General features: G+C 40.1%; 46 protein-coding genes and 1 riboswitch (2 of these 47 only partly in view). Of the genes, 26 read left to right on the forward strand and 20 right to left on the reverse strand.

What is annotated here, in order from left to right; translation table 11 throughout:
* The 4 genes from ESZ48_RS09395 to ESZ48_RS09410 form a co-directional block, all read right to left on the reverse strand.
* Window positions 1-240 carry the 5' portion of a T9SS type A sorting domain-containing protein gene (locus ESZ48_RS09395; RefSeq protein ID WP_129017156.1) on the reverse strand. Its footprint begins 408 nt before the window's first position, so the window shows 240 of its 648 coding nt (coding positions 1-240); its start codon is at window positions 238-240; the stop codon falls past the left edge of the window.
* Window positions 241-1,317 carry an SBBP repeat-containing protein gene (locus ESZ48_RS09400; protein ID WP_129017157.1) on the reverse strand — a complete coding sequence of 359 codons (1,077 nt, stop codon included), beginning with the start codon at window positions 1,315-1,317 and terminating at the stop codon, window positions 241-243. It lies immediately after the preceding gene.
* 3 nt (window positions 1,318-1,320) lie between these two features.
* Window positions 1,321-2,961 (reverse strand): SBBP repeat-containing protein, encoded by a 1,641-nt coding sequence (locus ESZ48_RS09405; protein ID WP_129017158.1) that lies wholly within the window; start codon window positions 2,959-2,961, stop codon window positions 1,321-1,323.
* Window positions 2,962-3,043: 82 nt separating this feature from the next.
* The gene (locus ESZ48_RS09410) at window positions 3,044-3,349 is read right to left on the reverse strand and encodes a hypothetical protein (RefSeq protein ID WP_129017159.1); all 306 of its coding nucleotides are present in this window, start codon (window positions 3,347-3,349) and stop codon (window positions 3,044-3,046) included.
* 333 nt (window positions 3,350-3,682) lie between these two features.
* Here ESZ48_RS09410 and sbcD point away from each other — a divergent pair, with 333 nt between their 5' ends.
* The 3 genes from sbcD to ESZ48_RS09425 all read left to right on the forward strand — a co-directional run bounded on the left by sbcD (window position 3,683) and on the right by ESZ48_RS09425 (window position 9,051).
* On the forward strand, window positions 3,683-4,876 hold the full coding sequence (sbcD, locus tag ESZ48_RS09415; RefSeq protein ID WP_129017160.1) for an exonuclease subunit SbcD: 1,194 nt from the start codon (window positions 3,683-3,685) through the stop codon (window positions 4,874-4,876).
* Window positions 4,877-4,879: 3 nt separating this feature from the next.
* The gene (locus ESZ48_RS09420) at window positions 4,880-7,915 is read left to right on the forward strand and encodes an AAA family ATPase (protein WP_129017161.1); all 3,036 of its coding nucleotides are present in this window, start codon (window positions 4,880-4,882) and stop codon (window positions 7,913-7,915) included.
* Between the two features lie 263 nt (window positions 7,916-8,178).
* Window positions 8,179-9,051, forward strand: a complete 873-nt coding sequence (locus tag ESZ48_RS09425) for an endonuclease/exonuclease/phosphatase family protein (protein WP_223266407.1) — start codon at window positions 8,179-8,181, stop codon at window positions 9,049-9,051.
* A gap of 129 nt (window positions 9,052-9,180) precedes the next feature.
* Here ESZ48_RS09425 and ESZ48_RS09430 read toward each other — a convergent pair whose 3' ends face one another.
* Window positions 9,181-9,531 (reverse strand): GIY-YIG nuclease family protein, encoded by a 351-nt coding sequence (locus tag ESZ48_RS09430; protein WP_129017163.1) that lies wholly within the window; start codon window positions 9,529-9,531, stop codon window positions 9,181-9,183.
* 565 nt (window positions 9,532-10,096) lie between these two features.
* Between ESZ48_RS09430 and ESZ48_RS09435 the strand changes: the two genes are divergently transcribed.
* From ESZ48_RS09435 to ESZ48_RS09450, 4 genes are all read left to right on the forward strand, one after another.
* Window positions 10,097-11,371: a ribonucleotide-diphosphate reductase subunit beta gene (locus tag ESZ48_RS09435; RefSeq protein ID WP_129017164.1), complete on the forward strand. Its 1,275-nt coding sequence runs from the start codon at window positions 10,097-10,099 to the stop codon at window positions 11,369-11,371.
* Window positions 11,372-13,162: a ribonucleoside-diphosphate reductase subunit alpha gene (locus ESZ48_RS09440; protein WP_129017165.1), complete on the forward strand. Its 1,791-nt coding sequence runs from the start codon at window positions 11,372-11,374 to the stop codon at window positions 13,160-13,162. It abuts the gene before it with no gap.
* A 220-nt stretch (window positions 13,163-13,382) separates the two neighbouring features.
* Entirely contained in the window at window positions 13,383-13,658 is a 276-nt protein-coding gene (locus ESZ48_RS09445) for a hypothetical protein (protein WP_129017166.1), read from the forward strand.
* Entirely contained in the window at window positions 13,655-14,020 is a 366-nt protein-coding gene (locus ESZ48_RS09450) for a hypothetical protein (RefSeq protein WP_129017167.1), read from the forward strand. Before ESZ48_RS09445 ends, ESZ48_RS09450 begins: the two co-directional genes overlap by 4 nt.
* Window positions 14,021-14,129: 109 nt before the next feature.
* Here the strand turns inward: ESZ48_RS09450 and ESZ48_RS09455 are convergent, their stop codons facing one another.
* The 3 genes from ESZ48_RS09455 to ESZ48_RS09465 all read right to left on the reverse strand — a co-directional run bounded on the left by ESZ48_RS09455 (window position 14,130) and on the right by ESZ48_RS09465 (window position 17,211).
* The gene (locus ESZ48_RS09455; RefSeq protein ID WP_129017168.1) at window positions 14,130-14,603 is read right to left on the reverse strand and encodes a plastocyanin/azurin family copper-binding protein; all 474 of its coding nucleotides are present in this window, start codon (window positions 14,601-14,603) and stop codon (window positions 14,130-14,132) included.
* 166 nt (window positions 14,604-14,769) lie between these two features.
* Window positions 14,770-15,411: a 7-cyano-7-deazaguanine/7-aminomethyl-7-deazaguanine transporter gene (locus ESZ48_RS09460; protein ID WP_129017169.1), complete on the reverse strand. Its 642-nt coding sequence runs from the start codon at window positions 15,409-15,411 to the stop codon at window positions 14,770-14,772.
* A 4-nt stretch (window positions 15,412-15,415) separates the two neighbouring features.
* Window positions 15,416-15,461: riboswitch (PreQ1 riboswitch) on the reverse strand.
* Window positions 15,462-15,714: 253 nt separating this feature from the next.
* Window positions 15,715-17,211, reverse strand: a complete 1,497-nt coding sequence (locus ESZ48_RS09465; RefSeq protein WP_129017170.1) for an MDR family MFS transporter — start codon at window positions 17,209-17,211, stop codon at window positions 15,715-15,717.
* Between the two features lie 308 nt (window positions 17,212-17,519).
* Here ESZ48_RS09465 and ESZ48_RS09470 point away from each other — a divergent pair, with 308 nt between their 5' ends.
* Window positions 17,520-18,092, forward strand: a complete 573-nt coding sequence (locus ESZ48_RS09470; protein ID WP_129017171.1) for a GNAT family N-acetyltransferase — start codon at window positions 17,520-17,522, stop codon at window positions 18,090-18,092.
* Window positions 18,093-18,394: 302 nt separating this feature from the next.
* Here the strand turns inward: ESZ48_RS09470 and ESZ48_RS09475 are convergent, their stop codons facing one another.
* Both ESZ48_RS09475 and ESZ48_RS09480 read right to left on the reverse strand, forming a co-directional pair.
* Complete coding sequence (locus ESZ48_RS09475) at window positions 18,395-18,964, reverse strand: TetR/AcrR family transcriptional regulator (protein WP_129017172.1); 570 nt, start codon at window positions 18,962-18,964, stop codon at window positions 18,395-18,397.
* Window positions 18,964-19,623: a transglutaminase-like domain-containing protein gene (locus ESZ48_RS09480; protein ID WP_129017173.1), complete on the reverse strand. Its 660-nt coding sequence runs from the start codon at window positions 19,621-19,623 to the stop codon at window positions 18,964-18,966. Before ESZ48_RS09480 ends, ESZ48_RS09475 begins: the two co-directional genes overlap by 1 nt.
* A gap of 186 nt (window positions 19,624-19,809) precedes the next feature.
* On the opposite strand from ESZ48_RS09480, the gene ESZ48_RS09485 reads away from it, so the two are divergent.
* Genes ESZ48_RS09485 through ESZ48_RS09510 form a run of 6 tightly spaced genes read left to right on the forward strand, consistent with a single transcriptional unit; the run spans window position 19,810 to window position 27,671 of the window.
* Window positions 19,810-21,009, forward strand: a complete 1,200-nt coding sequence (locus tag ESZ48_RS09485; protein WP_129017174.1) for an acetyl-CoA C-acetyltransferase — start codon at window positions 19,810-19,812, stop codon at window positions 21,007-21,009.
* A gap of 19 nt (window positions 21,010-21,028) precedes the next feature.
* Window positions 21,029-23,170: a 3-hydroxyacyl-CoA dehydrogenase NAD-binding domain-containing protein gene (locus ESZ48_RS09490; RefSeq protein ID WP_129017175.1), complete on the forward strand. Its 2,142-nt coding sequence runs from the start codon at window positions 21,029-21,031 to the stop codon at window positions 23,168-23,170.
* A gap of 29 nt (window positions 23,171-23,199) precedes the next feature.
* The gene (locus ESZ48_RS09495; protein ID WP_129017176.1) at window positions 23,200-24,405 is read left to right on the forward strand and encodes an acyl-CoA dehydrogenase family protein; all 1,206 of its coding nucleotides are present in this window, start codon (window positions 23,200-23,202) and stop codon (window positions 24,403-24,405) included.
* Window positions 24,405-24,842, forward strand: a complete 438-nt coding sequence (locus tag ESZ48_RS09500; protein ID WP_129017177.1) for an acyl-CoA thioesterase — start codon at window positions 24,405-24,407, stop codon at window positions 24,840-24,842. Before ESZ48_RS09495 ends, ESZ48_RS09500 begins: the two co-directional genes overlap by 1 nt.
* The gene (locus ESZ48_RS09505) at window positions 24,842-25,900 is read left to right on the forward strand and encodes a CaiB/BaiF CoA transferase family protein (protein WP_129017178.1); all 1,059 of its coding nucleotides are present in this window, start codon (window positions 24,842-24,844) and stop codon (window positions 25,898-25,900) included. Before ESZ48_RS09500 ends, ESZ48_RS09505 begins: the two co-directional genes overlap by 1 nt.
* A 19-nt stretch (window positions 25,901-25,919) precedes the next feature.
* Window positions 25,920-27,671, forward strand: coding sequence for an AMP-dependent synthetase/ligase (locus ESZ48_RS09510; protein ID WP_129017179.1), 1,752 nt, complete (start codon window positions 25,920-25,922; stop codon window positions 27,669-27,671).
* Window positions 27,672-28,016: 345 nt separating this feature from the next.
* Here ESZ48_RS09510 and ESZ48_RS09515 read toward each other — a convergent pair whose 3' ends face one another.
* On the reverse strand, window positions 28,017-28,955 hold the full coding sequence (locus tag ESZ48_RS09515) for an N-acetylmuramoyl-L-alanine amidase (protein ID WP_129017180.1): 939 nt from the start codon (window positions 28,953-28,955) through the stop codon (window positions 28,017-28,019).
* Window positions 28,956-29,317: 362 nt separating this feature from the next.
* On the opposite strand from ESZ48_RS09515, the gene ESZ48_RS09520 reads away from it, so the two are divergent.
* Window positions 29,318-29,641: a hypothetical protein gene (locus ESZ48_RS09520; protein ID WP_129017181.1), complete on the forward strand. Its 324-nt coding sequence runs from the start codon at window positions 29,318-29,320 to the stop codon at window positions 29,639-29,641.
* A 111-nt stretch (window positions 29,642-29,752) separates the two neighbouring features.
* Here ESZ48_RS09520 and ESZ48_RS09525 read toward each other — a convergent pair whose 3' ends face one another.
* Window positions 29,753-31,141 carry an MATE family efflux transporter gene (locus tag ESZ48_RS09525; protein ID WP_129017182.1) on the reverse strand — a complete coding sequence of 463 codons (1,389 nt, stop codon included), beginning with the start codon at window positions 31,139-31,141 and terminating at the stop codon, window positions 29,753-29,755.
* A 310-nt stretch (window positions 31,142-31,451) separates the two neighbouring features.
* Between ESZ48_RS09525 and ESZ48_RS09530 the strand changes: the two genes are divergently transcribed.
* Together ESZ48_RS09530 and ESZ48_RS09535 are read left to right on the forward strand one after the other, a co-directional pair.
* Window positions 31,452-32,681: a C40 family peptidase gene (locus ESZ48_RS09530; RefSeq protein WP_129017183.1), complete on the forward strand. Its 1,230-nt coding sequence runs from the start codon at window positions 31,452-31,454 to the stop codon at window positions 32,679-32,681.
* A 53-nt stretch (window positions 32,682-32,734) separates the two neighbouring features.
* The gene (locus tag ESZ48_RS09535; RefSeq protein ID WP_129017184.1) at window positions 32,735-33,598 is read left to right on the forward strand and encodes a tetratricopeptide repeat protein; all 864 of its coding nucleotides are present in this window, start codon (window positions 32,735-32,737) and stop codon (window positions 33,596-33,598) included.
* Window positions 33,599-33,829: 231 nt separating this feature from the next.
* On the opposite strand, the gene ESZ48_RS09540 is transcribed toward ESZ48_RS09535, so the two are convergent.
* The 4 genes from ESZ48_RS09540 to tyrS form a co-directional block, all read right to left on the reverse strand.
* Window positions 33,830-35,068: a hypothetical protein gene (locus ESZ48_RS09540; protein ID WP_129017185.1), complete on the reverse strand. Its 1,239-nt coding sequence runs from the start codon at window positions 35,066-35,068 to the stop codon at window positions 33,830-33,832.
* Window positions 35,040-35,480, reverse strand: a complete 441-nt coding sequence (locus tag ESZ48_RS09545) for a QcrA and Rieske domain-containing protein (protein ID WP_129017186.1) — start codon at window positions 35,478-35,480, stop codon at window positions 35,040-35,042. The genes ESZ48_RS09540 and ESZ48_RS09545 overlap by 29 nt, the downstream gene beginning before the upstream one ends.
* Before the next feature lie 11 nt (window positions 35,481-35,491).
* Window positions 35,492-36,682, reverse strand: a complete 1,191-nt coding sequence (locus ESZ48_RS09550) for a di-heme oxidoredictase family protein (protein ID WP_223266408.1) — start codon at window positions 36,680-36,682, stop codon at window positions 35,492-35,494.
* Window positions 36,683-37,071: 389 nt separating this feature from the next.
* Entirely contained in the window at window positions 37,072-38,277 is a 1,206-nt protein-coding gene (gene tyrS / locus ESZ48_RS09555; protein WP_129017188.1) for a tyrosine--tRNA ligase, read from the reverse strand.
* 524 nt (window positions 38,278-38,801) lie between these two features.
* Between tyrS and ESZ48_RS09560 the strand changes: the two genes are divergently transcribed.
* The gene (locus ESZ48_RS09560; RefSeq protein WP_129017189.1) at window positions 38,802-39,116 is read left to right on the forward strand and encodes a hypothetical protein; all 315 of its coding nucleotides are present in this window, start codon (window positions 38,802-38,804) and stop codon (window positions 39,114-39,116) included.
* Between the two features lie 36 nt (window positions 39,117-39,152).
* On the opposite strand, the gene ESZ48_RS09565 is transcribed toward ESZ48_RS09560, so the two are convergent.
* Both ESZ48_RS09565 and ESZ48_RS09570 read right to left on the reverse strand, forming a co-directional pair.
* A complete protein-coding gene (locus ESZ48_RS09565; RefSeq protein WP_190246230.1) occupies window positions 39,153-40,235 on the reverse strand; it encodes a sensor histidine kinase in 1,083 nt (360 codons plus the stop codon).
* Between the two features lie 179 nt (window positions 40,236-40,414).
* Window positions 40,415-41,728 (reverse strand): GIY-YIG nuclease family protein, encoded by a 1,314-nt coding sequence (locus tag ESZ48_RS09570; protein ID WP_129017191.1) that lies wholly within the window; start codon window positions 41,726-41,728, stop codon window positions 40,415-40,417.
* A gap of 82 nt (window positions 41,729-41,810) precedes the next feature.
* On the opposite strand from ESZ48_RS09570, the gene ESZ48_RS09575 reads away from it, so the two are divergent.
* From ESZ48_RS09575 to ESZ48_RS09585, 3 genes are all read left to right on the forward strand, one after another.
* Window positions 41,811-43,847 (forward strand): ATP-dependent helicase, encoded by a 2,037-nt coding sequence (locus ESZ48_RS09575; RefSeq protein WP_129017192.1) that lies wholly within the window; start codon window positions 41,811-41,813, stop codon window positions 43,845-43,847.
* A 321-nt stretch (window positions 43,848-44,168) separates the two neighbouring features.
* On the forward strand, window positions 44,169-44,750 hold the full coding sequence (locus ESZ48_RS09580; RefSeq protein WP_223266409.1) for a DUF421 domain-containing protein: 582 nt from the start codon (window positions 44,169-44,171) through the stop codon (window positions 44,748-44,750).
* A 64-nt stretch (window positions 44,751-44,814) separates the two neighbouring features.
* Window positions 44,815-45,501: a type 1 glutamine amidotransferase domain-containing protein gene (locus ESZ48_RS09585; protein ID WP_223266410.1), complete on the forward strand. Its 687-nt coding sequence runs from the start codon at window positions 44,815-44,817 to the stop codon at window positions 45,499-45,501.
* A 386-nt stretch (window positions 45,502-45,887) separates the two neighbouring features.
* Here the strand turns inward: ESZ48_RS09585 and ESZ48_RS09590 are convergent, their stop codons facing one another.
* Window positions 45,888-46,700 carry an alpha/beta hydrolase gene (locus ESZ48_RS09590; RefSeq protein ID WP_129017193.1) on the reverse strand — a complete coding sequence of 271 codons (813 nt, stop codon included), beginning with the start codon at window positions 46,698-46,700 and terminating at the stop codon, window positions 45,888-45,890.
* Window positions 46,701-46,990: 290 nt separating this feature from the next.
* Window positions 46,991-50,818 (reverse strand): phosphodiester glycosidase family protein, encoded by a 3,828-nt coding sequence (locus ESZ48_RS09595; protein ID WP_129017194.1) that lies wholly within the window; start codon window positions 50,816-50,818, stop codon window positions 46,991-46,993.
* 426 nt (window positions 50,819-51,244) lie between these two features.
* Between ESZ48_RS09595 and ESZ48_RS09600 the strand changes: the two genes are divergently transcribed.
* The 5 genes from ESZ48_RS09600 to ESZ48_RS09620 form a co-directional block, all read left to right on the forward strand.
* On the forward strand, window positions 51,245-51,922 hold the full coding sequence (locus ESZ48_RS09600; RefSeq protein ID WP_129017195.1) for a class I SAM-dependent methyltransferase: 678 nt from the start codon (window positions 51,245-51,247) through the stop codon (window positions 51,920-51,922).
* 391 nt (window positions 51,923-52,313) lie between these two features.
* Window positions 52,314-53,882 (forward strand): type I restriction-modification system subunit M, encoded by a 1,569-nt coding sequence (locus ESZ48_RS09605; protein ID WP_129017196.1) that lies wholly within the window; start codon window positions 52,314-52,316, stop codon window positions 53,880-53,882.
* Between the two features lie 76 nt (window positions 53,883-53,958).
* Entirely contained in the window at window positions 53,959-55,212 is a 1,254-nt protein-coding gene (locus ESZ48_RS09610) for a restriction endonuclease subunit S (protein WP_129017197.1), read from the forward strand.
* A 6-nt stretch (window positions 55,213-55,218) separates the two neighbouring features.
* Window positions 55,219-55,530, forward strand: coding sequence for a GIY-YIG nuclease family protein (locus ESZ48_RS09615; protein ID WP_129017198.1), 312 nt, complete (start codon window positions 55,219-55,221; stop codon window positions 55,528-55,530).
* Window positions 55,531-56,361: 831 nt separating this feature from the next.
* Window positions 56,362-57,671 carry the start of a type I restriction endonuclease subunit R gene (locus tag ESZ48_RS09620; RefSeq protein WP_129017199.1) on the forward strand. 1,564 nt of this gene lie beyond the right edge of the window, so only the first 1,310 of its 2,874 coding nucleotides appear in the window; its start codon is at window positions 56,362-56,364; its stop codon lies beyond the right edge, outside the window.

Genomic DNA, 57,671 nt, shown 5'->3' on the forward strand with positions numbered 1-57,671 from the left:
TTTTGCTCTTGTCCAATAAGCAGAGCCACCGTAGGTTATTTGCTTTGCCCAAATAAAACTTCCATCGGCTTGAAGTTTGAGCATAAATATATCATTAAGGTATCCCGTTAAATTGGCGATGCCATCTCCTGGATCAAAATCTACCGTATCCGCAAAATTTCCGAGTATATATACATCGCCGTTGGCATCTGTTTTTATGGAGTTTCCCATATCTACCCCCGGTCCACCAAGTTGTTTCACCTATAGTAAATCGCCATTGAAGTCGAGTTTTTGAATGAAGATATCGCCGGAACCTGCAGAGGTCAAATTGATAGTTCCAGTATCAGGATCAAAATTACATGTCTTGTTAAAAGCACCCGTGATGTACAAATTATTGTCCAAATCTAAGGTCAACGAATATCCTTGATTCTGTCCTTCACCTCCCATCTGTTTGACCCAGGCTAAATTCCCATTGGCGGCAAGTTTCAGAATAAAGATATCACTAGAACCCATAGATGTTAAATTGGCGGTTTCTGTACCTGGATCAAAATCTATGGTACCATAAAAATAGCCAGTAGTATAAACGTTGTCATTGGTATCTGTGGCAATAGAATTACCAAGGCCATAGGATACACCGCCCATTTGTTTAACCCAAATAAAATTGCCGCTACCATCAAGTTTAAGAATGAAGATATCATCCTCCCCAAATGAAGTTAAATTCACGGTGCTTTCTCCGGGGTCAAAATCTACCGTGCCAGAAAATAAGCCAGTCACTAAAACATTATCGTTGGTATCCGTAGTGATGGCATATCCACCCGAAAATCTATCTCCCATCATAGGTTTTGCCCAAATAAAGTTCCCATCGGCATCAAGTTTGAGTACAAATATATTAGTGATCTGCGGTACTTCTGTTCCGGTAGTCAAATTGTAAGTGCCTTCACCAGGATCGAAATCTACGGTGTCTGAAAATGTTCCTGTAATATATAGATTTCCCGATCCATCAATGGTAATCCCGTTGGCTTCATCTCTGGCACCACTTCCAATACGCTTTGCCCAAAGTAGTTGTCCGCTGGGGTTGAGTTTTTGAATAAATATATCAAAGAATCCGGCAGAGGTTAAATTAAAAGTGTCTTCCCCAGGATCAAAATCAATAGTGTTTTCAAAATATCCAACGGTATAAACATTCCCTTCTACATCTGTAATTATTGAATTTCCTGTTTCTCGACCTTCACTTCCCATGGAGATTACCCAATCCAATTCTAGAGTTTGGCTAAATATAAAAGCCGGCATTAGCAATAATGTTGCGAATGCGAATAATAAGTTGTTGTTTGGTTTCATGATTTAATATTTAATGAGTTTAGTAGTCCTTTTTTGTCCGTAATTATCTATCACTTCAAGAAGATAAATGCCTTGCGGTTGTCTAATTTCTAACGGCAGATTTATAAGGTCTTGGAATTGTTTTTCCATCAGCAGTTGTCCTGTTATTGAAAACACTTTAACCTTAACCCACTTCTGAAGTGTTTTAAATTCAATAGACAAGTTTCCCTTGGTGGGATTAGGATAAACTGAAATCTCTAAGCCACGTGTTTGGTCATCTATTCCGGCTGTTTCCTGATTCCATTTCAGCAGATAAGTATTATAGTTAAATTCTGATTTGAGATTGAACGTGTTTGGTCCGGGATCAAAATCAATCTCAGATCTAAAGTAGCCAGAAGCATAAATGCTCCCTGAAGCGTCCAATACCATTGCTGTTCCGTAATTACGTTGCGTAGGTCCGCCCAGCTGATATGCCCAAATATAGTTTCCGGACGCATCAAATTTATTTATATAAGCATCCCAACCGTAACCAGAATCAAAAATAACCGTGCCTTCGCTGGGATCAAAGTCCACATTGCCCCGAAAGGAACCTGTCGTATAAACATTGCCCAAGACATCCACTACAATGGATCTTGCAGCACAATTAAAACCAGGTAAAAACTTATCCCAAGTAATATCGCCTGTGGCACTTAATTTAACAATCCCAATGCCCGGGCCGCCGCCACCAACGTAGATGTTTCCAGTGATATCTGTCGTCACAGCGTTTCCAGAGATATTGTTCTGGAGGTTTGTGACCCACTCAAAGTCTCCCGTAGCATTCAGTTTTAATATAAAACCAGAAGCACCGGTAAGACTCGGGGAGGTTAACTCCGTAACACCAGCTCCCGGATCGAAATCCACCGTGCCAGTAAAAGATCCGGTTAAAAAAATATTGGAAGTATTATCAATGAGCAAAGCTTCTCCGCGATCGTATTCGGTAGAGCCAATTTGTTTGACCCATTGAAAAGCACCTGAAGTACTCAACTTACAGATAAAAATGTCGGTTTTTCCAGTGGAGGTGAGAACGCTGGTTCCGTTACCTGGATAAAAATCGACCGTATCCTGAAATTCTCCTGTTACATACACATCTCCTGAGCCATCTACTGCTATTGCTCTGCCACTTTCATCAGAGATGCCGCCCATTTGTTTAGCCCACAAGAAGTTGCCGTCCGGGTCAAGCTTACACACGAATATATCAGAACTGCCATTAGACGTCAAATTAAAGACATCTGTTCCTGGATCAAAATCTACCACTCCTTTAAAATTTCCAGTAAAATAGACATTGCCCGATCCATCCACGGCAATTCCTGCTCCTTCATCTTTTTCAGTGCCGCCAAATCTTTTTGCCCAGATGAAGTTCCCGGAAGCATTAAATTTGGTGATATAAATATCAGTTTCTCCCACGGAAGTCAAATTCAAAACATCCGATCCTGGATCAAAATCTACTGGTCCGCCATTGAAGTGGCCTACACTGTAGATGTTTCCCAAATTATCTAATATCATTGAACCATTATATAAGGTTCCGTAGAGACCTCCTGTAGCAAAGGCCCAATCAAATGTAGGTGCTTGGCCATTGCTGGTATTCCAAAGTGAACAACACAGGATGGCGATAAGTAATTTTCTCATAATGGTTTCTTGTTTTGATTAATAGCTATTTTATTTTCCTTCAGCGGCGTCAGTCTTTATCGATATTCCATATTAAAAGCCTCTACCGCCCATTTGCTTCACCCGAAGGAAATTGCCAGTGGCATCTAATTTCAATAAAAAACATATCAGCCATGCCAAATGAGGTCAGGGTAGAAGTAGGGTTGCCAGGATTAAAATCTGCAGTGTTTTGGAAGGGTCCTGTCGTGTAAACATTGCCTTCAATATCAGTGGTGCTGGATTTTACAAATTCACTGCCAGTTCCGTCAATCTGTTTGACCCATTGATAATCAATATTTTGAGCGAATAAAGGAGTGGAAAAAATGAAGAGAAATACATAAGTTATGAAAAAGGTAGTTTTTTCTTGCATAATTATTGGTTTAAGATTGCTGTAGATAATTGATCTCTTTTCTTCACATCGAGCGATCTTCAAAATGTCAGCATCATTTATCAATTATTTTTTTCGGATGTTTTAAGTTGGATTATTAGTATAAATAAATAGCAACGTGTTGACCTCTTTTGCGGAAATCCGCATCAACTTCGATCAAATATTCTTAAGTTTAGGCTCTGATTAAAACAAGAAAGAAATCAAGTTTTTTTGATGGTTTTCCATTTTTACAAATAGTTCTCCTGTTTTAAACATAACACGTTAAAACAGACAAAAGCAACTACAAACCTTGATTTCAGAACCTAATTAATTGATATGAAAATATTACACACTGCCGATTGGCATATTGGAAAGGAATTGCATAAGATGGACTTAGCAGAGGATTTGGAATTGTTTTTCGATTGGTTGATCGATACCATCACCAAAGAACACATCGATTTGCTTTTGATTTCAGGTGATGTCTTTGATCAGGCAAATCCGTCGCAAACGTCTTTAAAGCAGTATTATGGGTTTTTAAAACGGATGCTTGGTACCGAATGTAAAATCATTTTGACGGGTGGTAATCACGATTCGGCTTCGGTTTTAAATGCGCCAAAGGACATTCTTGGGTTCTTGAATATTGATGTTATTGGTGGTGCCCCTGAGGATATTAAAGATCTATTTATAAAATACACTAAGAATGATGAGCAGGTGGTTATTGCCGCTGTGCCGTTTTTAAGGGATAAGGATATTAGAAATTCGGCAGCAGGAGAATCTTACGGAGATAAGGTTGAGCAGATTCGCGAGGGAATTAAAACCTATTTTTCAAATATCGATACCCATTACCATCAGTATTATCCCGGAATTTGTTTTATAGTGATGGGCCATTTATACGTTCAAGGCGCTCATGTTTCTGAAAGTATGCGGGATATCCAAATTGGCAACCAGGCGGGAGTTTCAGGAACTATTTTTGGCGATGCACCGCATTATGTGGCTTTAGGACATATTCATAAACCTTATGCGGTATCAAAGAATGTGCATTATTCCGGCTCTCCAATTTGTTTGAGTTTCAGTGAAAAAGAGGAAGTGAAACAGGTCAATATTATTTCGGTAAACGGAAAAGAAGTTGAGGTGGACATCCTGCCCATTCCAAAGTTCAGAAACTTAGTCACTTTTCAAGGCACACTCGAAGCCGTTAAAAAACAACTCTATGCTTATTCGCCCATAACGGATCTCGTTTCACTTGCTGAAATCATTGTGAATGAACCCGATGAAAACATACAGATCCGTCGGGATTTAGACGATCTATTGGAAAATTACGAGAATGAACATCTTAAAATTGTAAAATCGAAATTGAATTTTCTCAATAAAGTCCGCGGGGCTTCTGAAGCTTTTGAGCCTGGGATAAGTGTTGCCGATGTGACGCCCATGGAAATGTTTGAAAAAAGATTGGAACTTGATGGCCATCAAGAAAACACCGAAGAATTAAAAAATGCATTTCGTCAAATTTTAGAAGAGCTTAACCTATAGTTTATGAAAATCAGTAAAATCAGTTTTAAAAATATCCATTCGCTTCGGGGCGAACACCATATTGATTTTTCCTCAGGCCCTTTGGCAAAAAGTGGTCTATTTGCCATTACTGGCGCCACGGGCTCAGGGAAATCGACCTTGTTGGACGTCATTACTTTGGCTTTATACAATAGAGTCCCGAGAATAGGATCCATCAGCAAATCGGTTATTGAAGATGAAGGGGGCATTATGACCCGTAATGCAACGGATTGTTATGCTGAAGTGGAATATATCGTCAACCAAAAAACATACCGCTCGCATTGGTCGATAGAAAGAAATCGCAACAACAATCTCAACGATCGGAAACAAGAAATTATCGACGTGGCAACGGGTGCTATTCTTGAAAGTGGGAAATCTGCTGTTCCTGTCAAAAATGAAGAATTGATTGGGCTGAGTTATGATCAATTTGTAAAGGCGATGGTATTATCGCAAGGCCAATTCAGTAAACTATTGCAGGCAAAAAGAGACGAACGGAATAAGTTGCTGGAAGATATTACTGGTGCAAAGGACTATAGATCCATCGGAATTGCTGTGTTCAGAAAGTTTAGAGCTGCTTTTGACAGTTGTAGTAAACAGGAAACCCGACTCGAAGAAGTAGAATTACTACCTGAAGCCGAAAAGAAAGAATTAATTGCCCAAGAAGTTGCCTTAAACCAATCCAAGCTTACTCAAAAAAAGGCATTGGATGTTTTAAAAGTGGAAATTGAAAACCAAAAAGGCATTCTTAAAAACCAAACGATTTTAAATGCGAATGAAACTCAACAAAAGGAATTAGCTCAGACGATTGAAAATTTTAAGAAAGAGGAGATCATTTTAAAAAACCATTCTAAATATGTCGGGCATAGCCAGCTCATCTCTAATTTTGAACAAAAGGAGAAAGCGTTTAAAGAACATACTGGTGAACTTGCCCAAGAGCAGGTAAAGGAAACGAATATTTTAAAAGAGAAAAACGGCTTGTTGGCCGACGCGTCACTCTTGTTAAAGAAAAAGATCGACGCTGAAGACTTTGCCAGTAATTTAACCGATTTCAATAAAGCGGTAACGGCATTAAAAAAAGAAGAGGATCTGGCCAAGGCAGAGGCAAAACTACATGAAGACACGATCAAAAAATTGCTTTTGGATATTAATAAAGATGCTGAACGCATCCGATTTTATCCGCAACCTGCTATTTTTATTGAGGGTATTCAGCCTGTTCAAGAAAAAATTGATAATTTCTTAAAAACAACGCAGATTAACAGTGATGATGAGTTGGCTGAAAGAGAAGTGAATCTCAGAGAAAAGTTACAGCTGATCCATTCGGTGAAAATTGCACTGACCCAATACAATTCCGATTTAAAAAACAAACATTCAAAAACCACCGAATTAAATGCAAGTGAGACTTTGGTTGAAAAACACACTACTCAACTTAAAGTTTTAGAGGAGGATTTAAAGCTGTTGGAAGTAGAAGTAGATACGTTAATTAAGGAAGAAGAGATGCGTAAAAAACATCAAAGTCTGGAAGCGCACCGAAATACTTTGGTCGATGGCGAAGCGTGTCCCCTATGTGGAGCATTAGATCATCCGTTTGCCATAGAAAACCCCGTTTTTGATGCTAAAGAGGCGGTTCTAAAATCGAAAACAGAATTGTTGAACACAAAACGTGCTTTAAAAACAGCCACCCAAACCAATTTAGAGAATGAGCAGAAAAAGAGTAAAACCTTGAAACAAGACCTTCTTATTATCAAGGAGGCTATCGCGCCACAGCTTGTAGACATCGAAAAATTCAGCAAAATTTTACGCATAGAAAGCATTCCGGATCATGAGACCCTTCAGACTTTGGAGAATGAGGTTTTGAAAGCTTCGCAATTGGTCGAACAGATTAAAAAAGCATTCCACTTACGAAACTTATTGGAGAATTTAAGCCATACCGCAAAACAATGGCATACAAGTTCGGATTTAACCACCGAAAAAGAAACCAAGAGAAAACATCTTTATGATGGTGATGCTGTAGATTCTAAAGTACACTCTTTAATTTCGAAATGGGCTGCAAACATTGAAAACATCAAAAACAACCAGCAAGCCATTGCGTCGTTGAAAACTAAACTGGCGATTATCGCCAAAGAAAAAGAAGATTTTGAAACACAACTCCGTGAGATCTTAAAAAAGGAATCTGTTGAAAGTATTCCACATTTGAAAGCTTTTATTCTATCCGAAACAGACGCTGAGCAGATCCGTCAGAAAAAGAAAGCCATTGAATTACGGCAAGAGCGTTTGCAAACCGAAAAAGATACCGCCCAAAAGGAAATTGAAGCGTTTAAAAAACTAATTACATCCGATGAACCTTTAGCAGCACTTGAAGTGAATTATGCTAAGATGGATGAGGCATTTGGCAGTTTAAATCAACAGATCGGGATTATTAAAAAGACCTTGGAGACCGATGCTAACGCCAAAGAAAAACAGCAGGCCTTGTTGGAAAAATTGAAAGAATTGAAAAAAGAAGAAGCCTTATGGAAAACCATGAACGGGTTGATTGGTGATGCCGCGGGGAAAAGGTTTTCAAATTTTGTTCAAGACTTAACGCTCGAGCAGTTGATCGGGTATGCTAATTTGCGTTTAAAAGATATGAATGATCGTTATCTGCTGGATATCCCTACGGCAGACGAAGCTGATAAAAATGATTCCTTAAAAGTGTTCGATAGCCATCAAGGCGATGCCCGACGATCTATCAACACCTTATCTGGTGGCGAAACCTTTATGGTGAGTTTGGCGATGGCCTTCGCGCTTTCCGATCTAGCCGCAAAAAACGTCAAAATCGAATCCATTTTTATTGATGAAGGTTTTGGTACTCTGGATCCTGAAACTTTGAACCAAGCCATCACAATCTTGGAGAAAATGCAAAATGAAGGCGATAAATCCATTGGAGTGATTTCTCATGTGGAAGCCTTAAAAGATCGGATTACCACGCAAATACGCTTGGAAAAAATGGGATCGGGGTATAGTAGGATTGAAATTGTAAACTGATGAATTATATTCGATTTTCAGTTAATAACATTTACGGCCGCAAGACAAACTCGATTAAATCCCTATTCTGCAAAGAAAAAAATGATGCTAAAGATAAATTGATCTAAAGCATCCAAACCTATAGTTATTTTGGTCATTTTTGCGCATTCACTAAATCTAAATCCTCCTCAATGATGACCCTTAGCTTTAGATCCAAGACTTTGATGCTTTCATTTTTTTGGATTTTCATTACTCTAGTGTCTTGCATTCCACGACAGAAAAGCATGGATGTCGATCAAATGCCCAAAACTGAAACCACGCCTTTATCAGTTGAAAGCTCGAGGTTTTTAAAAAACAAAGTTCAAAGGGTAAAGCTTTCGGGTAGCCAAGACAATTTAGCAATAGCAACCTGGAATATCCAACACTTGGGCCAGTCTAAAACGGATGATGAGATCATGTTTATGGCGGAAGTTTTAAGGGATTTTGATATTGTAGCCATCCAAGAGGTGGTCGCGAAACATCCGGCAGGGGCTCAAAAAGTAGCACAATTAGCTGACGAACTCAATAGAAAAGGGGCATCATGGGATTATAGAATTAGTGATCCTACCAAAAGTCCGTCGATGTATATCAGTGAGCGTTATGCCTTTTTATGGAAAACCAGTAAAGTGGAGCTTGTGGGGAGAGCTTATTTAGACCAAGAATTAGAATCCCAAATTAATAGAGAGCCTTATCTCGGTAAATTCCGATTTAAAAAATTAAAACAGACTTTCTATGTCATAAACTTTCATTCCAGAACCCATAAAGACCATCCCGAACTTGAAATAATGTATTTTAAAGATTATCCAAACCGCTTGGATTCGAATAATATTATTATAGCGGGCGATTTCAATCTCAATGAGCGCCACCCAGTTTGGAACGATTTATATCAGCAAGGCTTTAAATCCTCAGTAAAAAAAGCTAAGACCACCTTAAAACGAAAATGCCAGTTGGGCGGTTATTTAAGTCATGACATTGATAATATTTATTATTCCAAGGGCATTTCTTTGATCAATTCTGGGGTGGTAGATTATATTGGAGACTGCGAGAACTTGGAGGCTGCAAGGAAAATCTCCGATCATTTGCCTGTTTTTTTAGAATTTGGAATGAGTGTGCATTAAGAGATTGTATTTCTGTTTTCTTTCATACACGTAAACACGTCTGCGAATATCTGCGAAACCTGCCCGTCCGGCGGGTCAGCGGGAAACAAAATCATATTTTGGTTTTTTTACCTCGAAAGTTCTTCTACTTTAATTAAACCACACGGCATAACCTTCCCGGCGTAGCTCTAACGCAATTTGTTCTTCAGCCTGTAATGCTTCCGCTCTTGTGAGAAATGGGTCGATATGGGTGTATAAACTAGGTCTTAAGTATAGGCCGTATTTCTCCACAATCTGAGCAGATAGTTTGTGTCCTTTCTTATTACGATACCCCGTTTTATGTTGAAGAAAACGTTCCTTAGGTGTTTTGCTGGTCTGACCAACGTACAAACATTGTAAGACGCCATTAAATTGCGGATTTGCAGTCCTGAACTTAGTGTTTTCAGAAAACACACGTTTGGATAGTTCAATAACATAAATGGTATATAAGGTTTTAGCCACGTCTTTTTATATTAAGCAATATTTAATCATTATTATTAATCTGCTCCTGTTGGTGTTTTTCGCCGTTGTTGGTGTTTTCCACCAACAATTTATCCTAGTTATGCCATTGTTGGTGTTTTCCACCAACAATCTGTTTACTCCTAAATCTTTTTTTTTTAAGACATTAAAAATAATTTAGAAATTTCTAGACCCATAAGAAAACTCATTTTAAATAATTTCTTCTAAAATAGTTTATGATGCACCAAAAAACAACGTCCAAATTTAGGCAATTTCGTCTTGAAGTTCTAAACTAAAGATCATGGTCAGAGCAATTCACTATAAGAGTTTTAAAAAGTCTCAAATCCAAAAAACAGAGTATTATTTCAATGTGTGAAACGGATATGTTTCATTTTCGGTATAAAGTTCTCATTATTTTTTTTAACCTCAGTTAAGGTCAGAAAATTCCGTTTTGTTCACAATTGTTGATAACCATTTGACAACAATTTTTGCTACCCTCAAAAAGTCATATTTAAAATCGGCATCTTTACACCTCAAGAAATTTTTCTAATTTTTAGCACTTATTCGTATGGAAATTACCCACGTGATTAAAAGAGATTTCACTACAAAACTCTTTCATTTACAGAAGATTACTGATGCAATATTGAAAGCGATGACCGCTGCAAAACATGGAGGGCCTGAAGATGCGCAACGCATATCTGAGAAGGTCTATGAAGCACTTTTGGACAGAAAACGAATGGATGGGAATTATATCCCCACCGTGGAGGAGGTTCAGGATTTCGTGGAAACGAAATTGATGGAAAATGGTTTTTTTGATGTTGCAAAAGGCTATATTCTTTACAGAAATCAGCAGACCCAAAGGCGTAAACTGAACATCTTTGAAAAGCGTATCAATTTGAAGCCTTATGAATATCCCGCACTTTACGAATATGTACCGGCCATCCGTCATTCCTATTGGATCCATACCGAATTTAATTTCACAAGTGACATCCAGGATTTCAAAACCCGATTGACGGAAGTAGAACGCAGTGCCATCAAAAACACCATGCTGGCTATCTCGCAAATTGAGGTTGCTGTTAAGAGTTTTTGGGGCGATATCTATCACAGAATGCCGAAACCTGAAATAGGTTCTGTAGGTGCCACCTTTGCCGAAAGTGAGGTGCGACATCACGATGCCTATTCGCATTTATTGGAAATCTTGGGCCTTAACGAAGAATTCAAGGATCTTAAGAAAAAACCAGCCATTATGATGCGGGTTCAGTATTTGGAAACGGCTCTTAAAAACGCAAAAAGTGAGGATAATAAAGAATATGCAGAATCTATTTTACTGTTTTCCCTCTTTATCGAACACGTGTCGTTATTCTCCCAATTCCTGATTATTATGGCCTTCAACAAGCATAAAAACATGTTGAAGGGAATTTCAAACGTGGTGGAAGCGACTTCAAAAGAGGAGCAGATCCACGGCGATTTCGGAATTGATATCATCAAAATAATCAAAGACGAAAATCCAGAGTGGTTTGACGATAACTACAACAGGATGATACAAGAAGTATGTAAAGAAGCCTTTGATTCTGAAAGCAGAATCGTGGATTGGATTTTTGAAGAAGGCGAATTGGACTTTCTGCCTAAGGCCGTCGTCAATGAATTTATAAAAAACCGATTCAACAATTCCCTTGAAAGCATAGGGATAGAAAAAATATTTGAGATAGACCAAAGCCTTATCGCACAAACGGAATGGTTTGATGACGAGATCATCGGTACCAAACACGGCGACTTCTTCGTGAAACGCTCTATCAATTACAGTAAAAGAACTCAAAGTATAACCAGTGATGACCTATTTTAAATGAACAATCTAAATCAAACCCTCGACACACAAAACTCAAAAACAATTTCAGAAACTGACAACCTTGTAAACGCTCGAAAAGAAGCGCTCCAAAAAACGGGAGAAAAACAATCGCAAGGTTTTGAATGGCTCAATGAACACAGCCGAAACTTTTTAGGTTCAGGTTATCTAACGCCCGGCGTGACTGCAGAGGAACGCATTCGCGAAATTGCCGATAGAGCAGAACAAATATTGGGCATCCCTGGATACTCAGATAAATTTTTTGGTTATATGTCTGAAGGATTTTTCTCTTTGGCATCACCGGTTTGGTCAAATTTCGGTAAGAAAAGAGGCCTTCCAATCAGCTGTTTTGGATCGCATATTGGTGACGATATGGGGAATATTCTCTATACACAATCTGAAGTGGGGATGATGTCCAAACTAGGAGGAGGAACCTCAGGTTATTTCGGTAAAATCCGTCATCGTGGTGCTGAGGTGAAAAACAACGGACAAGCTTCTGGTGCGGTTCATATCATGCAGTTGTTTGAATCTATGGTGGACGTTGTGAGCCAAGGCTCTGTGAGACGTGGTCGATTTTCGCCGTATTTACCAGTGGAGCATCCAGATATTATGGAGTTTTTGGAAATCGGTACTGAAGGAAACCCTATTCAGGAGTTGACCCATGGTGTAACCGTGACCAACCAATGGATGGAGGAAATGGTTGCAGGTGATGAAGAGAAACGTTCTATTTGGGCAAAAGTGCTTCAAAGAAGGGGTGAAATGGGCTATCCATATATTTTCTTTAAAGACAACGCCAATAATGGAGCTGCGGATGTTTATAAGGACAAAAACCTTCCTATTTATGCCAGTAACCTATGTACGGAGATCATGTTGCCTTCAAATGACGATTGGTCTTTTGTGTGCGTATTGTCTTCCGTGAATGTATTGCATTACGACAAATGGAAAGATACCGATGCCGTAGAGACGATGGTCTATTTCTTGGATGCCGTCATCACGGAGTTTGTTGATAAATTGGAAGCATATCGCGATTCTGAAAGTAGAGAAGACAGGCAGACCTTCCTATTTATGGAACGCGCTTATAATTTTGCCAAGGATAATCGTGCTTTAGGTCTAGGTGTTTTGGGTTGGCATTCATTATTACAGTCAAAAATGCTAGCGTTCAATAGTCAAGAGGCTTATAACCTAAACAGTGAGATTTTTAAACTGATCCAAGAAAAATCCTATAAAGCATCAGAAGAATTGGCTGAACTATTCGGAGAACCAGCCGTTCTTAAAGGTTACGGCAGACGTAATGCCACCCTGAATGCCATTGCACCAACCACCTCATCGGCGTTTATTTTGGGCCAAGTTTCTCAGGGAATTGAGCCTATCTGGTCCAACGTGTATGTGAAGGATATTGCCAAGATTAAAACCACCATAAAAAACTCTTATTTAGAAGAATTGTTGGAGGAAAAAGGTCAAAACAATGCCGACGTTTGGAGAGATATCCGTAACAACGATGGTTCTGTACAGCATCTTGATTTCTTGACCGAGAACGAAAAGGATGTGTTTAAAACCTATTCTGAAATTGACCAATTGGATATTATTTACCAAGCGGCCAATCGTCAAAACCATATTGATCAGGGCCAATCGGTGAACATCATTGTGCACCCAGAAATGCCTGTTAAAGAAATCAATAAAATTCACGTGACCGCATGGAAATTGGGATTGAAATCGCTTTACTACCAACACAGTATGAATGCTGCCCAAAAATTTGCGCAGAAGAAAGATTGTGCAAGTTGTGAGGCTTAAATCTATGTTTGAGTAACTCATTTTAAACACAATAAAATAATAACACTAATAATTAAAGAACAGGTTCAGGAGTTGCTGGACCTGTTCTTTATTTTTATCCTTACGCTCTTTAGCTTCGGATAGAAACCAGGATGAGGTCAGCTAAACTGTTAAACAATAGCCTAATTCCTATCCATCGTAAATAAAAGTTTGTATTTTTGCAGGTTGAATTTTGTATGAGATGTCAGAGCAGAAAGACAACACGAATATGACACACGACGAATCCGTTTCGAAGATTCAAGAGACGCCTATTGCTTCAGTAAATAACGTCGACAAAACTGAATCCAAACGTGTTTTGAAAGCCGAAGTAGTGAAGAAAAAATCATTTAGTGACCGTATGAAAACGCATCGGTTTTTTCTTGTTCGCGGCATTTATTATATTTTTTATTCGGTTTGGGCGATTGTGATGGGCATCGGGATGGTCATTGCTTGGCTCATTGCCATGCTGTTTATATGATACGAAAACTGCCATTGCAACTGTTGCATTTTTATGTACTCCTTTCCTTTGCGGTGTTTCTAGTGGTGCAAAGTTTGAAATTCTTTTCTATTTTTGGTCCCAATTGGATCTTCCATCATCTTAATGATTTTCTGGCCATTCCTATGGTTGCAACCTTATGTCTGCACGGCGTTTGGCTCATTAAAAAAGATAGATCCATTCGTCTGAATGGGTTTACAATCTTAAGTCTAGTAGTACTTTTTTCATTGGTTTTTGAATATTATCTCCCGCAACAGGATTATCGTTATACTGGAGATGTTTGGGATGTGGTTTGTTACGGATTGGGAGGTCTAATTTTTTATTTTTTACAGAAAATCGACTAAGAATCAGTGTCATTCATAAAAATTAAAAGAAATCTATTAGCCTCTAACAATCATAAAACAAAAAAGCAACCGATAGCGGTTGCCTTAATAGTTTAGGAGAAGATATGATTTACTTGACGGTTATCGTACCTCTCATAGTTCCATAATGTCCGGGAAAACTACATATAAAGGTATGAACGCCAGGCGTTTCAATTTTAAATTTAATGGCATCTGATTCGCCCGGTCCCAAGAGCTTGGCGTGTGCAACAATGGAAGACGCAAAAGTAGCTGGGATATAATCGTTTTCTCGTGATTGGAACGCTTTAGTAGCGAAGTCATCTAAATTTGTTCCTGGCTTTAAGACCACCACATTGTGTCCCATAGCTTCTTTAGGTAATTGTCCAATGTGAGTAAGTATTAGATTGATGTCCTGTCCGGATTTTACATTAAAATCGGTCGTACCAACAAATTGCATCGCATCATTTCCTTTTAACTCGATAGTGATGGGATCATGAATTACTGGTGAATCGTCACTGTCCTTCTTACTACAAGAAGAAAGAATTAATAGAACAGCTACTACTGGGGCAAATAATAGTTTTTTCATTTTTTTAAATTTTATGAAGTTATTTTATAAAGTCGCTAATGTAAGATTTTTCTTGAACATTTCCAGCGTAATTTATTACATGTCAAATGTTTGTTGGATTTTCTTACGGATCAATATGCTTAAACGACTCCTTAGTTCAATAATAGTGGATGAGTAGGATTGTGAATTAATTATTTAAAGTCCTTTCTTTTAATCTTTTCGTCACCCGATCTAAAATGACTTTATATAGCGGAAGAAAAAACAACCCACTGATGATCATTTTAAAAATATAATCCACAGTAGCAATTTCCACCAGATTTTCGGCAAGATAGGTGTCTGATGTTTTGTAAAAGGCAATAAAGAAAAAGGTCAAGGTGTCCATAAAATTCCCAAAAACACCCGAAGCCAATGGCGCGCGCCACCATTGTTTATGTTGCCGAAGTTTATTAAATACGAAAATATCCAAAACCTGCCCAACAACATAAGCGGCAAAACTGGCAATGGCAATACGTGCCACAAAAAGATCAAAGCTAAAGAAAGTCTCAAATCCCATCCAATCCCCCTGACGAAAAGCAACGGTAATAAAATAGGAAACCGCCAAGGCCGGAAACATGGCATAAAAAACGATCCGCCGTCCCATTCCCGCCCCAAAAAGTCGCACGGTCAGGTCTGTTGCCAAAAAGATGAACGGAAAGGTAAAAGCGCCCCAAGTGGCTTTGAATCCGAAAACCGAGATCGGAAATTGGACCAAATAATTACTGGACGCAACAATAAGAATGTGAAATCCGACCAGTAGTAAAACAAGTCGGTGATTTTTTATAGAGGACATAAAGCGTTTCTTAGTTTTTTAAAGTGGGAGAATTTTCGAACCACCTTTTCCATTTTTGATGGAAAATTAAGGGCGCAAGATAGTGACTATTTTAATGGCTTCGGATGGAGAGGATTTAAAGTTATGAGTTCAGAGTTAGTTCAGAGTTATAGGTTCAGGGTTCAAAGTTATTTTTTGCGAGTTTGAACTTCGACATTCGATATTCCATATTCGACATTCGATATTTAAAATTTGGCAGTTGTTACCCTTAACTTCCCGTCTTCGCAAATACAAGGGTGGGGCTACCAATTTCTAATTCGCCATTTAAAACTTATCTATTTTACCAAAGTGCTTCGGCGTTAATAGTAAAACGATAAGTGTGAGAATACCCACGGTGAGCAAACCGATATAGACGGTATGTGTCGAGTCAAAAAATACATGTTGTAAATAATTTTGAACGGTAGCGTCGGAGTGTGCCGATTGTAATACTTCCACTACTTGATTTACCTTGGGTAAGGCATTTTGCAAATTTGCTGGCGCCTCCGTCAATTTATCCATGAGGACCGAATTGAATATGGCTGCAAAAACAGCAGCACCTAAGCTTTGTCCGAAATATCTAGAGAACATACTGGCCCCAGTAACCACACCTCTCTGTCCCCAATCTACTGTGGATTGTACGCCAACCATCAACGGCGTTGAAATCAATCCAAAACCGGCTCCCATGAGCAACTGAACACCCACCAAAGCGGCTACTGAACCTGGGTAGGGCATGAATAAGAAGCTTGACACGGCAATGATCACAATGGAAATACCGCAAAGTGCTGTATTTCTAAAGCCAATCCGCAGATACAATTTTCCCGAAAATGATGACGATATGGGCCAAGTGATACTCATGCTCGCCAATATAAAACCTGCGGTAATCGCGCCAACGCCAATGACCGATTGCGAAAAAACGGGTAAAAACATATTCGGTCCCATGGTCATACACCCCATGCCAATGGTCGCCAGATTGGCACCCACAAGCACGCGTTTTCGCCACACCCATCGGGGTAAGATAGGACTTTCGGCGCGCGCCTCGATTTTCATGGTTGCATAAACTAAAACTGCAGCAATTCCTATAAAAATTAGGGTTTCATAAGAAATCCAATCCCAAGATTGCCCACCTTGCATCAATCCGAACATGATAAATCCACCGGTGACCAATAATGCCAACGCACCAAGCCAATCGATTTTTGCGTATTTAATCGGTTTGTTTTCCTTAAGAAAAATGCTGATCATGATAATAGAACCAATCCCCACCGGAATATTGATTAGGAAGATCCAACGCCAAGAGGCATAATCGGCCAAGGCACCACCTATCGTGGGCCCTAAAATTGCTGATACGCCCCAAACACTCGAAAGCCAACCTTGAATTTTAGCGCGTTCCTCAAGCGTATATATGTCGGCGGCAATGGTGTTGACCGTCGCCATAATCGCACCGGCACCAACGGCTTGCAGACCTCTAAATGCAATCAAACTGATCATGTCCCAAGCTCCAGCACAAGCTGCAGAGCCTAACAGAAATACAATAACGCCATAAATAAGGATCGGTTTACGACCATAGATATCGGCCAGTTTTCCGTAAATGGGAATCGTAATGGTTTGGATCAGAAGATAAATGGAAAACAACCAGCTGAATAGAGAGAACCCACCCAAGTCGCCCACAATTTGCGGAATTGCAGTAGCCACAATGGTGCTATCCATGGCCGCTAAAGCCATTGTGAGCATTAAAGCCGCTAAAATCCAACCTCTACTTTTTTGACTTTGGACGTCCTGAGTCATAAAACAAATGCGATTAATTTATTTCGCGCAAAGGTAAAACTTAATAGATGAATGCTTCTGAGTAACAGCAGAGATTTTATCGACTCAAAAAAATTAAATTAAGGATTTTTAAATTCTATTATCGACTGCCTACTTTTGAAGTAAATTTGATGAAATTGACATTCAAAAGGAAAAATTATCATGAGAGATTGTACTATTGAAACGAGAGTAACATATTTGTAAATCAAAATTGAGAGATTACATTTATCTGTGGCTGTGACGAGAACCTTGAATTATATAGTTATATTCATCCACATTTTAACGCCAACATGATTCACTATACCACAAATAAAAATAAGGCATATTTGAAAGGTATTTGTACTTTGCAAAAAGCCAATTTGAAAAACAATTTATCAGATCAGGAGATTGAAATGTATGGTTTTGTGACTGTAGACCATACTTTGGAAATGCTTGAAGATTTGAACGCGATTGAACCCCAAATCGTTGCCAAAGATGATAAGGGAGTTATAGGATATGTTTTAGCGATGACAAAAAAATCAAAGTTCGATATCCCTATAATTCTCCCGATGTTTGAGGAATTTGAGAAAATCGATTATAAAGGGCGATGGGTATCCGAATATAATTATTTGGTTGTTGGACAAGTTTGTGTTCACAAAAATTACAGAGGTAGAGGTGTTTTTGAAAAATGTTTTCACCTATATAAAAACACATTTGCCGGTCGCTATGACTTCGCCATCACCGAAATAGCCGTTACCAACCAGCGTTCTAGAAAAGCCCATAAAAAAGTGGGTTTCGAGGAAATTCATACCTATACAGATTCGTATCAGACTGAATGGGTCGTTGTGCTTTGGGATTGGAACGATTCTTATCCACATATCTAAGTTTAGAACCCATAATTTACTGCCAAAACATTCGTAAACTATGTCATAATTAAAACGGCATAAATCCAAAATAGATGAGTGGTTTATAGAATGCACAGAGAAGGAAAACTTCGAATTGATCCGACTTGTTCTGGTTCATAATTGATATAGCATCTATTGTGTTCAAATGCGGTCCAAGGATATCAAAAGTGTTTCCAGTTTTATAAAAAGATAAGAATACATCTTGAGCAATTACGCCATTGTTGGTGTTTCCACCAACAATCCTGTCTTAATTATCGAATTTTCATCGACTACCAATGTCCTTATTTATTAAACAAATCAATCGTCTTTCCAATCGCTTTATCAAAGTTATCCCAAGATTCCTGAGAGCTTAAATCGGTAGTAATAAACTTTTTATTGAATTTGGACAAGAGCGTAAAATAAACATAACCACCAATCATTAATTGAAAGGCATGGTTAAGGGAACTGTCTTTATTAGAAATGGCGAACATTTTTCCTATCTCCTTATTGCTGTACTTAAACAAATCACGCGTCACCTCATTATTTTCGAGCAATTGCCAACGCAAAATTTCTTGGGTCAGTTTGTTCTCCCGAAGCTCTTGTGTTCCGGCTTTCGCAAATTCCTTAAGATCTTCTACGGTTGCCAAATCTTTATCATGAAGTGCCAACATCGATTTAAAAAAATCGCCTTTTTTTGCCAGTTGGAGCAATAGGCCTTGCATGCCTCCAAAATAACGATAGATGAGTTCTTTAGAAACCCCTGCTTTTTTGGCAATCGCATTGATGCCGACGGCTTGTGGTCCTTTTTCTTCTAAAAGGGTTAAAAAACTTTCGTATATTTTCTCTTCGGTAGCGGCTCTATCTTTTTTCATTATAAGTCGTTGAGGTTTAATACCATTCCTAATTCAATGTTTTTTCCTGCCAATGTGGGATAGGTAGCTTTCATTAAATCAAACATATAGGCCAATGGAACGTAGTCAAAGACGCCATAATCTTCCAAATACTCCATAAACTGCGTGGAACCCGAACTATCATAAGCTTGAAACAGGGAATCATTGATCCCATCAAAATCCAAGGGCGGTAGGTTCAATTTTTCGCATAAGGTCTTATTAAAAGCTGGCGTGGCCTTCACCCATTTGCCATTTAGATAAAGTTCAACATAACCATGTGGCACCAGAACATCGTTGCCAAATTTTTCAATAATATCTTCAACAGCAATGTGATTTTTAACTTTCGCCAAACCTAATCGTGCAGGGATGTTTTTTGCCCTTAAAACACTGATCAACAAGATGGCTTTATCTAAGCAATGTCCCGATTTATGTGTGCAGATTTCCGACGCACACCAATCGTTTTCAATTAAACTGAAACGATAAGGATTATAGGGCCACGCATCTCGAATATAGTCATAGGCTTTTAATGCAAAATCCAGCGGAGAGGCATAACCACCGGCATCGATCTTTTCAACGAGATCTTGAATGCCCTCAGATGAGTAATCAAAATTAGTGTTCTCTTCTAAATAGGTTGGTGCCATAAAATGTATGTTTTATCGATCTTTAGATTTGTAAGGATATATAGTCCATAAATTTTAAATCGATTTTAAAATTTGCTGATATTTTATTTGACAAATATAATTCTTTTGTATAAGTTTGTAACCACTTGGTCACATATTTTTTTTCTATTTATGTTACCACTTAGTAACTCTAAACAATTTGACATAATGGATGCATATATTTATGATTCGGTAAGGACCCCTCGCGGCATCGGAAAAAACACAGGAAGCTTATCTCAAGCCAGTCCAGTTCAACTAGTAACAACTTTACTTTCAGCCTTAAAAGAGCGGAACAATTTAGACACTTCTTATGTAGAAGATTTGGTGTTGGGTTGTGTCACGCAAGCCGGCGAGCAAGGCGGAAATATTGCTAAAGTTGCGGCGCAGGTGGCGAATTACGGCGATCATTTAGCAGCCGTATCTTTAAACAGATATTGTGCTTCTGGATTGGAGGCGGTAAATCAAGCTGCAGCCCGTGTAATATCAGGATGGTCTGATTTAATCATCGCAGGCGGCGTCGAATCCATGTCTCGAGTTCCTATGGGAATTGACGGATCAGCTTGGGTTATGGAGCCGGATGCAGCTTTTGGTAAGTTTGTGCCACAAGGGATTTCAGCCGATTTAATCGCCACAAAATATGGGTACTCAAGAAACGATGTGGACAGCTTTGCAGTTGAATCGCAAAAAAGGGCAGCAGCGGCTTGGGCTAAAAAAGCATTTGCAAAATCAATCATTCCGGTTCTAGATATCAACGGTTTGGAATACTTATCCAAAGACGAATATATTCGTGCGAATACCACTTTGGAAGCTTTAGGTAAATTAAATCCATCTTTTGAAATGATGGGAGAGCTATTATTTAATCAAACGGCCTTAGATACGTATATCGAGATCGAGCGCATCAACCACGTCCATCACGCCGGAAATTCGTCTGGTCTTGTAGATGGTGCTGGACTAATGTTAATCGGCACCAAAGAAATTGGAGAAAAATTAGGCTTGACCCCAAGAGCAAAAATTAGAATGGGAAGCATTATTGGTTCAGAACCGTTGATCATGTTGGAAGGACCAACTCCAGCCACTAAAAAAGCCTTACGAAAAGCAGGAATGAATGCTTCAGATATCGATTTGTGGGAGATCAACGAGGCTTTTGCCGTCGTGCCATTGCGTCTTATGGAAAACATGAAGATCGACCATTCCATCGTTAATGTCAACGGTGGTGCTATTGCTATGGGCCATCCGTTAGGTGCCACAGGATGTATGATTCTTGGAACGGCTTTGGACGAATTGGAACGACAAGATAAAAACACCGCTTTAGCGACACTATGCGTTGGTGGCGGTATGGGTATTGCCACCATCATCGAACGTGTATAATTTCTAAAAAAAAGACAAAATGCAACATATAAAATATTCAATAGATACAGACGGAATTGCTTTTATTACTTGGGATGTGGCCAACTCTCCGGTTAACTTCATGAATGAACAGACGATGTCAGAATTCTTGACCGCTGTAGACAAAGCATTAGTTGATAACACTGTAAAAGGCATCATAATTAACTCGGCGAAACGAGATTTTATTGCTGGAGGCGATTTGAAATGGTTCTTAAATTATGACCAATCTAAAGAAGATTGTTTTGAGCTGCTCATGAAAACCAATCGTGCCATGCGTCAAATGGAACTATCTTCCAAACCCGTCGTGGCAGCACTAAGCGGATTGGCTTTAGGTGGCGGTTTAGAGATTGCCTTGGCTTGTAATTATCGCATTATGACCGATCATCCTGCCAACAAAATAGGTTTGGTAGAATGTTCTGTAGGCTTGTTTCCAGGATCGGGGGGCACACAACGTTTTTTGAGAATGTTGGGCCCTCAAAAAGCGATAGAATATATTACACAATCGCGAAAGCTATCCGCAGCACAAGCCTTAAAGGATAAATTGGTCAATCAAATCTGTAGTCCAGAAGATGATATCAATGCTTTAGCTAAAGCATGGATCTTGCAAAACCCAGAAGTCAAACAACCTTGGGATGACAAGCGATTTGTAGTTCCTGGAACCCCAAATGGCATCGGACAAAAGTCTGGATATACTGAGTTTTACTCGGTCTCAAATGCCATGGCCTATAAAACAACGCATGGCAATATGCCACACATCAAAAACGTATTGAGTGCTTTATACCATGGGAGTTCTACAGGAATTGACAATGCTCTAGAAGTTGAGGCGCGTTATTTTGTGGATACCTTGTTTACTAAAGAAACCAAAAATATTATTAGAGCCTCCTTCATTTTTATTGGTGATGCAGCCAAAGGAAAAGCCAAACCAAAAGGCTTTGAGCAAGCAAGCTTTAAAAAGATCGGTGTTTTAGGCGCCGGAATGATGGGTGCAGGAATTGCTTATGAGTCGGCAAAATCAGGTTTGGATGTGGTTTTAAAAGATGTATCTTTAGAAGGCGCTGAAAGAGGTAAAGGTTATGCCGAGAGCATTGAAAAGCAAAAAATAGAGAAGGGTAGAAGTACTCACGAAAAAGCAAGTGCAATTTTGGATCATATCCTTCCTTCGGATAGTGTGGACGATTTAAAAGATTGTGATTTAATTATCGAAGCGGTTTTTGAAAATGAAGCCTTAAAAAATCGCGTCACCAAAGAAACGGAAGCGGTCATTAAACCCGAAGTGATTTATGCCAGTAACACGTCAACCATTCCAATATCTACGTTGGCAAAAGCATCATCAAGGCCTGATAAATTTATAGGCCTGCATTTCTTTTCGCCGGTAGATAGAATGCCTTTGGTGGAGGTTATCGTTGGTAAAGAAACGTCGGATGAAACCTTGGCAGCAGCTATTGATTATGTTATTAAAATACGAAAAGTACCTATTGTTGTGAATGATGGTCGTGGATTTTTCACTTCTCGTGTTTTTGGAAAATTTGTAAACGAAGGCATCACCATGTTAACGGAAGGCATTCCGCCAGCAGTCATAGAAAATGTTGCCAAGAAGATTGGCATGCCGGTCGGACCTTTGGCGATAGCTGATGAGGTGAATTTGAAACTCATGTTAGACATCATGGCTGAAGATCCCAACTTAACTGACTTTGAAAAAGAATTGCAAGAAACAGCTTCTACGATAGTTCATACGCACAAAAGACTAGGTAAAAAAGAAGGTAAAGGTTTTTACGACTATCCAAAAGGAGGAAAAAAACACCTTTGGAAAGAATGGAGTACGATTTATCCAACGATAGAGGGCTACGATGAAGAAGAAATAGGAAGACGTATGTTATTCGCAATGGTCATCGATTCGTACAAATGTTTGGAAAGTGGTGTGTTAAAGGAAGCTAAAGATGCCGATATCGGATCGATTTTAGGACTTGGTTTCCCAATTCATACTGGAGGCGTCATGTCTTATATCGATTATATCGGGGCACAAGAATTTAAAGACTATGCCGCTGGTTTAGCTAAAAAGTATGGCGAGCGTTTTCAATTGCCTCAATCCCTTTTAGAGCGCATTGATAAAGCAGGAAGCAACCGTGTTTTTTATAAAAACTAAGGTATTATTAACAACTAAATCAAGTAGCCATGTTACAAAACGTATTATTAGAAAGAAAAATATATGCATCTGAAGAACACAAGATGATGCAAGGAATGATTCAGGATTTTATCACCAATGAAATCTTGCCTCAAGTGGAAGCTTGGGAAAAAGAAGGGATGGTGAGTCGCGAGATTTGGAAAAGAGCAGGAGACTTAGGTTTGTTGTGTATAGATATGCCTGAGGAATATGGAGGCGCTGGACTTGATTTTAGTTTTAGTGCTTTATTTCTGGAAGAGTTGGCAAAAAAAGGAATCAGCGGACCTGGTTTCTCATTGCACTCTGATATTGTTGCGCCTTACATCTTAAAATACGGAACAGAGGCACAAAAAAAGAAGTATCTACCACCTATGGCTACAGGTGAAATGATTACCGCCATCGGAATGACTGAGCCCAATTGTGGTTCGGATTTACAAGCGCTACGCACTAAAGCTGTGGATAATGGCGACCATTATCTGGTTAGCGGACAAAAAACATTTATCACCAACGGCTTTTTAGCTGATATGGCTATTATAGCAGTGAAGACAAATTTGGGGACGCCCGAAGAAGGCGTTTCATTATTAATTATGGAAAGCCAATGGGAAGGTTTCGAAAAAGGAGTGCCTTTCAAAAAAATAGGAATGAAGGCTCAAGATACCTGTGAGTTGTTTTTTGATAATGTAAAAGTGCCCAAAGAGAATTTATTAGGCGAAGAAGGCCAAGGTTTTAAAATCATGATGACAGAATTGGCTCGTGAGCGATTGTCGGTAGCATTAGCGGCCATTGGTGGCGCAGAAGGAGCCATCGAAGACACTATTGCATATACATCTACAAGAACAGCTTTCAAGCAACCTATCGCAGGATTTCAAAATACCCAATTCAAACTCGCTGAAGCAGCAGCACAATTGCAAATTCATCAAGCTTTTGTTGATCGTTGTACAGAAGATTTATCACAACATAAACTCTCTGCGGAAAGTGCTTCAATGGCCAAGTTTTCGGCAACAGACATGCACGGTAAAGTAGTGGACGAATGTTTACAATTATTTGGTGGTTATGGCTATATGTGGGAATATCCTATTGCAAGAATGTATGCCGATAATCGCGTAGCGCGTATCTATGCGGGGACCAATGAAATCATGAAATTGGTAGTAGCAAGAGGGTTATTTAAAGAACTGTTTGCTCAAATGAAGGCCCTGCGCCAGCAACAAAAGAAATAATGAAACAAGAACTAACCATTACAGATTTTAAAGTTCAAACTACGATTGTTGTGCAGTGGGGAGAAATGGATGCCTTCCACCACGTTAATAATGTGAATTATGTACGGTGGGGAGAAACTGCTCGCATAGATTATTTTAGAGCCTTAGGTTTTATTATTACGCAGGATCCAAAAAACATGCGCTATGCACCAACTTTAGGGTTTCAATCGGTAAAGTATATTTCCCCCGTACTTTATCCAGACACTATTTTTATAGGTACTAGGACTGAAGAAATTAAAGAGGACCGCTTCGTGTTAAAATCTTATTTTTTTAGTACCGAACAAAACCGATTGGTTGCAATAAAAACACATGAGGTTATCATTGTGGATTATAACAAGCAACAAAAAATCGCACTTCCTAAAGCGATTATAGAAGATATAAATCAATTAGAAAATTAATGCAAGAAACAAAGCCATTACAAGGGGTTACCGTTATTGATTTTACACGATTACTTCCAGGACCTTTAGGGACACATCTTTTAAGTCAACTGGGTGCTAAAGTCATAAAGATTGAAAGTCCGAAACGTCCAGATTATACACGCTTTTACGAGCCTAAGATAGATGATAGCTCTTTTATGTTTCACAGCATGAATCATTCTAAAGAGATCTTAACAATTGATTATGAAACTGAGGAAGGCTATCAAAAAGTAAGCGATTTAATAGCCACTGCTGATGTGTTGATTGAACAGTTTCGCCCGGGTGCCATGGCCAGTTTTAATTTAGATTTTGAGGCGGTTAAAAAGATCAACCCCAATATTGTTTATGTTTCCGTTACAGGGTATGGGCAAAATGGAAATCTGCATACAAAGGCCGGGCATGATATTAATTATTTGGCCACCGCTGGATTATTGGATTTAAATAGGGATGAAAATGGAAAACCAATTATTCCCGGATTTCAAATCGCCGATATTGCAGGAGGCTCTTATATGTTACTTTCGGCTTGTACTTCTGGATTGTTGGCACAAAAACTTCAAAACAAACCGCAGTATATCGATTTGAGCCTGCTCGATGCCACCATCCCTTTAAATGCCATTGCACACAGTATGTCTCAGGGAGGTGCATCTTATAAAACAACACCAATTTTAAGTGGTATGCTGGTCAACTATAATGTTTATGAATGTTCAGATGGAAAATGGATGGCATTAGGTGCTTTGGAAATGAAGTTTTGGAATGGCTTCTGTGACATGGTGGACAAACCAGAATGGAAAAGAAAATCAGAATTAGAGTTGATCAACGGCATTTTTCCTAAGAAAGATTTAGAATTACTATTTAAGTCCAAAACGAGAGATGAGTGGGTGAGTTTAAGTGCTAACCACGATACCTGTTTGTCACCAATTTTGGAAATAGAGGAGGTTGCCAACCATGAGCACATTCAAGAACGCAAGGTTTTTAACGAAACTACAATCAAGAATAAAACGATAAAAACCTACGCATCGCCTTTTAAAACCTATAGCTAAAAACTAAATTTCCGGTATTATGTCTAAACACCTCACGCGATTATTCGATTTACCAGACTATCAATTGCGACATACGCCGCAGGAAAAAGCTTTCAATACAAAAATAAAAGGGCAATGGGTGGCTTTGAGTACTCAGGATTACTGTCATCAAATCGCCATTATAAGCAACGCTTTAATAGAATTAGGGGTTGAAGTTGATGATAAAATTGCTATTGTAGTTGAGAAAAATAGTGTGGAATGGCATATTTTAGATATGGCTATTTTGCAAATCGGCGCTATAAACGTGCCTTTATACGCGACCTTGTCTTCAAAAGACTATGAATTTATCTTAAATCATTCCGATTCGAAATTATGCTTTGTTTCTAACCACGATTTATTCGAAAAAGTACAAGCGGTTCAAAAGAGCACCCAAGTCACTTCAATTTTCAGTTTTGACAATTCAGTTTCCGAAGATAACTGGGAAAAGTTATTAGCCTTAGGAAAAAACACGGCGCATCATTCAGAAGTTGAAGCGCGTAAAGCAAACATCTCTCCAACGCAACTCGCTACCATTATTTACACCTCGGGAACAACCGGAGTTCCTAAAGGCGTCATGATAACCCACCAAGAGCTGTTGCACACGGTAATGCTATGTAAGGACTTATTAAATTTAGATGAGCCTCATCTGCCTATGCTCAGTTATTTGCCAATCAGTCATGTGTTTGAACGCTTGGTGATGTATTATTACCAGTATATGGGTTTTCAAATTTATTTTGCCGAATCTTTGGAGAAATTAGTGGAGAATTTGCAGGAGGTTAAACCTGCGTTTCTGCCGATAGTCCCTCGTTTATTGGAAAAAATATTTGATAAAATAATCTCGAAAGGCAACGAACTATCAGGTCTGAAGAAAGCCTTATTTTTCTGGGCAGTGCGTCTTGCCGAAAGTACCGAGCTGGATCAAAAAAGAGGATTTCAACATAAAATTGCAGACAAATTAATCTACAGTAAATGGCGCGGAATTTTTGGAGGCGAGTTGCGTTTTTTAGTGTCAGGATCTGCACCCTTACAAGAGCGATTGATAAAAGTGTTTACGGCAGCCGGATTGCCCATTTATGAAGGTTACGGCATGACGGAATCTTCTGGGGTGATCTCTATTAATGGTTATAAAAAAGGGGAATCACGTTTAAAAACCGTCGGTAAGGTAATATCGAGCTTGGAAGTTAAAATCGCTGAAGATGGTGAAATCCTATTGAAAGGGCCGAATATTTTTAAGGGCTATTATAAAGATGAGGTCAATACAACCGAAGCTATTAAAGATGGATTTTTTCATACAGGAGATATTGGCGACATCTGCAAGGACGGATTTTTAAAGATTACCGATCGGAAGAAATCCATATTCAAGACCTCAGGAGGAAAGTATATTGCTCCAGCGATCATTGAAAATATTATGAAACAATCGCCTTTTATAGAACAGATCATGGTGATTGGCGAAGGCTATAAAATGCCTGCAGCACTCATTCAGGTAAACTATGAATTTGTAAAAGATTGGGAAGAGAAAAGCGATCATCCCATTAAAGATGTTACTACCGATGTCAAACTTCTCGCTCGAATTCAAGAAGATATCGACTTGTATAACGAAAGCCTAGGCAACTGGGAAAAAATCAAAAAGTTTGAAATAACGGCTGATGAATGGACCGTTGAAGCAGGACATTTGACGCCAACTTTAAAATTGAGACGAAAAGTGATCAAGGAAAAATACAAAGCGCTTTTTACCAAAATCTATTCCGAATAAATGCGGCTTTTTTTTACGTTGAAGAATCTGAAAACAATCACTGTTTCGTTCAAGTTTTTCGATCTCAAAAGAATCTGGAAATCGTATGCCTAAGGCTTTTAAGTTAATTTGTGCTATTTGAGAAGATTTTGAATGCTTCTACCGTCAGCTTAAAATCTTACAATAAATATAAATTGTCAATGTATGGACTTACTTTTAATATCATCTGTTCGAGTAAATTATGGTCCTTTGGCAAGATGTAAATCCCGTAGGGATGACATCTTAGTAACAAAATAAGGTTCCCTGTGAATCAAGCTCCGTAGGAGCGGCATCTCATAGCGCTATATTTATTTTACTTCCAAGCTCTCACAAATATTTTTTATAAAGGTTATTGAGCACCTCTAAATCATAATCTGTTAATATAGAATCGACTTCCGTCTGTATAAAATGAAGTTTGAAAGCCTTGATGGCAGCGGGCAAATCGGTCACGTCGTACCCAATGATTTTTAATGCAACGGCTGGACTAACATCCAATAGCACAGGAGCTGGAGCAGTTGGCGTAGTGGCCTTAGCCGAATCGCTCATGACCATGTTGAGTTCTGGAGTTGCTATTTGGGGTGATATACTACTGTCATCTATAGATCTTTCAATGCCGATAATGGGCTCATCATACCACAATCCGTAGCCTTCTTTTGCGAGTAGTTTCCAAGGAAATGTTCTATTCGGATCATTTTTCCTCGTGGGAGCAATATCCGAATGGCCAATGAAATTTGCCGCTGGGATTTTATACTTTGTTTTGAGATCTTCTAATAACTCCAAAAGACTGGCGATTTGAACGGGTGAAAATTCTTCAAAGCCATTATTATCCAACTCAATGCCTATGGAGGCAGAGTTGATATCTGTGTTGGAACCCCATTGACCACTCCCACCGTGCCACGCGCGATAAAGATCGTTGAGCATGTGATAGACCTCACCATGTCTTCCAATCAAATAATGCGCGCTGACCTGTGTTCTTTCCAAAGTAAAAGTTTTAAGCGTTTGCCCAACAGAATCTTGTGCCGTATGGTGAATTATAACAAGATTGGGTCTTCTTAAATTAAAATTAGTAGTGCCCACCCAGTTATCTGCATATTTCAACATCGCAGCAGTTCCTGGTGCAGGTGGAGGAAGGAGTTTTAATTCTTTACTGAGTTCCTTGATCTGTTTTTTATGCATTCGATTTGTGGATCCGTAAGGATTACTTGCACAAGAGACCATTAAAAATAAAATGGCAGTTACTAGGGGTAAAGTGATTGTTTTTTTCATTGAAAGGATACTTTAAGCTGTTGTGTTTTCAAAGATAATAATTAGTGATGTAATCAAGTTTTTCTGCGCAAACTTAAGCTTTTAAATTTTTGCTATTATTAATGTTTTACGCCCTTTTTGGCGTTTACCACCAACAATTTAACTCCTTATGCCGTATCCAAAGTGAAATGGGCTTTTTTAATTTTCCATGAGACGCTTCATTATTCCTTTCAGCCCTTTAAACACCTAAATAGACAATTAATAGTAAACTGTGGGAAAACAGCACTTATATATGCTTACTTTTGCCAAATATTTAATTTCGCCCAGGATTCACGTGGGAAGTCCCTAAATATTTATCAAACCAATATAATTTTAGCCCAATTATGAGTCAAAGAATCTATTCCAATACTGAAATTCAAGAAAAAATTGCCGTAGCCGTTAAAAATCTATCGGATGCCGATTTGGACAAGTTCCTTAAGAAATCCAATTCAAAAGCGGTTTTTGATATCAGTACGCCACTATTTTTAAAAGTTCCGGAGCATTTTACCGAGACTGAAAAAGCGAATGCCCTAAAGGACGAAAAGGGTGTGATCCGATGGACATGGGACTTTGAGTTTGCACGCAACGGATTTGCTTATGCCATCAATACACAATGGTATGCCAGAAATGACGCGTATGTGGAACGATGGTTACAAAGCTTAGAATAATCGGAAGCATTTAGGTGTCCATCAAATAGTTATGCCATTGTTGGTGTTTTCATGCCATTGTTGGTGTTTTCCGCCAACAATCCTGTAGCAAAAGCCAAATCCATGATCTCTTTACTCGTGCGCAGTTAAAAAGCTCCGATCGCGAATGACCCTTTTTTTCCAATACCCAGTTTTGAAATAGATAAAGGCTGCTGTACCCGCAATAAGGTTAGAGATGGGGAAAGACCACCAAATGCCCACTGGTCCCATCGCCAAGGTGTTGGAAAGAATATAGGCCAAAGGAAACCGTACCACCCAAAGACCCAAGATGGAAATAAACATGGAGGCTTTGGTAAATCCAGCACCATTAAAAGTACCGTTCATCACTTGTTGTAGCCCAAGAAAACCGAAACTTGCGGACATAATTTTAATGAAAAGCGCCCCTTCTTTAATGACCATAGGATCATCGGGAATAAAGAACGCCGTCAAGGGTTCTGCCACTAAGAACATGATCACTCCCAAGCCAGTAAACCCAAAGAAAGCCACTTTGGCGCTCAATTTTGCTACATTCTCAGCTCTTTTGATCTTTAAGGCACCAATGTTTTGACCCACCAGAGAAGTGGTGGCTATGCCGAGTCCCAAGGCGGGGACCACTATAAAACTCAACATCCGAGCGCCAATCCCGTAGGCCGCTACAATATCACTTCCAAAACTGGTAACGATCACCATCATAAAGGTCATCCCCAATGCCCGAGTGGATTGCTCAATACTTGCAGGAAACCCAATTCTGAAGGTTTTCCTCAAATTTTCCATATTGAAATACATCGACGCTAGGGAAACTTTAATGCCCTGCCTTCCCCTAAAAAGAATAACCAAACCGATAGTGGCCGCAATGGCTTGGGTTATGACGCTTGATACTGCTGCTCCGGCCACTCCATAGCCCGGGATGGGACCATAGCCGTAGATAAACAGCGGATCCAACCCCGCGTTCAGGATCACTGTGAACAGTACAATATAAACAGGGAGCATCACCTTCCCGATACCACGCATAAGCGATTGGAAAATAAAGAAGATGAATAAAAAAACAAAGCCCAAGGACGACACCTTGAAGTAAGTGATTGAATCATCAATGATATCCGGCCCGGCGCCAATGATTGTCATTAATGGTTCAGCGGCGAAATAACTGACGATGGCCAAAACGATAGACGTCAAAAAAATCAGGAAGACACTTTGTGAAGAACTGAAATCGACCATCTTCTGGTTGTTGGCACCTTGATAGCGTGCCACCATGACGGTACCGGCTAAGGTAAGACCTGAGCCAATGGAAAGCACCAGAAACAGCAGTGGGAAACTAAGGCTTACCGCTGCAACGGCATCAGCTCCCAGTCGTCCCAACCAAAACGTATCTATAAGCTGATAGGCGGATTGAAGAATATTGGCGAAAATAATGGGCAGCGCCAAACTTAATAGCGAGCTGATTATTTTTCCTTCTGTGAACTTATTTTTCTTTGTGGTACTCATTCCTGCAAAATTATAACAACCTTTTCGATGTAATGCTTAATTTCATCTTAATACTTGAAAAATTAGATGGCCGATTATGGGATAAATCCTAAATTGCCCTAAACATCAACCAATAGAACGCAATTTCAATTGATTTTATGAAGGCACCCGCAAAGGAAATTAACGCTGATAAAATTATTATCTTTGCAAGTTCCCATAGATTAGCTTTGGTGCAATTTTATTCCCACCAATACTATTTCGGGAAAATATTTTCCATAGGGTATGGAACAAATATAATTGTTAATAAAAAAACATGTTAAATTTACGTCGCATGAATCTGTTAAAAAAAATCAATTTATTAAGCTTATTAGGATTCTTGATCCTGGTGTCTTGCAATGAAAAAGCAGAAGAAAAAATGCAAGATCCTGCTGAAGTCTATATTTCAGATATTAAAAGTGAATATGCGCCAGATAAACGCGTCGCTTTATTTGATGTAGTCGCGGAAAAATCAAAAGATCAATACGTCTTAAAAGGTGAATCTAACTTACCCAATGCGGTGGAAGCCTTAAAATCGAAGTTTGATGCCGAAAACATTGCGTATACGGATAGCATTCAGGTATTACCGGCGGCTACTGCCGAAGGAAAAACCCGCGGGCTTGTTAAAATCTCCGTGGCCAATTTAAGGGGAAAAGGGAGCCATTCCGCTGAATTGGTTACCCAAGCCATGATGGGGACACCATTGACCATCTTAAAACACACACCGGGCTGGAGCTTGATCCAAACGCCGGAAGGTTATATTTCTTGGGTGGATAATGGAGGTATTGTCAGTTTGACAGTCGACGAATTTACAGCGTGGAAAGCTGCCGATAAGATTATCTATTTAAAACCGTATGGTGCTGCTTACACAAATCCAGATACGAAGAGCCAAACGGTTTCAGATTTGGTGGCGGGCAATATTTTAGAGGTTGTTGGTGAAAAACAAGGTTTTTATGAGATCAAATATCCTGATGGGAGGAAAGCCTTTATTGAAAAGGCCAATGCTAAGCCTTATATGGAATGGGTAACATCTGTAGATCAATCGCAGGACGACTTGGTAGCTGCTGCAAAAACAATGATGGGTTCACCGTATTTATGGGGCGGTACCTCTCCGAAGGGGATGGATTGTAGCGGATTTACAAAAACGGTTTTCTTTTTGAACGGTTTGATCATTCCTAGAGACGCTTCGCAACAAATCCATACAGGTGTATTAGTGGATTCCACCAAGAATTTCGAAAATCTGGTTCCTGGAGACCTCTTGTTTTTTGGGAAAAAAGCAACCGATACGTCAAAGGAGAGAGTCATTCATGTGGGCATGTGGATTGGTGATAACAAATTTATCCATGCCATGGGCGATGTGCATATCAGCAATATGGATACTACTGCTGAAGATTTTGACAAATACAATTACGATCGTTACCTCAGAACCAAACGAATTATTGATCAAGAAGGTCCTGGGCTAATGTACCTCGCCGAAGCGGATGTTTTTATGGCGAAAAATGAAGCGGAACCTTTAAAGAACTAAGAGGTCAACAGATTGATTTCTTAATAAATTCTGGCTTTAATTTGACGAAAACCATGAGAATAATCCTTTTATTTCTTTTCCTTACTATTTTAAGTTGTTCTGATAACAAAACTGATTATGATCAATATAATGAGTGGGATCAAAAAGCAATGTTGGAGTTTAAAGATAAAGATTACGAAAAAGCTTTAGCAAATTTTGAAAAGGCAATTGATTTAAAACCCAAAGAAGACGTTTCTATATATTTTTATGCAACAGCTTCGGCTTTGCATGCTAAGAAATATGATAAGGCCAAAGAATTACTTATTTCCTCAATTCATAATACAAATGCTTCAAAAGATTACTTTCTGAATTTCAACGAGTTTAATAGTTTTAGAAACGAAAAGATGTTTACGGAAATTGAGAAAGACTATGAAAGCCACATTTCGGAATTCTACGAAAAATTGGAACATCCTGAAATTTATCGAGAAGTAGATAGGCTAGTGGAATTAGACAAAGAATATCGTACCAATGGAAGCGAATGGAAAGAAGTTGAAAGAATTGATTCCCTTAACATAAAACGACTCATTGAAATCACCAAGGAATATGGCTGGCATCCAAAAGGTTGGCTCGTTTTATGGCACCAACGTGGTACTTATGGTCAAGACACTTATGTATGGAATTTCTTTAAACCCTATATCGATGAACAAATAAAGAAGGGAACTATGAAAAAGGACTTTTGGGTGATGTTTGAAGAGGAAAGGTCAATGAGACAGAACAAGGAACAAATTTATGGGATGTATTGGAACCAATTTGACGACTATCCAATAAAAGACATTGCTAATGTGGATAAAAGAAGAGCCGAATTTGGGGTTCCACCACTTTGGTATATGGAAAAAGTGTATGGAATTGCATTGCCAGCTGAATATAAAAAACTGTAACTTTCCGCAGACTTTTATACGTTTAGCTTTAATTGGCGATCGGGTCGTAACAGCCCACCTCAGGACAGAGTACACGTGGGATTCAAATTTCAAAAAAAGTCAAATTCCCTATCTGTCTACAGGCAGGGAATGTATAAAAAACCTTAATGGGGGATTAAAAAAAGCCTATGGACTCGAAGTTCATAGGCTGTATTGTATTTAATTCTTTTTAGTGGGTATTTAGCGTATTACCTAAAAATAACTACTGAATCCCATATACCATGTTGCAGCTCTTTCGGCAGGATTGTTAAGAATATCTGTGTTCCACTCGTAGCGGTAGTTGATTCGGAACACCGTTTTTGGAGTTGGTCTAAAGCTGATTCCTGGGGTAACTGCAAGCATTTGATCGCCAATTTTGGTACCCGTTTCCTTAAATCGGCCCACGTTCCAATCCACATAATCAAATCGTGCTGCAACGTTGAAGGTGGCATCTTCCCATTCAAAAATTTTGCTTTTGTAAATCGGTTGGACAATATCCATAAATAGGCCACGCTGTTTATTTCCGTATTGTTGGGTATAAGTATCTGGTGTTTCCGCCCAGATCCACGCCGCTTCTCCCACAATATAAGTCCCGGTAGATTTGATGGTCGTGTTCCAATCTAGGGCAAATACATCCACTCTTGCCTGATCTTCTACTGCTTCGCCGTCATCTTCAAACTTATTGTAAGTGCCTCCCATATACGAAATGCCGATCTCGCCAATCTTTCTATTTTTAATAGCGAGTTTTCCAGAAAACATGGCCTTTCCACTAAAATTATCCTCAAATAAATTGTCGCCATCCTTATGCGCAGGCAAATAGGTTTTATCCTCTTCGTTGGAAATGATGCGGCTACTAAAGCCATTGGTCAAATAGGCCTCATAACCAAAGATCCAATTTCCTGAATAGGTTTTTCCGTACATTCCAAATCCTGCGTTTGAAAGTGTTGCAGCCAACATATTGACCGCCACATCAGGGCGCTCCACAAATTCCCATTTCGGACCGTCATGGTTTTCGTTAAAAGCACCGATGGGATTCATCACAATGCCGCCTCGAAAGTTGAACAACGGATGAAAGGCCACATCCAACGCTGCAAACTCAATAGCGACTTCTTTGCCACCATCCTCGAATTCTATTTCGGTCAAGAACTTAATCCGATCGGAAATAGAAGCTGCCATGAATATGGTCAATCGCCGTGCCTGAAAAGATAAACCGTCGGTAATGCCTTCCTCGGTCCGGTGCATGGTATTGGCCTCCAAATACCCGCCGAGCGTTACGGGGACTTTATCAAAGCTTAATGTGGGCCTATTAAAGACCGCATCCATATTTAATTCTTGTTCATCGTTTTCTTTGACCTTTTTAGTGCTGTCTTCTTGGGCAAAGACCGAACCAATGCAGAGGATTCCGAGAATTAAGAGATGGGTTTTAAGAGAGTTCAATGTAGATATTTTCATTTTGAATGGTTGTTTTGTATGTTTTTAAATCTTGATCGGCTGGTCCTTCCAAAACGCCACCTTTGGTATCGAATTCGCTGCCATGGCATGGGCAACTGTAAATGCCGCCGCCCACATTGAGCTCGCACCCACGATGTGTACATTTCATCAGGGCAGCTGTATAGTCGTTGGCGCCAGTTTTATAGAGACAAATGGGAAAATCTTCGGTGGGAGTTTTGACCAAAACAAATGTTCTATAGATGGTGGTGTTTTTTTTGGAGATCTCAAACTCCGAAAGCGGTACAATTAGACTCTTGTTTTTTATGCTGCTGGTGGCATAATAAATGCTTTCGCAGGAAGTCAATAGGGTGGAGGCAAAGGGAAGGCCTACCAAGACCACCCCACAGGTTTTTAAGAATTTTTTCCGATCCATAAGTGTTGGTTTTATAAGGATTCAATGAATTTTAAAACTTGATCTTTTTGGGTTTGGCTAAGGCCCCGATACAAGTTTTTAGAGTTTACAGCTTCTCCGCCGTGATATAAGATGGCTTCTTCAATGCTTCTCGCTCTTCCGTCGTGGAGTAAATAATAGTCACCACCTTGCGAGTCTTTTGCCAAGCCGATTCCCCATAACGGTGGCGTTTTCCACTCATAGGAATAAGCGTAACCTTCGGTATAGCCGTCATCAAGCTCTGGACCCATGTCATGTAAGAGCAAATCGGTATAGGGATGGAATTCTTTATAGGAGAGCGCCTCAATTGGCGAATATCCGGTGCTTAAGGTCGGTTTGTGGCAAGATGCACACTGGATATCGCCGAACAAGGCTTTACCGGTCATGACGTCTGGATCATCTTGGTCTCTTGGGATGGGCGCTTTTAAGGTTTTTAGGTAGAACACCACATCACTGATCGTCTGTCTGTCTATTTCCGATTGCAATTTATCGCCACTATAAGTGTCATAAGGTTCGAAGTATGAAGTGATCCCAATATCCTGATTATAGGCATCGGCAGTTTGATGCAAAAGATCATACATTTTACCTTTTTTCCCAAAACGGGTAATATATTTTCCGTCCTTGCTAATGGTTTCCGGACGGTCCTTAACATAATCGGGTCTGGTGTTCCAATGCACACGTCCGCTAATGCCGTCGCCATCCAAATCATCAGGATCGGACATATCGAGAAGATCCTGATCTCTCACCGCGTCCAAGAATCCTAAGCCTGTAACAATGGGAGCAATCAAATCGGTATGTGGCGCACCTGGTGGCAAGGTTTCAGGTTCATACCCTGGAATGGCTCGGTTTTGCAACTGTGGACCACCTTGTTTTAAATACTCATTAACGCCTGGAAATTCTTGTCCGAAACGTGTGAACTTCACAAAAGGATGCCCTTTTCCGTCCCCGGCATGACAACTTACACAACTGGTTCCAGTAAAAATGGGACCCAATCCTGTTTCCGCGGTAAAAATTTGGTCGTTAAAAGCGACATCGCCCTTGATAAAACGCTTGGCTTCTGCCATGGTGAGATCTTCTACGGGACCATCGAGCAATTCGTATTCTTCGGGTTCCTGCGGAGCGAAAACCTCACAGGAAAAAAATAATGGGAGCAGGAACAGACTTCCAAATAGGTAACTTTTCATTCTCATTTTGTTATAGTTTTAGGCAAAACTAAACAATATACGAGAATGCGCAAATATATTTTTAGGTTAATCTAAATATTATTAATGCATTTGTCTAAAAATAGAAGAATGAAGACAGAAGACCGATGACCGATGACGGAAAGTGGGAGAGACCAATAACCGATGCCTATGCTTAAATAGCATTGACCCTTATCCTAAAATCAGCAATCATCAAACGTTAATCTTCAATTGTTCCCAATCCTTTAAACCTAACCCACCCGTTATCGTATGGACAAATTTATTCGGACAGGAAATGGCAGGCATGGACAAGACGTAAATCAAAAATAGTTAATCGAACTTCGTAAATATCACAATCCATCTCATACTACCCATTACCCACTAATCTCTGTCTACGTCAACTCATAAAAATCCCTTCTCCCCACCTTGATGCGAAGATTCTTTTTCAGTGGCACACTCTGGTGTGGATCTGTGATTTTTTCATTGTCAATTTGGATGGCACCGCTTTCGATCAGTCGTCTTATGGCCGATTTACTCAAATCTTGTTTTAGATGGCTACATAAATCAATAACGTTCATACTTCCGTTAACCGATCTCATAGCGCTGATTGATACAGGGTCAAAGGCTTTCTCTTCAAAATTTTTATTTTGAAACTGATTGGTAAAAAAATCTTCGGCTTCCTGCGCCGCTTGTTCATTATGGTATTGGGTGATGATGTTTTTGGCGATGATTTTCTTGAGGTTCATTGGATTTTCTCCATCAGCCAAGCGCGCTTTCAACAGCTCTTTTGCCTCAACTGAAAAATCTGTAGTCAGATCCAAAAACTCTGTAATAAGTGTGTCGGGAATGGACATGGTCTTACCAAACATATCATTTGGTGCGTCTGTTATACCGATGGTATTGTTCAAAGATTTGCTCATTTTCTCCTTCCCGTCCAAACCTTTTAACAAAGGCATACACATGACCGTTTGTGGAGCCATGCCGTAGGTCTGTTGCAATTGCCTGCCCATCGTACAGTTAAAGAGCTGGTCGGTGCCGCCCATTTCGATATCGCAGTTGATTTTAACGGAGTCAAAGCCTTGTAGAATTGGGTACACCAATTCGTGCATGGCGATGGGCGTGTTTTCGGTAAACCGTTTGTTAAAATCATTCCGGTGCATCAATTGCGCCACGGTCACATTCGATAAAATTTGAATGATTTCTGAGAAGGACAGTTGATCCAACCAATTGGAGTTGAAAACGATTTCACTCTTTTCCACATCAATAATCTTTGACAGTTGCGAGATATAGGTTTCGGCATTGCGGAGGACATCGTTATTGCTTAGAGGTTGGCGACTTTTATTCTTTCCTGTGGGATCGCCAATTCTGGCCGTAAAATCCCCAACCAAAATCACGATTTGATGGCCCAGGTCCTGAAATTCCTTTAATTTTTTAAGCACCACCGCATGTCCCAAATGTAAATCGGGAGCGGTTGGGTCAAATCCAAGTTTGATGATGAGCTTCTTGCCATCTTTTTCGGCTTGTTCCAATTTTTCGACCAATCCGTTTTCTGGTAGAATTATTTCTACGTTTTCTTTTAATCTGTTACTTGTTTCCATGTCATTTTTAAATAAAAAAAAGCCCGAGCAAAATGCTCGGGCTTTAGGTATATTACTATATGTTGTTGTGTTAAATCAATTTCAAGTATGTGTATAACCTATCCGAGCAAATATTAGTATCATAATAAGTGCTGAAAAACGGAAGGCGTAATATGTAGTTCAAAATTTTCATTTCGTGGGCAAATTTACGGATTAATATGACATCTGCGATTTGTTTTTGGGATAAAAGAAGGGGTTAGGGTTTCGTGCTCAAGATTTAATCATGGCGCAACCTAGAGGGGCCGTAATCAAAATTCCCTGTCTGCCGATAGGCAAATTCCAAATTCCAAATTCCAAATTCCAAATTCCAAATTCCAAATTCAAAAATGAAAGCTCAAGTGTCCACCTTCCTAGCGACTTCAGTTTTGTCCAAGCTTAAAGAAACTCTGATTACTGAATGCTAAAGGCTGAAGACTCCCTCAGTTTTGGTTGTTAATTTCCTAATAAATCCGTAAATTACTAAGGCAAAATTAATACATACTATTATGGACATTATAAAAACAATTACGGAGTTTTTCAAGAAATCTGAAGAAGAAACGATTGACGTTGCACCTGAAGGCATGTGTTCGCTATGTTGGGGAATACAGGAATACGACGGTAAAATACGAAAATTATATAGGGATAAACAAGTGGATGTCAATAACCACAAGGACGCCTATATGTTGGTTCAGAAATTTGTTAAGGAAAATTTAGACGGCTATCAAATCAAGGATGGCATCGTGCACGTATGCCCAAATTGCAGCGAATTGGAAGAGGGAAAGGATCGCATTGAAAAATTTAGACCGTCTGAGATCGCCTAGAAATAGGCTATTGAAAATATAGTGAAACGGTTCTTTTTAAAGACGGTTAGGGATTTTTACGATGAATTCTGTGCCTACACCAAATTCCGAATTTATTTCAATAGACCCACCCAAGCTGAACAGCGACTTTTCAACCATATGAAGGCCGAGGCCAACCCCATCTTTTGAATGGCCATCTACTTGATAATTGCGCTTCATGATTTTGGAAAGTTCCTCTTTTTTAATCCCAATGCCATTGTCCTTTACAGTCAAAACCCCATGGTCTGTATCTGATGAAAAATGGATCTGGATGGTTTTTTCAGCTTTCCGATCATCGCTGTATTTAAGCGCATTGCTGACCAAATTAGAGAATATCGATCTAAATTCAATTTCATTGCTATAGAATTCGCTGTTTTGATCTACAGTATGCACGATATTAATGTTTTTGGAAAGGGCAAGGTGCTTTATGGAATTGAGATATTGGGAAACGACATTTTGCACATCAACCGATTCAACGTTTTCGGAAGTAGATAAATGCCGTAAGGTGTCTTTAACAAATTCGCTTAAATCATGACTACCCTCTTCAATAAGTTCCAAATATTCATTCAAGACCTGAATATCGGTTTCAGATTTTGTCAATCCAACCAGGCCGATAATCCCAGATAACGGGTTCTGGATGTCGTGAACAATTTTATAAAGGGTGGTGTGCAATCGGTCATTGATCATTACGGACTGCGTATAATTATTTTCCACTTGCAGCTCCGCTTGTTTGCGATTGGTGATGTCAATATGGGCCAACAGGGTTAATTGTGGGTGATTTATAATTTTATTCGCTCTTAAAATAAACCACCGATTCTGGTTAGGGGAATGACATGGATATTCCATCTCAAAAATGTTCATCGCATTTTCAACAACGCGCAGAATCCCAGTTTTGGCCGTATTCGCCATTTCTGCTTCCTGGCCCGTAGCATTATCGCATACCGTAAAATAATTAGTGTTGACGCCAGTGCACGATGCATTGCCGTTGTTTTCCGTAGAAAATGAATTCCAGGTTTTATTGGTGAATAAAATAGCTCCTTCCCGGTTGATGATCGCCATGGATTCTGAGACGGAGTTTAAGATTTCAAAATTCTGAAACATCTTGTACATTAAAATTTATTGGTAAGAGGGCATAAAACTAATTTAAAATAGATCAAGGTCTTTGCTGAAATACCTTGTTTGTTGATGCATTAGCTTTAAAATGGGATTAATAGTTTTAGAAAATCAAACTTGAAAGAGATTTGAATAGTCTAATGCTGGTACTGAAGCTACCTCTGACTTCAGCGTTCACTGAGAATTAAAATATGATCCTTGGGGACTTGGTTTTTTAACCCATCTAAAATTCTCGAGGTATCGTAATTATTGTGCTGTGCAATCAAGTGTCCGAGAATGTCGTTAGGGGTATAAATGAGTTCATGCTTGTCAATAAATCCATAACCTTCATAAATGTCGTTTACCGTATAAATAAAAGCATCTTCCTGATTATGCCTGCCCTTTAGCTTATAAATCTTTCTGGATTTTTTGTTTTTAAAGTGTTCAAATGCCGTTTCAAAACGTTCATTATAAGCGGTGATCAACGCAGGATCCGCACAAACACACTGCTGATGTTTAATGGTGACATTACTGCACGGACCTTTTACGGTCTCCAGCCCACAATGCTTTCTGCACAACCCATATTCCGAACAAAATTGTTCCAGTGAATGCTTTACGGAACCGCGATTAAAATAGCGCTCCGGCATATTGTCCTTAATATCTTTTCTGGTGATTTGTAGTTTGTGGATCCCCTTCGCCGTTTTCGCTCTATTGATAATATAGGGCGCGGGATCTATAATTTGTTGGGTATTATAGATGGGTTTTAGCTTCTTAATTTCGGCAGATTCTATCAGTTGTGCCAGAATATCATTCCCTGTATATTCCACATCTACCGAGTTTATGGAGGCATAATTAATATGATTTCGGGTTTCTCCTTGTGAGAAATGGGACTGCAAACGCTTTCTTATGTTTTTGGCCTTTCCAACATAGACAATGGCCTCTTGATGGTCTAGAAAATAATACACCCCAGGCGCTATCTTATAATGGCTAAGGTCCGGGCTAGTCGCCTTGTGGGACCGTGGGACGTCTGCGTTTTTTAGAGCAGGTTCATTTAAATACCTTGGCATCAGCATCACAAAAGCCCTGGCATATGCGACGCTTTGCTCGTGGAGTTTCGAATTTTGTTCCAAAAGTGCCGAAATAGGATGTTCTGGTAAGTTTCCGTTAGGGTGAAAAAGAATTTTAGGGCGAATATCAAAATTATATCCAATGGTCTTAAATAGCGATTTCAACAGTCTGAATTGGAGGGCTTCGGAAAAAACCAGCTGTTGATTGCTGAACAGCTCAATCAGTTCATCGGCGATATCACAAAAAGGTGGTGCCGAAAGCACATCTAGTCGATCCAAACGGTGGGTTTCGTAACACCCCTTTGAAATACTGATTTCCGGTCGAAAATTAAAGCAGATACTTGCCTCAGATAACGCTTCGGTTTTTAAGGTGATGCGGTAGGGGACGTCGGCTCTTTTGCCCGCGTTTATAGTTTGAATATAGATGAATACCATTAGAGCAAAAATAAGTGTTTTTAGCGTTACATAAAAAAAATCGTATCTTCTCAATATTCAATATCTTTACAAAAATGGCATTTTGGAAAACCATAATCTAAACGAAAAACAGAAAAAAGCAGTCGAATTTGAGGGTCAACATTTGTTGGTTCTGGCTGGTGCCGGCACTGGAAAGACCCGATGTATCGTAGGCCGCGCCGCCTATCTTATTGAACAAGGCGTACCTCCGGATAAAATTCAGATTCTTACCTTTACCAAGCGGTCGGCCAATGAAATTGTGGAACGCGTCAAAGCTTCACTGTCCTCCAATCAGGCGCAAAGTTTGAACGGGTCCACCTTTCATTCCTGGTGCAACCAATTGCTGGTGCGGTATCCTAATCTATTTGGAGCATCAGGCTACACCGTCATTGATCCCGATGATCAATTGAGTGTCATGAAAATGGTCTGCGGCGATCAAATTATAGAATATAAAGGCATCCGGATTAAGCCACAACAGCTGATCGATATCTATTCCTACGGTCGGAACACGCGTCAAAATCTTTCCCATGCCATCCGCGAACTGGTGTATAAAGGCAGAGTGGATGATGAGACCACGGATGAAATTGACATCATCCGACCTAAAATCGAAGTCTTGCTAAAGGCCTATCAAACCAAAAAAGGAGAAGGACGCTATATTGATTATGACGATTTGTTATTGATTGTGGCCAATCGGTTACGAAATGATGCGCAAGCTCGGGAAATTTTGAGCGAGCAGATCAAGCATTTATTGATTGACGAATTTCAGGATACCAACCCTTTGCAATGGTTCCTGTTGGAGCCGTTTTTACAAATTGCCAAGTTTTATTGTGTGGGCGATGACGCCCAATCCATCTATTCCTTTCGAGGTGCCGATTTTAAAAATGTGCATTTGTTCAAGTCCCGCGTTCCTGACTCAGAAGTCATGATTTTGGATAAAAATTACCGATCTACCCAAGAGATTTTGGACCTTTCCAACTGGCTGATTGACCAATCGCCATTGGATTATAACAAACAATTGGTAGCTGCCCGTGGCCAAGGGCAACTTCCCAAGCTCATTAATGTAGGCAGTCAATGGGAGGAAGCCAATTTTATTGCGGAACATATCCTTGAAAATTTTACAGAGAAGAACAAGCAATTCACAGATCATTTGATCCTCTCAAAATCGTCTTACTATACTAAACCACTACAGGCCGTTTTTATACAGAAGAAAATACCTTATGTGACTTATGGAGGCAGGAAATTTATGGAGGCCGCTCATATTAAGGATGTAATTGCCGCACTACGCGTGGTCAATAACCATCTCGATGAAATTGGCTGGATGCGATTTTTGACGTTCTGGGATGGCATAGGCGAGGTGAAAGCGGGCAAATACATCGCCAAGCTGGTCAGTTACGATAATCCTTTGCAGTGTGCCCAAAACCTGGCGGATGTCATAGGCGGCGTGGAAGGGGAAACCATAAGTGATATTTATAATACCATTTATTTAAATTCCGGAAATGTGAAGGTTGCGCTGCAGGAAGCCTATTCCAGAATGGAAAAATCCCTTGCTTTTAAATATCGTAAGGATTGGGAAGAGAAGCGTAAATCAGATTTTCCGGTTCTGGAAATGCTGGGAGATAATTACGCGTCCATCGGACAGCTCATTTCTGAAGGAATCCTAGAAAATGCAAAACAATTAAATGGAGAGCCCGTTCTGGAAGGTTCCCAATTAAGCACTTCGGAAATCAAGGATCACGTGATTATTTCCACGGTCCATTCTGCCAAAGGCTTGGAAGCGGAGGTGTGCTATGTCTTGAATGTGTCGCCAAAAGTCTATCCAAGCGCTTGGAATTTGGGCAGTGAGGAAAAAATAGAAGAAGATCGGCGCGTCCTATATGTGGCTTTAACTAGGGCGAAAAATGAATTATTGATCACGCGGGATACCAATTCGATCAGTACCGTTCATAAAACCAATGCGGCCGGCTTTAGCTCCAACTATTTTCTGGAAGAACTTCCAAAACATCTTACCGAGCAATTGGTCAACCCGTACACTCTCGGAAAACCGCGCGATATTTCGAAGCCAAATGATCTGGACCTCTCCTTTGGCATGGATTTTTCGTAAGGCCGTCTACAATTTATAGAGCACGGTGGCTTATGGTCCATCGTGCTCAGCGGCTTAATAATGGCGCTTAATTGGCAATACCTATCCCAATTTCCGTTTGGCAATAGAGGAGGACCAGATTTTAACCGACGAGATCAAGGTCCTGTAATCAAAGAAACTTTCCAAAGTTCTTTTTATTCCGTCCAACTTTATCCCTTATGAATTAACGATTTGGCGTTTTTCATCCTAATTTTATACTGCTTTCTTGTTTTACAAATCAAGAAGCTGCTGAATTTTTATTGGGATGGATTTTTATTTTATAATGTTTAATCTGAAATTGATATGTTAAATAAATCGCTATTGATGTGGACCGGAATGTTGGAAGCGCATCCCCTTACGGAGGCTCTTAACGCACTCTTTGATTTAAACAAAAAAACATTTTTCCTGATCCTTTTTTCCACGTTTTTCATTTATATCGTAGTTATTTTATACACTCGGATCTTTGGGAAACGCAGTTTCTCTAAAATGTCCAGTTTTGACTTTGCCATGACCGTCGCGGTGGGATCCATGATTGCTACGACTATTTTATCAGACAGCGTCAGTTTTTTAGAAGGTGCAGTAGGCCTATTAATAGTGTATCTACTGCAATTAATAGCGGCGTTTTTAAGACGTTACCCCTGGTTTAGAAAATTGACCGATAATCAGCCGACCTTATTAATGGATGGCGAAAATTTATTGAGGGAGAATATGAGGTCAGTGAGGGTTACAGAAGGGGACATCCGTTCTAAGTTGAGAGAAGCTAACGTGATTAAATTATCTGACATTAAAGCGGTGGTCTTTGAAACCACGGGAGATCTGATAGTATTACATAAGGATAGTGCGGACGACATTGACGACTGGCTTTTAAAGGATGTCCAACGCTAACGAATCCATGTCCTTACAAAGTCACCGGTAGATATAAAATGGTTACTTACACGAACACTAGATTATGAAAAAGATTTTAATGGTATTGACGTCACACGAAGCCTTACTCAATACGGACAGTACAACAGGCTTGTGGATCGGTGAGTTTACCGATCCTTATTACGAATTTATCGACTCGAATTATACCGTGGTGGTGGCCAGTCCAAAAGGAGGCCATCCGCCCATAGATCCCATGAGTCAATTGACCAAAAACATAACCGGATCCAACCGCAGATTTCAGGACGATGATTTCGCAAAACACGCCTTAAAACACACCCTTTTACTGGAGGATATGGAGGCCAGCGATTTCGATGCGGTTTTCTACCCTGGAGGTCATGGCCCTATGTTCGATTTGGCAACAGATGAGAACAGTGGCCGCTTGATTGTGGAGCTTCTTTCGCAAAACAAGCCGGTTGCCGCCGTCTGTCATGGTCCAGCCGCGCTATTAAAGGCAGGACAGCTTGAACCCTCGCTTCTACGCGGAAAAAAAGTCACTGGATTTTCTAATGCTGAGGAAAAATTGGCCTTAAGAGCCTCAACCATTCCGTATACCTTGGAAGATAAATTAAAGGAAATGGGTGCCGAATACCATAAGGCGGTAGTGCCATTTATGTCGCATGTTGAAACGGATGGCTTGCTCATCACCGGACAAAATCCATTGTCCGCAGGTCCCACCGCGAAGGCCTTAATCGCGCTATTGGAGAAACATTAAAAACACTCAGGTTGGTGGCCAGTGATCAAAATTTTATAGTACGTACTTCTTATTATATATCGTGATGTGGTTAGTGACGGTATTTTGCATGACATTTTTAAGTGCTGTATGGAGTACGGCTTCAGGGCATCAATTTAAGGAACCTGTCTGGCTTTCAAGACTGTTGTAACACGTCATCAAAACACCCGTATCGGAGAGCATAACCTACGGATTGGGGTGGCATCCCTCTATTTTTTGCCCATCGGGTGTTCGCCATGACGGCGCTTTATTTTTATTTAGCCGATACTTAAAACTAGAATCTGTCAATTTGTAATGCGGTTGTTCACGCTGTTCCATAAATAATTATAGCACGATATAAAAATGACCTCGGTTCCTTTTACCAAGTCTCACCCTTTAAAATAAGTATCAAAAAATAGGAGTTGGTATTGTATTGCATTGGTCCAGTACTCCCAATTGTGATTCCCGGGACGTTCAATATAATCGTGGGGAATATTACGCTCCACCAATTTCTCATGCAAGCGCTTGTTCGCATCGTAAAAGAAATCGCTAAGGCCACAATCAAAGATAAGTTTCAGACTGTCGCCTTTCAGTTTATACACCAGATTGATGACGGTGTGCGTTTCCCAATTCTGTGGATGTTCAGAATAGTTTCCCAACCGTTTCGCTAAATCCCAATTGTTTGGAAAAGGGTGGATATCGACTCCGCCACTCATACTGCCGGCAGCACCCCAAATATCCTGATGTTTAAAAGCCAAATAAAAAGCACCGTGACCGCCCATGCTCAATCCGGTAATTGCCCTCCCAGATTTCTCCGCTAAGGTTCGATAGGTTTGGTCTATACTGGCAATCAGCTCTTTGGACAGATAGGTTTCATAACGCATGTTGTCGTCTATTGGACTGTCAAAATACCAACTCGTGACCCCACCATCGGGGCAAACAATGATCATATTATAGGCATCCGCATAGCGCTTTAAATCTGGGACCTTTGCCACCCAATTGGTATAGTCGCCCCCAGCCCCATGAAGCAAATACAGCACCGGAAAGTTGTTTTCTTGCCCATCATAAGCATCAGGAACAATCACCAGATTCGGAATGGATTTCTTCATCGAAGCACTCCAAACTTGCAGCGTATCAATCTGCGCAGCATTTCCTACGAGACTCGAAATAACTAAAAAAAGAAATATTAATTTTTGTTTCATGATAGTCGTTATTTTTTGTTTAAGGTTTCCCGACTTCGCAAAAGGTTCGGACGGGCAGGCAGGTTTCACGTTTCAAAGTTCAAAAGGTCAAATTCCAAATTCCAAATTCCATGATCTAGATTTTAGATTCTTGATCCTTGTATCAAAGCGGTCTTTTCTCTATTCCTCTTCACAAGTTTCTGTCCATCCTGGCTCTTGGTTCTAGGTTCTACGGTCTTGCCTCTTGACTCTTGCCTCTTGCCTCTAGCTTCTAGACTCTAGTCTCTTGCCTCTTAATACGTAATTCCTCCTCATTCCACCAACTCATACAAATAATACCCACCCCCTTGATCAAAACTACAAAATATCAGCGATTTTCCGTCCGGAGAAACGCCAATCCCACGAGGTTCTGCACCTTGAACTTCTGGCAATTCCAAGGTCCACATTTCTTTCTTTTCACTATTGCGATAATGGAAGGAGGACGGGGAAATCCCACTCGATCGCACCGCAAAATAAAGCGCATGATCTTGTACCTGTAACGCACTGGAACCTGCATTCAAACTCCGGATGGGTGCGGCCAATTTATAGCTCTCGCCATCATCGCTATGATACACTTGGGTGATTGCAGTTCCCGGATCGGGGAAATACAAAGTCCGTCCGTCCGCACTCATATTGAACGTTCTGGAGAGGATACGGTCTTCCAAGGAAATGGTTTTCAGGAGATCAAAACCACTGCCGTTTTGTTTTAAAATAAAATTGCCATCATTGCCGAATAAAGACATGGCGAAAATAGTACCGTCTCGAGCGGCACGCGGACTCGTAATGGCCCTATTGCCTTGTGGAACTTCCCATACGGCAATACCCTTCCCGGTTTTGGCGTCTATTTTAATGAGGTGACGGTTGATGCCTGCCAAAATATTTCCGTCCAAATCTTTTCCAATGCCATTGACCGGGCGCAACGGATAGGTTTTGCCCTCAATCTCTACGGAAGTCAAGGGTGAAAATGCGGCATTTAGACCGTCAGCGTTCTTAATGATCAAGCCACGACTATAATCGGCTAACCAAATCTTATGCTCATCGTCCCAGAGCGCGCCATAACCGCCGCCTGAGGCTTCAATTTTCCCTTTAAATTTAAAATTCGGCGGATTCACCTCAGCCAGATCCGTTAAGGCTTCATCCGATTTCAGCAGATTTAATTCGAGACGTTCAGAACTTACCAAATGACTGCCATCTGTCGCCAAAACTCGATGGTAAAAAGTTTGAGTGTCGCCAACTTTTAAATCCTTAAGTAGGAGGAACCAATCCCGTTCCTCAAATTTTAATGTGGAACTCCGGCCGGTTTCCTGTTGAAAGATCACCTTCGAAAACTCAGGATCCGAAGCTATTTGATACGTATAGGTCACAAAATCGCCATCCACATCTGTGGCTGGCGTCCATGATAAGGTGTTTAAGACCTTAAGATTTCTCACTCCATACGTGTTCTTGGGAAGGTGGGAGGTGATGGTCGGGGGTTGAGGCGGTGTGTTATGCGACGGATAGAGTTGCCCTCGCAGACTGTCATTTTTTGTGGCCACCTTGATGTAAACGGCACCAATGGCAAGTAGGTCTTCCAATTCGTCCGTCACATTTAAAGTACCCGAAAATTCTCCTATTCCATTCTTGATCTTTCCCTTTTTCAATTCCTGAATCAGTTTTCCTGTTTCACTGTTTCGGCCTGAAAAAAGCCCTACCGTGATATCGCGGTCTTTAGCGGGTGTAGGAAGTGCAAAATTCCCCGAAATCTTTAACTCGTCACCCACGATGCTTGCCGTAAAATCACCAGTATTTGCCCCCTGGTCAAACGCATTAAAGCTGCCTTTTCCGTCTTTGAATTTCTCACGATCACTGCGCAGCTGATGGCCATTCACCCCAAACATCGCCGATGGCAACTTGTGGATATCAAAAACCTTCATATCGGACGCTTTTTTCTCCTTGATCTCATAGGTCGTATAAAGGATGTCCCCACTGTCGTAAAACAGGTCCATAATGGTAATCGTATTGGTGGGTGGCCACTCCTGGCTGAGCCATGAACGCGGTCCAGAGCCCGCCGCTCCCGTATTGAGCAACTGTAATTTGCCGCGCTTTCCGGGATAAAACGCATGCTGGTGTCCACTCACATAGGTGTGGACCTTATAACGCTCCAGAAGCGCGCGCAATTTCTCGGGATGTTCCAGGACATCGCCCTTCGAATCGCGTTCCTGCGCCACACTATACAGCGGCATATGGCCCATAACAAAACGAAACCTGGCATTTTTTGCCACGGGGAGTTGAAATTGTTCGTCCATCCATTTTAGATTTTCTTCCGTAATCACCGAAGACGAAGCTTCCCAGGACACAAAGAAAATATCGTCTTGCACAAACGAATAATAGTTAGGAAAATGGCTGTCGTCCACAAAATTCAGATCGGGTTTGTTGGCACTTTCATTCCAATAGGTTCTGGTAAAATCGTGTTCTATTTTATAAGAGCGCGGCCCGTCGTGGTTGCCCAAGGTAAAGGCAAAAGGAATCCCGTTGCGGTTGAGCGGCTCCACAATATGGGCAGAAAAGACATCCCACATTTTTTGCAGGTGCTCAGGATCGGAAACGCCCATGCCAGCCACCAAATCGCCACCGGAAATCACCAAATCGGGTTTCCAAATCCGCGGAATGCGCTGCACAATGCTGTCCACTTGCCATTCGTAATTGATGGCACCCAATCCAGAATTCAGGTCGGAAATCACCGCAATCCGCATATCGCCACGTTTTCCTACTTCTGGGATTTCGGCACTTGGTAACAAGCGAATCGCATCACTGATAAATTGATTGCCGCTGGTACTTCTAATCTCCAGAAAATCCTCTGGCTGTAATTGAAATTCGCCCAAAACGGTCCATTTTCCTAAATTCTCAAGATGGGATTGGTCCACGTTTAAGGTGTCGGTTTTACCCGAACGGTGCAGGATATACTGTACATCGGTTGAGTTTTCCTGAGTATCCGGAATGAACCAAGCACCCAATTGATAGGCTTGCGGACGGATGCCGTTAAAACGGTAATAGGCTTTATTCATCGGATTGGCGATGGCCACTCGTGACGCCGATTTTCCATAATAATTAAACAACTTGCTGTCTTTCCAAATACCGATTTCGGAATAAGATCCATCCTCAGTGTCGAAATAAATCGGCTGTTCTTTTTTCGAAGCCACTTTTTCTGAGATGATGAGCGCTCCCGCATTTTTTCGTAGGGTATTCCGATCGCCGCCGTCCACATTAGCCGGCACGTTCACTACCTCGTTGGCTGCAATCAGCGCCGAAGATCCGCCGCCATCCAAATTGACCGCTGCTACCGCGCCCAATTGGTGCATGATTTGCGCCAGTTCCTGAAGCGTGGCGCCTGCACTGGCTTCCTGTCGGCCATCCACCACCAGGAACACGAGCGTGTGTTCGTCCTTATACCCAATAGCCGATCGGGGGTGACGGATGGCATGGCCCGTGCCAAAACCTTCTGCACTGGCATCCAACAGGATTTCACCATTTTTCACTAAGACAGGACCGCCACCAATGGCTTGGGAGGCCAACCATGGCGTTCCCGCTCCTTTTTGCTTGAGATCGTTAAGTTGAAGTGCGAAATTCCCATTGGGCGCTGGTAGGGTCCAGGTGACCTCAGGTTTCCCATTGGCGATGCCAAAAGCGCCTCTGGGTGTTTTATGACTTCCTTTTGAAACGACTGCGCCGTCTTCAATGATCAGGCTCACCGAATGGTCACTGGCAAAATACCCGCCATTGATCGCCAAGATGGCATTGTTGTTCTGATAGGTTTCAGTCGTGGTCTCTCTAATGGCATCACTGCCAATAGAACGAAATTTTAAATTGGTGTCACGCAGATCGATTTCTGCGTACATGGCCCGAAGTGGAGCGCCGTCCGGAAGCTGGCTGTAAGTATCAAATAGTTTTATGGAAGCTGGTAGTTCGGTATTCAGATCTTGACGTGGTTTCCAGTTCAGGTGAATCTCTTGAGCTTGGAGCAGACCACTCCAAAAAAAGCTCAGAAGAATCACCATGAGTTTTGAAGCGTTCATTAACTGAGGGAAGGCATTTGTTTGGTGCATAGCGGTTTGTTTGTACATGATTTTAGACAGGTGTTTTTATATCCGTGAGCGATTAAAATCGGTTTTCGGGTTTTCAACGATGTCATGATTTAATTGATGGTTTGGCAGATTTAACGCCATCATATTGTAGATTTTATTGCCCATAAAGATAGGGTCTTTTTCTACTTACTCCTAATTTGCTAGAGCTGCTAATTATCATACTTTTAATGACAATTGAATTAAAGTGGCACTGAGTGTGAACGAAAAAAGCTTCGGAAAGCAAAGCGAAGCGATGTAAATTTGATGTAGTTTAAATGCCTGGAGGTTGCCGATCAAAAGTTTAGGACAACCATCACGGTTTTAAATAGTATTTTAGGACACGATTCACTTGTGTGATGACAAAGGTAATGACAGATAAACTGTAGGTTTGTTTTTTTAATAGTGCACACAGCAGAAAGCGTAGATATGAATAAGAAAGACAGTCCAACGTCAAGCATAAAAAAGCCGTGGCCGACTAAAAGGGCTATGGAACAGGTGTATGCCATGAAACTTTGGGGAACCAACCCTGCTGATTTTTATTCAGGGGAAGGCTCGCACCAACCCGAAATTGTGGCACCTTATTTAAAAGCGGTAAAAGCGTTTTTAAAGTCTTTTAAAACCCCGTTGGTGGTTTGCGATTTAGGTTGTGGCGATTTTAATGTCGGAAAGGAATTGGTAGCACATACCAAAAAGTATAGCGCCGTAGATATCGTCCCCGACCTGATCGCGCACAACAAAGAAAAATTTACAGCAGAACATTTAGAGTTTCACTGTTTGGATCTCGCGGTAGACCATTTGCCTGCTGGCGATTTGGCTATCGTCAGACAGGTGCTGCAACACCTCTCCAATGCTGAAATACAAAGTATTCTGCCAAAGTTAAGCAATTTTAAATATGTGCTTTTGACCGAACATCTGCCCGAAGGCCACTTCATTCCCAATACCGATATTATTTCAGGGCAAGGCACGCGACTGAAAAAAGGAAGTGGGGTCGACCTTCTGGCCGCACCATTTCATTTTAAGATGAAATCGGCACAACCATTAACTTCTGTGACATTAAAGGAGGGAAAAGGCGTAATTGTGACGACGCTTTATACGGTGTTTTAAAAATCTATTTTGAAATGGTCTATCTTCTACCCTCTACCAAATAGTTCTACGTACGTTCTCTGAATTTTCAGACCAAGTAACTTGAGATGTGAAAAATGTTGAAAATCTTTATATCTTGAGCGTTCCTAATAACATGATTAAAATGCTATAATTGCCCTATCGGTTATAGTGCTTAACTAACTAAATATGATCATATTTCATTATGAATCAAAGGAATTATACCAACCGTGAAATTCAAGAAACACCCCTAATACATCGCTGGATATAATGTCTCGTTAAAAAACTTTCTATCTTTAGAAGTTTAATAACCAAGTCAATTAATATTACAGTAGTACTAATTCTATCAGATTTTTTCATTTTAACAAATCACATATCTATATTATACACCTAAATGTCCGAAGACCAAAAACAACAACTACTCAAACAAACCCTCTGGAATATCGCCAATGACCTACGTGGCAATATGGATGCCGATGATTTCAGAGATTATATATTAGGCTTTATCTTTTATAAATATTTGAGCCGTAAGATGGAACTCTATGCCAACGAGATCTTAGAGCCAGACGGATTAACCTATCACGAAGTATCGGGCCACAAACAAGAGGACCTCTTGCTCAATAATATCAAAGACTTTTCATTAGAGAAGTTGGGCTACTTTCTACATCCAGACGAACTCTTTAGCGAATTGGCGCGCCGTGGCAATGCCGGCGGAAAAAACAAATTCATCTTGGACGACCTTTCTAAAGTCTTGACCAACATTGAGCAAAGTACCATGGGTAGCGAAAGTGAAGAAGACTTTGGTAACCTGTTTGAAGATTTGGACTTAACGAGTAGCAAACTCGGTAAGACCGAAAACGCCAAAAATGAACTTATCGTAAAAGTCCTTTCCCATTTAGATGGGATCAATTTTGAATTGGAGAATTCTGATAGCGATTTACTTGGCGACGCCTACGAATACTTGATTGGTCAATTTGCTTCAGGTGCTGGTAAAAAGGCAGGCGAGTTTTATACGCCGCAGCAAGTATCTAAAATCTTAGCAAAACTGGTCACGGTGGACAAAACCAAACTCAAAAACGTGTACGACCCAACCTGTGGTTCGGGTTCGTTGTTGTTGCGTGTGGCAAAGGAAGTCAATGAAGTTGGTGAGTTTTTTGGACAAGAGAGCAATCCAACCACTTATAACTTATGCCGCATGAACATGATCATGCATGAGGTGCATTACAAACGTTTTGATATCTATAACGAAGACACCCTGGTCAATCCAAGTCCAAAACATCTGGACATGCGCTTTGAGGCGATTGTAGCAAATCCGCCTTTTTCAGCCGTTTGGAAGCCGGACAATATTATCAATGACGAGCGTTTTTCTGCCTATGGAAAAATGGCACCCAAGAGCAAAGCCGATTTTGCCTTTGTACAGCACATGGTGCATCATTTGGCTGACAATGGCACGATGGCATGCGTCTTACCACATGGTGTGCTGTTTCGTGGTGGTGCCGAAGGGCACATACGTCAATACCTCATTGAAGACCGCAACTATCTCGATGCAGTGATTGGCTTACCTGCCAATGTGTTTTATGGAACAAGCATCCCAACCTGTATTTTGGTAATGAAAAAACAACGCACCCACAAAGACAACATCTTGTTTATTGATGCCAGCCAACACTTTGAAAAAGTAAAAACTCAAAACGTTTTGTTGGAAGAACATATAGAGCAAATCATAAATACCTACAAAAACCGAGAAACCAAAGACAAATACAGTTATGTAGCAATTTTGGATGAGGTACGTGAAAACGATTATAACCTTAACATTCCACGCTATGTAGATACGTTTGAAGAAGAAGAGCCTGTGGATTTGCAAGCTGTGTCACAAGAATTACAAGCCCTGGAGCATAACATAAAAGACACCGATGCCATCATCGCTGATTTTTGCAAACAATTAGGAATCGATACTCCTTTTTAAAAATAAGACGTCATTGCAAGGAGCAAAGCTAAAACACGAAAATTAAAACTAAATCATCAAGCGACGAAGCAATCTCATGAATGAACCTAAATCATTAAGTACTATCACCACGAAGCAATCTGTTTCTTTAAAACCTAAATTACGTTTTAAGGAATTTGATGGTGATTGGGAAAAGAAAACTTTAGGAGAAGTTTCTAAAATTAGTTCTGGTGGTACACCAAGTAGAAATACCCCAATTTTTTGGAATGGAAATATTTATTGGGTAACAACTTCCTTAATAGATTTTAATACAATTTATGAATCTGAAGAGAAAATAACTGAGGAAGCTTTAAAAAAGTCCTCTGCAAAACTTTTTCCTATTGGAACAATTTTAATGGCAATGTACGGTCAGGGAAAAACAAGAGGAAAAGTAGCAAAGTTGGGAATGGAGGCTACGACTAACCAAGCCTGTGCAGCCATTATGGTGAAAAACAACATAAATAAGGATTATTTATTTCAAAATTTGGCAGGACGTTATGATGAAATAAGAGAATTAAGCAATGAAGGCGGGCAACAAAATTTAAGTGGTGGAATTATTAAGGAGATTAAAATAACATTTCCCCAACTCCCCGAACAACAAAAAATTGCCACCTTCCTAACCGCCATAGACTGCAAACTCCAACAACTCAACACCAAAAAAAACCTGTTAGAGCAGTACAAAAAGGGCGTGATGCAACAGTTGTTTTCTCAAAAGTTGAGGTTTAAGGATGATGATGGGAAGAATTATGGGGGTTGGGAAGTAAAACGATTGGGAGATTTAGGTAAAGTAGTTTCAGGTTTAACGTATAGTCCAAATGACATAGTTGATGCAGAAAATGGAGTTTTAGTTTTGAGGTCTTCAAATGTTCAGGATCGTAAATTATCCTTTCATGATAATGTTTACGTAAAGGTCGATAATTTCAATCCCGTTCAAAAAGAGGATGTATTAATATGTGTCCGAAATGGAAGCAAAAGATTAATAGGCAAAAATGCCATAATTGATGAAAATTCTGAAGGAATTGCCTTTGGTGCTTTTATGACAATTTATAGAAGTAAATACAATAACTTTTTATTTCATTATTTTGGTTCAGAGGAATATAATAAAGAAGTGCATAAAAATCTTGGAGCTACAATCAATTCAATAAATGGAAGTGACTTGAAAAAGTTTAAAGTGCCTTTTCCTGGAGTTAAAGAACAAAAAAAATTCGCCAATTACTTATCATCGATTGAAAGCAAAATAGAAACCATCACGCAACAAATAGACAAAACGCAAGCGTTTAAAAAAGGGTTGTTGCAGCAGATGTTTGTTTAATTAATAATGAAACCAGGCTTCATTTATATATTGACCAATAAAAACAATACCACTTTATATGTTGGTGTATCTTCTGATATTGTGGAACGTGTTGGACAACACAAGATGAAGTTGAACAAGAATTGTTTTACGGCGCGATACAATTTAGATAAATTGGTATATTATGAAGTTTTTCAGATGATTGGTGATGCCATTGGCAGAGAGAAACAATTGAAAGGTGGCAGTAGAGCGGATAAAATAGTATTGATAAACAGGTTAAACCCCGAGTGGAGAGATTTGTATGACGAGGTGAAAATAGAATATGGAAATGGTCAGTAATATCATTGGGAGTAGCCTGTAGTAAGTGTCATTGCGAGGAGCCCAAATAGTACGTCATTGCGAGGAGCCTGTAGTAAGGTCATTGCGAGGAGCAAAGCCAAAGCATGAAAGTTATAAAAGAATTAAAATGCGACGAAGCAATCTCATGAATGAACCTAACAAAACAAAGATCAGGACAAAGCCATAAAGCCAACGAAACAAAATGTAAAAGTTAATAATCATTAAGTAATGAGCAATCTCATAAATGAACCTAACAAAACAGAAATATAGGATAAATCCATAAAGCCAACGAAGCAAAATGTAAAAGTTAATAATCATTAAGTAATGAGCAATCTCATGAATGAACCTAACAAAGCATAGATCAGGACAAAGCCATAAATGCGAAGAAGTGATTTATAAAACCTTGCTCCGTCGTTTATATATAAAGATTGCTTCGTCGCTTGCTGCTGTCGTGATGACATGAAGTTTTTGGATGTGCTCCTCGCAATGACGACAACTATGGGGTATCGCAATGACGAAAAGCAAGAGGTCGCGCATTGACGAAAACTAAGGGGTCGCAATGAGGAATGCTAAGAGGTATCGCAATGGAGAAAACGATGAGTTATCGCAATGACGACAACTATGGGGTATCGCAATGACGAAAACTAAGAAGTCTCGCATTGACGAAAACTAAGAAGGACTTCGATATTTTACAGGGAAGAAGAGCCTCTGCATTTGATTTAATTGAACCAAAATTTTATAAAAGAGGTGGAAAATGCAATAATAATTACAAATGAACAATAAGTAAATAATATATTAATCAAGATTTATAACGTAAACGTGTCATAGATAATGTCCACACAACCCGAAGCCATATTAGAGCACAACCTCATCCAACAACTCGCTGGGTTGGGGTATGAGCGTGTCACAATCCCAGATGGTGAACACTTGTTGAGCAATCTTAAAAGTCAGTTAGAGCGTTTTAATAACACCAGCTTTACGGATAAAGAGTTTGACAACATCCTCAACCATTTGGCTAAGGGAACAGTCTTTGAAAAAGCAGAGATGCTACGCGATCGCTTTTTACTGGTCAAGGATAATGGTGATATTTTTTATGTGCGCTTTTTTGATAAGGAGCAGTGGGGTAGGAACAACTATCAAGTAACCAATCAAATTGCACAAGAGGGCACGTATAAAAACCGTTATGATGTGACGATTTTGGCAAACGGGATTCCTGTGATGCAGATAGAATTGAAGCGAAGAGGTTTGGAAATAAAGGAAGCTTTTAATCAAATTAACCGCTATCAGCACCAATCGTTTTGGAGTAATTATGGACTGTTTCAGTATGTGCAATTGTTTGTCATCAGCAATGGCGTGAACACCAAATATTTGGCAAATAACAAAATGCAATCGGTCAAACAAACCTTCTATTGGGCTGATGTGCACAACAAAAATGTAACAGACCTCACCGAGTTTACAGCTGCGTTTTTAAACACCAATCAATTTGGAAAAATGCTCTCGCATTATATCGTGCGTAGCGAAACCCACAAAATTATGATGGTCTTGCGACCGTATCAATATTATGCCGTAGAACAGTTGGTGCAGCAGGTGGCAACTACCAATGATAATGCCTATATCTGGCATACCACAGGTTCTGGTAAAACCTTGACCTCGTTTAAGGCAAGCCAAATCATTATGGATTTGCCCAATGTACATAAAGTGGTATTTGTAGTTGATCGTAAAGATTTGGACTACCAAACCATGAATGAGTTCAACAGTTTTAAAAAAGGAAGTGTGGATGTTACGGGCAATACCAATGAATTGGTAAAGCAATTGGCAGATGATACCAAGTTGGTTTTGACCACCATTCAAAAACTTAATAATGCCATTTCTAAAAACCATTACGAACAGAAGCTGAAACACCTTCAAGATAAAAAAGTGGTCTTTGTATTTGATGAGTGCCACCGTTCGCAATTTGGCGATACCCATAAAAGAATTACAGAATACTTTCAAAACGCACAACTCTTTGGCTTTACAGGCACACCGATATTTGCAGACAATGCCGCTAAAAACGAGTTGGGCAAACGCACGACCAAAGACCTTTTTGGGAAATGCTTGCACAAATACGTAATTACCGATGCCATTAGAGACCAAAACGTCTT

The organism is Gelidibacter gilvus (assembly GCF_004115975.1).
Lineage (GTDB): Bacteria > Bacteroidota > Bacteroidia > Flavobacteriales > Flavobacteriaceae > Gelidibacter > Gelidibacter gilvus.

Bases quoted from the DNA above. Each gene is read 5' to 3' on its own strand.
- ESZ48_RS09400 (WP_129017157.1), bottom strand. From the start codon at position 1,317: ATGAAACCAAACAACAACTTATTATTCGCATTCGCAACATTATTGCTA.
- ESZ48_RS09405 (WP_129017158.1), bottom strand. From the start codon at position 2,961: ATGAGAAAATTACTTATCGCCATCCTGTGTTGTTCACTTTGGAATACC.
- ESZ48_RS09410 (WP_129017159.1), bottom strand. From the start codon at position 3,349: ATGCAAGAAAAAACTACCTTTTTCATAACTTATGTATTTCTCTTCATT.
- sbcD (WP_129017160.1), top strand. From the start codon at position 3,683: ATGAAAATATTACACACTGCCGATTGGCATATTGGAAAGGAATTGCAT.
- ESZ48_RS09420 (WP_129017161.1), top strand. From the start codon at position 4,880: ATGAAAATCAGTAAAATCAGTTTTAAAAATATCCATTCGCTTCGGGGC.
- ESZ48_RS09425 (WP_223266407.1), top strand. From the start codon at position 8,179: ATGGATGTCGATCAAATGCCCAAAACTGAAACCACGCCTTTATCAGTT.
- ESZ48_RS09435 (WP_129017164.1), top strand. From the start codon at position 10,097: ATGGAAATTACCCACGTGATTAAAAGAGATTTCACTACAAAACTCTTT.
- ESZ48_RS09440 (WP_129017165.1), top strand. From the start codon at position 11,372: ATGAACAATCTAAATCAAACCCTCGACACACAAAACTCAAAAACAATT.
- ESZ48_RS09445 (WP_129017166.1), top strand. From the start codon at position 13,383: ATGTCAGAGCAGAAAGACAACACGAATATGACACACGACGAATCCGTT.
- ESZ48_RS09450 (WP_129017167.1), top strand. From the start codon at position 13,655: ATGATACGAAAACTGCCATTGCAACTGTTGCATTTTTATGTACTCCTT.
- ESZ48_RS09455 (WP_129017168.1), bottom strand. From the start codon at position 14,603: ATGAAAAAACTATTATTTGCCCCAGTAGTAGCTGTTCTATTAATTCTT.
- ESZ48_RS09460 (WP_129017169.1), bottom strand. From the start codon at position 15,411: ATGTCCTCTATAAAAAATCACCGACTTGTTTTACTACTGGTCGGATTT.
- ESZ48_RS09465 (WP_129017170.1), bottom strand. From the start codon at position 17,211: ATGACTCAGGACGTCCAAAGTCAAAAAAGTAGAGGTTGGATTTTAGCG.
- ESZ48_RS09470 (WP_129017171.1), top strand. From the start codon at position 17,520: ATGATTCACTATACCACAAATAAAAATAAGGCATATTTGAAAGGTATT.
- ESZ48_RS09475 (WP_129017172.1), bottom strand. From the start codon at position 18,964: ATGAAAAAAGATAGAGCCGCTACCGAAGAGAAAATATACGAAAGTTTT.
- ESZ48_RS09480 (WP_129017173.1), bottom strand. From the start codon at position 19,623: ATGGCACCAACCTATTTAGAAGAGAACACTAATTTTGATTACTCATCT.
- ESZ48_RS09485 (WP_129017174.1), top strand. From the start codon at position 19,810: ATGGATGCATATATTTATGATTCGGTAAGGACCCCTCGCGGCATCGGA.
- ESZ48_RS09490 (WP_129017175.1), top strand. From the start codon at position 21,029: ATGCAACATATAAAATATTCAATAGATACAGACGGAATTGCTTTTATT.
- ESZ48_RS09495 (WP_129017176.1), top strand. From the start codon at position 23,200: ATGTTACAAAACGTATTATTAGAAAGAAAAATATATGCATCTGAAGAA.
- ESZ48_RS09500 (WP_129017177.1), top strand. From the start codon at position 24,405: ATGAAACAAGAACTAACCATTACAGATTTTAAAGTTCAAACTACGATT.
- ESZ48_RS09505 (WP_129017178.1), top strand. From the start codon at position 24,842: ATGCAAGAAACAAAGCCATTACAAGGGGTTACCGTTATTGATTTTACA.
- ESZ48_RS09510 (WP_129017179.1), top strand. From the start codon at position 25,920: ATGTCTAAACACCTCACGCGATTATTCGATTTACCAGACTATCAATTG.
- ESZ48_RS09515 (WP_129017180.1), bottom strand. From the start codon at position 28,955: ATGAAAAAAACAATCACTTTACCCCTAGTAACTGCCATTTTATTTTTA.
- ESZ48_RS09520 (WP_129017181.1), top strand. From the start codon at position 29,318: ATGAGTCAAAGAATCTATTCCAATACTGAAATTCAAGAAAAAATTGCC.
- ESZ48_RS09525 (WP_129017182.1), bottom strand. From the start codon at position 31,141: ATGAGTACCACAAAGAAAAATAAGTTCACAGAAGGAAAAATAATCAGC.
- ESZ48_RS09530 (WP_129017183.1), top strand. From the start codon at position 31,452: ATGAATCTGTTAAAAAAAATCAATTTATTAAGCTTATTAGGATTCTTG.
- ESZ48_RS09535 (WP_129017184.1), top strand. From the start codon at position 32,735: ATGAGAATAATCCTTTTATTTCTTTTCCTTACTATTTTAAGTTGTTCT.
- ESZ48_RS09540 (WP_129017185.1), bottom strand. From the start codon at position 35,068: ATGAAAATATCTACATTGAACTCTCTTAAAACCCATCTCTTAATTCTC.
- ESZ48_RS09545 (WP_129017186.1), bottom strand. From the start codon at position 35,480: ATGGATCGGAAAAAATTCTTAAAAACCTGTGGGGTGGTCTTGGTAGGC.
- ESZ48_RS09550 (WP_223266408.1), bottom strand. From the start codon at position 36,682: ATGAAAAGTTACCTATTTGGAAGTCTGTTCCTGCTCCCATTATTTTTT.
- tyrS (WP_129017188.1), bottom strand. From the start codon at position 38,277: ATGGAAACAAGTAACAGATTAAAAGAAAACGTAGAAATAATTCTACCA.
- ESZ48_RS09560 (WP_129017189.1), top strand. From the start codon at position 38,802: ATGGACATTATAAAAACAATTACGGAGTTTTTCAAGAAATCTGAAGAA.
- ESZ48_RS09565 (WP_190246230.1), bottom strand. From the start codon at position 40,235: ATGTTTCAGAATTTTGAAATCTTAAACTCCGTCTCAGAATCCATGGCG.
- ESZ48_RS09570 (WP_129017191.1), bottom strand. From the start codon at position 41,728: ATGGTATTCATCTATATTCAAACTATAAACGCGGGCAAAAGAGCCGAC.
- ESZ48_RS09580 (WP_223266409.1), top strand. From the start codon at position 44,169: ATGTTAAATAAATCGCTATTGATGTGGACCGGAATGTTGGAAGCGCAT.
- ESZ48_RS09585 (WP_223266410.1), top strand. From the start codon at position 44,815: ATGAAAAAGATTTTAATGGTATTGACGTCACACGAAGCCTTACTCAAT.
- ESZ48_RS09590 (WP_129017193.1), bottom strand. From the start codon at position 46,700: ATGAAACAAAAATTAATATTTCTTTTTTTAGTTATTTCGAGTCTCGTA.
- ESZ48_RS09595 (WP_129017194.1), bottom strand. From the start codon at position 50,818: ATGTACAAACAAACCGCTATGCACCAAACAAATGCCTTCCCTCAGTTA.
- ESZ48_RS09600 (WP_129017195.1), top strand. From the start codon at position 51,245: ATGAATAAGAAAGACAGTCCAACGTCAAGCATAAAAAAGCCGTGGCCG.
- ESZ48_RS09605 (WP_129017196.1), top strand. From the start codon at position 52,314: ATGTCCGAAGACCAAAAACAACAACTACTCAAACAAACCCTCTGGAAT.
- ESZ48_RS09610 (WP_129017197.1), top strand. From the start codon at position 53,959: ATGAATGAACCTAAATCATTAAGTACTATCACCACGAAGCAATCTGTT.
- ESZ48_RS09615 (WP_129017198.1), top strand. From the start codon at position 55,219: ATGAAACCAGGCTTCATTTATATATTGACCAATAAAAACAATACCACT.